Raw genomic sequence first — 56312 nt, 5'->3', positions numbered from 1 at the left:
GTTCCAACCCGACATTTCGCCCACCGCTTCCATCACCTTGCGCGATGTGTCGTCGATGCAAAGACGCAGGCGTTCTTCCAAAGGATCGGCACCGGCTGAATGGATCAATTCGTCCAGAAAGGCGTTGTGAAGGAAACCATTGCCCGAAGCCCCAACCGACCGCCACGACGATACCGGCACCATTTCGGGCGCGCGATAGCCGGTCACGCGGTAGTTCGGGATGCCAAAGGGCTGATCCCACGATCCGGTGGTGATGGTGGCGTCGGGGCCGGGAATACCCATGCCCATCAGGCGGCCGAACCAGCTGGGCGCCAGCGCCGACTGCCCAACCGACAGATCGAACGTGTCAACCTTGCCATCGGCCACCTTGCCGCGGCCCACCGCAACGGCGGCCGGGCGCGGGTAATCATGGGTCATGTCCTCTTCACGGCTCCAGGTCAGCTTGACCGGGGTGCCTTGCATCGCGGCGGCAATCTCGACCGCTTGTTCGCAATGGGTCATTTCCAGCTTGTGCCCAAACGAGCCACCCATCGGCAGCACATGTACATCCACATTCTCGGCCTCGACCCCGGCAATCAGAGCCGCACGGTTGCGGATGAACAGAGGGATCTGCGTACCGGTCCAGATCGTGACCTTTCCGCCTTCAACCAAAGCGATGACGTTCATCGGCTCCATCGGTGCGTGGGCGAGATAGGGCAACTTGTAGGTGGCTTCGAAGACCTCGCCATTGGCCAGGGATGTGTCAACATCCCCCTCGTTGCGCTGGCGATGGTCGAACGCCTCTTCATTGTTAACGGCCGCCGCAAGGGTTTCGAAGATTTCGGGCGACGAGGCAGGATAAGGCCCCGGCCCCCATTCAATTTCGATCGCTTCCACGGCCTTGAATGCGCGCCACGTGTTGTCGGCGATAACGGCCACACCATGGGCCACCGGCATCACCTTTTGCACACCGCGCATACCCTCGGCTGCTGACGCATCGTAGCTGACCACGTCACCACCAATGCCGGGATTGGCACGCACTGCGGCGTGAACCATCCCCTCGACCGCGTGGTCGATCCCGTATTTGATCGCTCCGGTGGTCTTTTCGGGTATGTCCACCCGTCGTGTTGCCGCCTTGCCCAGCAATCGCCATTCGGACGGGTCACGCAGGGCAACGTCTTGTATGGGGGCAAGCTGGGACGCTTCGGCGGCAAGATCGGTATAGGCAAGCTTGTCGCCGTTGGGCAAAATCACGTGACCGTCTTGTGTTTTCAGGTCACCGCGCGCGACACCCGCGCGTTTGGCCGCAGCCTCTTTCAGCGTCTCGCGCGCAACCGCTCCTGCCATCCGCAGCTTGACATAGCCGTCGGGAACCGTGGACGAGCCACCTGTCATCTGCATTTGGAAAAGTTTGGCAGGTACCGCCATAAATTCGCGCATGGCTTCGGCTACGGCGCTCTGATCATAGGCGGGGAATGGTACACCTTCTTCCAAAACCGCGCCGTTAAAGTACGCCGGTCCCGGCATACCTGGTGTGATCGTGGCCGTCGCCGGGTCAATGTCCAACTCTTCGGCAATCAGGTTCGCTTGCACCGAATAGCTGCCCTGCCCCTTATCGGCGCGGGGTGTAATCAGAGTGATGCCATTGGCGTCAATCTTGACATAGGGCGTGATCGCGGCTTCGCCTTCGGCCAAATCCGCCAGAAGAGGGTTATCAATCGGGCGCTTCACGACATGAATCCCGAACGCGACACCACCCGCAACTGCGGCCGAGCCGATCAGGAACGTACGACGGGCAATCTTTCCAACTGTGCTCATGGCTTCATGCTCCGTTCAGTTTGGCGGCGGCGGATTTCACCGCGGCGCGAATGCGCGGATAGGTGCCGCAACGGCACAGGTTCGCGCTCATCGCGCGATCGATGTCTTCATCCGTGGGTTCGGTATTAAACTCCAGGAAGGACGCGGCGGCCATGATCTGTCCGGACTGGCAATACCCACATTGCGCCACCTGGTGCTCGATCCACGCCTCTTGCACGGCATGTAATGCTTCGGCGCTTCCCAGACCCTCAATCGTGGTGATCTCTCCCGAAATGTCTGCGGCGGCCAATTGGCAGGACCGAACGGCGGTTCCGTCCACATGCACCGTGCAGGCCCCACATTGTGCGACCCCACACCCGTATTTTGTTCCCGTCAGGCCCAACTCGTCCCGCAAGACCCACAGAAGCGGCATGTCTGGTTCGACATCCACCTCATATTCGGTGCCGTTTACCGTTAGTTTCATGGCTCTCCCTCATGATGGCTGATCGAAGGGTACATCAGAGCACAGGTCATTTTGATTGCAGATTGCGCCAAAGCTCTTTCAATTGATGACACATTTTGCGCATCGGGTATTTTGCAATGCGTCGTTCTTTGGCAGTTGCTAATTGCTCAGAGCAAAAGAGAGCCGCTGAAACTCGTGCAAATGCGACGAGGCAACGGACCGCAACACGTCGACCACCGGCATCGGCGACAGGGCAACTTCGATGGACGACGCGGTGTTCTGGCCGACCAAGGCCAATCCTTCCTGCGGGTTGTCCAGGCGCGTCGCGCTGGCCGCATCCAGTTGCACCAAGGCGCGCAGCTCGTCTTCACGATCGGTTGCTTCGATTGCCGCAACCGTCCCCGACAACAGGGCATCGCGCCCGCGAAGGCCCAGCATTTTCAGGCGCACCGACGTCCCTGTTTCCAGCTGTTCTGCAACATGAGGATCGATAGTGAAATAGGCCAAATGCCCAACCGAGGTTGTGCCGCGTAACTGTAAGAGCGGCGCATCTTCCTGCAATTCCGTACCCGGCGCCAGGCTGCGAACGCGGGTGACACGACCGGCTTGGGGGGCCGCGATTCGGGGCGCGTCCTTGAAATAGCTGAGTGTGGCCAGTTTTTCCTGAAGGCGCGAGATTTCCGCGGTCAGCTCCTGTGCTCGGCGCAATGCCGCACGGCGCGTCGACAAATCCAAATCCGTTTTTCGGTTTTCCAATGTCGTAAGCTTGCCCGCAATTTCATTGCGTTGCAGGGCCAGATCCAGCGCGATTTTCGCCCGTGCCTGGCGCCGTGCAGTATCGGCACTGTCGAAAACCTGCGAGGTGAGAAGATCCAGCTTGCGCTGAAGTAGCGTAAACCGCTCCTGAAGATGGTCTATTGCGGCATCCAACTGTTCGCGTTCGGCGGCCTTTTCCGCCAAAATCAGGGCGCATTCCTCTTTGGCCAGTGTCAATCTGGCGGCTTCCTCCTCACCCAATTTCTCGCGCTCAGGAACATCGGCCCTCATCAGGCAGGCGCGTCTTGCCGTCAGTTCAGTTAAATCCAGCGTCAGGGCAGCCAGGCGCGCCTGGATGACGACGCGATCAAACGTCACCAAGGTTTCACCGGCAGCCACTTCGTCACCCGGAGAAACCAGGACGGCCTGCAGTGGAATTCCGGCCGGCAGATTGATCGAAACGGGGTCTTCAGCCGGGCGAATTTGACCGGGAAACCGGCGCGGCTCAGCCACCGAGATTCCCGGCAATCCGGATGCCAAACCCGCCACCGACAGCCCTACAACAGCGATCGCAAACGCCAACCAAAAAGCCGCAGCGACAAACGACCATCGTCGGCCATGCCGGCGGTAGGTGTCGTCAGGCAGGGGTTTCGACATCGCCCTGCCCTTCTGCAACGGTGGTCAGACGCGGATCGTATGTTTCGATCTTGGCGGACACGACCCGTTGGTTAAATTCGTGCCCAATCTCCACATCAAGGCTTTGAGACAAGATTGCGGCAAGTGGTGAAAGGCGGGAAGTGACCGCTGCATTCTGCGCCTCCTTGCGGGCTGTTTCCACCTGGGCCGGTGTCAAAGGATCGGAATCATCGCGCATCGTCAAAACGCAATGCCCTTTGAAATGCTTGAACTTAAACCGCGTCATGCCCGGGCGCCCACCTTTTTGGGTTTTGCTGGACAGAACCAACATTTCCCCGGCCACCGACGAGACTTTTCTGCGGTTGCCGTCATCGCCATTGCGCCGAAACTGCGCAGCAATCCACCGGGTCAGGTTTTCATCGCTTTCAAGCGTCCTGAGGGCCGAGAAACTGGCCCAACCTGCCGCCAACTGCGTCCGTATTGCCTCGGTATCGCCAAAATCAATGAGATTGCCATTTTGCATAACGGCGGTTTTCTGACTGATCTCCTGGAACTTGCGGTGATTTGAAATAATCAGAAAGCTGCGACCCAAACGGGTTTCCTTGGCAATGCGTTCGCATATCGCACCGATCAAGCCTTCGTCGCAGCCGTCTTCTGGCCGATCCAGAAGGTAAAGCGACGGCGCCATCAAAAAGCCGCGTGCGATTGCCAATGCGGCCTGGTGGCTGCTTGAAAGATTGCGCGCGTCCGGTGTTATACAAATCTCGTGCGCAATCTCGGCCGAAAAAACCAATTGTTCCAGGATCGCGAAGCCGCGTTCGAACGCATCATCGTGAAAACCGGTCAGGTTGGCCGCACCGCTCGCCGGCAATAAGATAGGGGGAAAGGACATGTGGTAAGCCGGAACGGCGCCTTGTGTCCGACCGCGTTGCCAAAGGTTTTGCCCGTTCATATCCACCTGCCCTTCAACCTGCAGCCCGGGCAGATCGTAGGGCGCGGCGATCGCCTTCAGCAAAAGCGATTTTCCCGCGCCACCTTCCCCGGCAATGCAAGTCACCGTTCCTGGATCCACGACCAGATCAATCGTGGACAACAGTCGCTTTCCGCGAGGTCCGGATACATCCAGCTGAGCAACGCGCAGCCCAATTTCTGTTGGCTCATCCTCTTCAGCGGTCAAAGCAAGATCGCGGCGTGACACATCCGCCGCAGGCTGCGCTTGAAGCGGGTCGCCAGAATAGCGCGCCATGACAAACTTTGTGAGCGCGAATGTCGCCCACATCGACAGCAAAGACACCGCCGGAACTGCCGCTGTGTTAACCGCGTCTATCGCGGCAAGATAGCTTGCGACAGCAAATGCCAGCGCCATACCAAGATAGCCCGATATTCGTTGACACCCAGCCAACATCGGATGCTCGGCCGGTATCAAAGCCGCCAGTTTCAAGCCGGACGCGTCTCTGCCAGCAAAGATGGACGACGCTTCGTCACGCCGAAAATCCCACATTGGCTCGGCGCGGCCAAACCGCTGAAACAGCGCCCCGGCGCCTGCCGCCGCGATCACCGCCGAGGGGATCGCCAAACCCAGCAGGGGGTGAACGATCTCAAGTATCCCGAAAACACCAACAGCCAGGACGGCCGAGGCACCACGGTCAAACCTTGTCCGCAGCATGCGCAACCCAGAAAGAGCTTTGGTATGTCCAAATTCAAACGCCAATGCCCCGATGGCAGCCACGACAATTCCGGCGCCCAGTAGTTTTGCAAAGATCGCCTGGCCACCAAGTGCAACGAGGTCAAAAAGGAACACCGTGCCCACAATCATGGAAAGCAGGCAAAAAGTTGAACCCAAAGTAAAAAAGAAAGACAAAGTGCGTGCCCAGATGGGTTCGGATCGATCGGCAACCGGCCACTTGGATTGCTCCAGAGTTTCCTCTGCTTTTTCCGTTTCTAATATGGTCGATGCCTGTTTCGCCAGGGCCTTGGACTGATCCATTCAGAGCGCTCCGATTCGTCCGCCTCTGCAGAAAGTTCTACGGTCGCCCTGTTAACAAAAAATTTTCACACTCACTTTCGCGACAATTTTTTCACTTCCTTCGAAAATTGTTAACCCCCCGTGCGGTATGCCTGAATCAGAGCAATGGGCAATCCAAGGAAAAATGGATGCAAAAACCTGGCAAAACAAGGAAATCCGGTGCGACGGGTGTCGCTGGGTTGGCTGTTGTCCTGTGCCTGTTTGCGGCCACCGCATATGGTGTAGGATCCGCCGCCCGGGGGATATTTCTTGCCCAAGAGGAAGAGATTAACCCAATTATTGCCGGCGGTGATCTGGATGACCTTCCGGCATTAATGCGGGGTAATATACCGGCAATTACGACCAGCATGGTTCGGCAGGAAATACCGCGCACAAAACCGCCCCGCATGTGTGAAATGCCAGATGACTATTTTGCCAAATTGGATCGCGGTTTCGATCGCCCGGCAGGCTATACAAATCGCAATGAATACGTTCGAAAATATCGGGATCGTCGTGGTTTTCTGAACGAACGAGAATTGCGCGCCGCCAAAGTTGCGTGGCACTATTTCGAAAAATTCACACAGGAAACGACAGGCCTTGCCAATTCGGTTGGCAATTACCCTTCGACCACACTTTGGGACACTGCCTCGTACATGGCTGGCGTTGTGGCGGCCTATGAGCTGTGCCTGATTGAAAAACCGGAATTCGACCGGCGTCTGACGCTTCTTCTGACGACGATCAAGGGTCTGGACCTCTTTCGAAAGGAATTGCCCAACAAGGTGTACCACACCAAAACCGGCGAAAAGGTCGACTATACCAACAAGGCCGGCGAGATCGGATTTTCGGCCCTGGATATCGGGCGGTTCCTGGTTTGGATGCGGATTATCAAGAACCGCTACCCCTACCTTGGCAATACGGTCGACTCAGTTCTTCTGAAATGGGATTTCCACAATGCGATCGGACCAGATGGCCTTCTGTATGGCGCGTATGTGGACAAAGAAACCAACGAGACTGTTTATGCACAGGAAGGCCGTCTGGGATACGAGGAATACGCAGCCAAGGGGTTTGCACTATGGGGGTTTCGACCTCTGTTGGCTCACCGCGCCGAGCCATTTTTAACGGCGTCGATTTACGGCATCCAGGTTCCTTACGACGGCCGTGACCCACGCATTTTCCACTCACAGAACTACGTGGTTACGGAATCCTACCTGCAGGACGGTCTGGAACTTGGGTTTGACCTGCCGCATGACGACAGTTCGCCGGAATGGCTGCACTCGGACGGGTGGCGGGCTGAGTTTGCCGACCGTATTTACGAAGTGCAGGAAAACCGTTGGCGTCGCACCGGGTTCATGACGGCCCGCTCGGAGCATAACGTGAAAGGCCCACCATATTTTACCTATGACACCATCTTTTCGGATGGGTATCCGTGGAACACCGTGACACCACGCGGTGACTATGTTCCGGACCACGCTGCTGTTGCCGCAAAGGCAGCACTTGGTTTGTGGGCCTTGTGGGAAACCGAATATACCGACGTCCTGTATGACGCCATTATCGAGCTCTATGATCCGGAAAACGGCATGTACGAAGGATTGTACGAGCGCGGACAAGGACGCGTCGCCATCTACACGGCGAACAATAACGGGATCATCCTGACTTCGCTGCTGCACAAGGTACAAGGCACAATCCTGACCCCATATTTCGGCGACACCGAGGTTTGGTACACGGCTTTCCGGGATCAGGACGTTCGTCAACGCCGCGGTTATCCCGACCCCCCTCAGCAAGATGACTGGTTGCCCGCACTGCGGCACTCGATCCAAAAGGAGGCTGATTTCTGATGTCGACCCTCTCCAAAATATTCCTGCTGGCCACGGTTTCGCTCATGGGCTTGCCGGGTCAGGTACCGGCACAAGCCACCAACGAAACGTCCGAGTTTACGCCGGAAAACGCAATTCTGGACACATCGATCCCCTTGGCAATCGGGGCACGCGAAGCGCGCCAAGAATTGCGCACCTCGTTTGGATGGCCCACCTTTCAGGAAGGGCTGGTCGAGGGGGTGTATTTCCGTTTTGACCCAGACGGCTATGCTCGGTTTGCGCCGACACCGCGGTTGGATACGGACGTGTTTGAAGTTCTTTGTCGCCCCCGAACCTATTCCTGCCTTGGTCGCAAAGACGATTTGAGTGTGTTTTTGGACCCTTCAAAGCTCCTCAAACTTGAACACGCCAATGTCCTTCCCGGGGACACATTTTTTCTGGTTGACGGAATTTCGGAAATTCAGGTGCCGGAACGCATCATGCAGCCGCTGGATCTGGCTATGGAAAACATTCTGAGTGCGGGAAACGAGCTTGTCATACGCCGCGGCGGCACCGAGGTGGATCGCGTGTCTTTGACCGGGTTTCATGCCGTAACAAGTTACCTCCGTTGGGTGGATGCGCGGCAAGATTATTCGGCCCTCCCACGTGGTTGGCCGGTCCCGAATTCCGCTGGTGCCGAAGCTGCCATCCTGACGCAAACCGAAGCCTGGCGCGGGCCGCAGCAACAGCCGATAACCGGCTTCTCCCCCGCGGGTACACCACAGACCGCGCCGGTGGAAACCGAAGTGGCCGAGGTGCGCGGCGAATTGAACGTCTTGCGGCAACTATTGTTGGAACGCGAACAGCCCGCCACGCTGCAACAACCTTCCACCAACCCACAACTGACACAAACCGAGCCGTCGCTGTTGGAACTGGAAGCTGCTGCCGAACAGCTGCGCAAGCAAATCATGCAAATCCGAGGAGAGGACGCGCATAGTGTTGCGCCGATCCAATCCGCATCCGTTCAATCCACTGTACCAGTAGCGCCAATTTCACCTCCCAGCCAGGCAAAGCAAATGGCACAACGCCTAGAGTATCTCATGACAGAAATCGGACTGGATGCCAGAACGGCCCTGATGCTGCTTGATGGGCAAGGTGTGACCCCCACGCCGGTTGCCGGTGCAATTGCCGCTCCGCAAGAACCAGATGTGGTGTCACAAATCCTGCAGGAGCTTGAAGCCGAAGTCGCCATACCCACCATCGACCCCGCCAGTCCAACGCCAACCGTCCCAATCGGCCGATCGGATACGGACATGATGGCGGTAAACCCGGACGAATACAGGCTGCTTTCCGAGTATTTCAAATCCGTGATGCCACAATAAGCACCCAAAGCAAAAAATGTGGTCAATGTCGAGCCAGGCATCTTGCCCCGCATTTGAGGATCGTTTCCAAACAGGGGCCTCGGACCGCTGGCATGTCGCAAATTACGCATTTGATCATCCACATTTCGATACGGATTGGTCGAAGGAGAATGTCACTTTTGGCAACGGGGTGGAGTTACGGTTGAACCCGCGCGAAGGCGTTGGAAACCGGTTTCATGGGGGATCAATTCGTACTCAAAGCCGATCCGGTTTTGGCTCATTCGAGGTGGAAGCCAAACCTGCGGCGGGTCCGGGCGTGGTTTCCGGCTTTTTCGCTTATTCGGGCCCCTACTATGGTACAGCCCACAACGAGATTGACATCGAATTCCTCGGGAACGACCCCACAAGACTGCACGTTGCGACACATTGCAATGGCAAGGAAACCAGCGAACTGGTTCCCCTTGGTTTCGACGCAAGCAAGGCCTTTCACCGCTACCGGTTCGACTGGCGTGCCAATAAAGTACAATGGTACGTTGATGGTCGGCCGGTGGTCCGTTTTGAGGGAGAACAAAACGTGCCAAAGCCGCCGGTTTACATTTTCGCCAACCTCTGGGCTGCCTCGCCAGAAATCTCTGCCTGGGCCGGCAGAACTCATGCACGGACAAGATGCACAACCCGCATCAAACGACTGAAATACATGCCCCACCAAATTTGAGGGCAGCTTTAGTTCAGTATCAAAGGCAAAACCATCGAACTTTGTGACCAAGGGACTTGTGTTCCTCCCGTCAACCGCATCACTTCCAATCGAACTTTTCGGTCAATCTGGTTCAGATCCCAGTCTTTGTTGACCAAGGCGGCAGACAAAGACTGCGCGTAAGGTCCGTTCTCATCAGCTCCGTCAAAGGCTGCAGCGCCAGGTTGCGCAGCGAAGGAGAGGAATGTCCCGGCTTCTACCCCACGTGCCAGCGGACTGAGTTTGGACATATCCGCATTGTCTATTGGCGTTCGGCAGGCGTCGATGAACAGCACTTTGTGACGAACCTTGTCGGACAACGCTTTGGCGATTGCGCCCACCGGTATGGCAGAGGCAAGCCAGTCCGCATCCAGTTTTGGTGAGTCTGTCGCCAGAAAGTAGGTTTCACCGGCGACTTGCACGCCATGCCCGGCAAGATACACCACGACAAGCTCTGCCTCATGGGCGGCAACCTTGAACTCCGCGATCGCACGAAGCAGCTCCTGACGTTTCAGATCTTTGGCGACGAACACGCGGAACCCTGCACTTTTCAATGCTTTACCCACAAGTTCAGCGTCTTTTATTGCGTTTGGCAGGGGCACTGTCGCCTGGTAGTGCGCGTTGCCGATCACCAAGGCGTGTTTCTCGGCCCAAAGTGCCGAGGTTGAAACGAGAAACCCGGCCAAAAGACCAACTAGGAATTGCAAACTGCGCCCTCGGCCGGACGGGCCAAAATCTCTACCCGCCGGTTATATGCATCGTCACCGGCCCGCCCGGTCAAGGGTTCGGTTTCGCCCCGCCCTTCAACCTGCACCCGGCCAATATCCACCTGCCCCAATGCGGCCAGAAACAATCGCACCGATTTTGCCCGTTCGTGACTTAGCGCCATGTTGTAGCTCGGCGCGCCCCGGGTATCCGTGTGCCCAACAAGCTTGAAGCAGAGGTCCTGCAAAGCTCCAGAGGCGAAAACCGTCGACAGGCTTTTCAAATGATCCTGAAACGCCGGGGTCAGATCTGCAGAATCAAAGGCAAATCGCACGAAGTACCCCCGCTCAACCTCGGGCAGACCCGGGGGTGCAGCTTGCAATCCACGTGGCCTGCCTGCAAAAGTTGGGGCTGGACATTCCGGCGACGCTGCGTCGGTAAAGGCCCGCAAGATTGTGCAATAATCCGCACTGACGGACAATTCCCCCACCTCGGCCATCGCCGGGGTAAGCCCCGACAGAACCAACGCGGCCGTGAACCCAATTTTCCGCATTACGACAATCTCCTTGCCCGAATCCTTGGGAATCGTCGCCCAGTTTTGTCACCAAATTCTTACCTAAGACATTGAGATATTTAAAAATATACTCAAACAATGCGGCGTTTTCCATGTCATCAAAGGCTCTGTTAACCACCTGCGTCCAAACTTTGCGCGTGGATCAGGAGGTTGGTTTATGTCGAATGGATTTCGGAATGGAGTCGCCGCGCTTGCAATCTGCCTTGTGGGTTCCGGGTGCGCCGTGCCGCCATCCTATGTTGCGCCGATCGCAGCGCAACCCAACGCACCGGCAGCCCGCAACTTCACGTCTTTCAGCGCGTCATTGCGTTGCATGGACGAGCTGTTCTTTCAGGCTGGCCGCCGCAGCGTCCTGATTTCGTCGTCCGACCTGCCGGATCGAACCAAGGCCGTCCCGGTTGGTGCAGATGACATGCTGGTCAATGCCATCAGCCAGATGAACCGCCGGTCAAAAGCTTATGTCTTTCTCGATCAGGCCCGCGTCAAAGATGGCGGCGACATCCAACTGCTGGTAACGCGCGACGATGACATTGACCCGCAATTCTATATCCGTGGCTCCATCAGCCAGTTGGACAGGGATGCCATTGACCGCGATATCGACTTGGACATTGATCCATTTGGCACGCCAAGCGGCTATGGCCTGGGAGACGCGGCATTTAGCAACAGCAAGGCCTTGTCAGTCGTCACCGTCGACTTGCATCTGGTGGCTTATCCCAGTCGGCGCGTTGTGCCCGGTGCCTCGGTCGCCAATTCGATGGTTGTCGTCCGCAAAGGTTGGGGTGCTGGTGCCAGTGGGTTGATCGACACCTCAGCCGTCGATTTGGACCTCTCCATCTCGCAGGTTGAAAGTAACGCGCAGGCGGTGCGCAATTTGATCGAGTTGGGCGTGATTGAGCTGCTGGGACGGCACGCCGAAGTTCCCTATTGGCAATGCCTTAGCCTGCCGGAAACACGCACACCACGAACGGAGATTGAGGAACACGCGTTCGAGGCGGCTTTGACGCCAACCAAGGTTCGGAAGGTTCAGGAAGCCCTGATCGTATTGGGGTATTTGGACGGGACACCGAATGGCAAATTGGATCAGCCCACGCGCCGCGCGATTGGGCATTTCCAGACATCGGAACACTTGATTGCCAATGGACGGATCGACTTTGATCTGGCCCAACGACTGGAGCAAAGGGTGCGTATGCTGCCGCCCGAACCGGCAGTCACGCCCCCCGCCACATCCACAACGGTGCCGGCGAGATCAGCACCCAAGGCGACACCGTGCGGCACAACCGACCAAGGCACCACGTCATGCGACGACGGCTATCGAAGTCTGACCGATTTCCTATAGATCAACGCGCCAGAAGTGGACCATGTGCTTTGAAATGCAAAGCCTCCAACACAACGGCATTCGTGTTCAGCGTATAGACCTCGTTGACACGACCATCATGCTCGTATCGCCCGGCCGGCCACCCTTTTTCAACATTGCCTAGCGGCATCAATTCGGACAACAGCTTTGCTGTATACTCAGTCCCATACAGCGCGTTCCAACCAAAGGTTGCTTTTACGCTGACTGTACGCAGGTCGGGGTGATGCACGCCGTCTTCGGTCAGAACCGCCCATTCCCGACCGTTGCCGTAGACCGAATTGTACAGAAAATGCGGCGCTTGGTCGATGTGATCTTCCGAAACCATGGTCCAATGACCGGTGTCTTCATACCTGGCCACTTGCGCACGATAGACTTGCGCCGCCAATGCCGCACTTTCGCTGTTCAGCCCCAATTCGATCCCCTGCAAAATGTAGGGTTCGCTGAGGATGGGCGTGATCGCGCGAAAGGTGCGGTGGTCGCGGGTGTCGATCGCAACGGCAACATCCCCGATATCGCGCCACTGCAACGCGCGGCGGGCGGAGATCGCCTCGGTCACGTCCTGGCCCCAAAGTGCGGCAGCCCGCGCGCCGTATTGCTCGTAGCCCAGGCGGCCTTCCTGCAGGTACCGCGCCTCGCCATCTCCTGAAGCTTTCCCCCAAAGCTCGCCTTTTTGTGTCATGGCGTGCAAATCCCAGACCGCAGTGATCCTGCGCACCCGGTCACCAAATTCGGGGGCACGTGCCTCCAGAACCCGCAACGCCAGAAGAATGCGCGCAACATCCAATGCAGACCACCCGATCCCCCCTTCCACTACCGTGTTGTCATAATCCACCATTTGCAGGGTTTGCGTGTGATAGGCCTTGTTCGGCAATTGGTTGTCAAAAAGCGGCATCCGGTCAAACGCATCCAGAATTGCAGTGGCCCTGTTGGCGAATTCATTCGCAGAAATCAGGTCCAGCTTCCAGGCCGACACCAAGGCAAACAGGTAAGATCCCTGGTCCCACATGGTTGCGCCGGGGAACCCCGCCACCGAGTCCACCCAGCCGGTTTCGGGTTGCGTATTGGATTGAAAATACGCCCACGCGATGCGCGCGGCATGCACCTCTTCGTGCGTCAACGCCCGTTGCGCGGCGATATCAATCGCCCCATTGCTGTCGGGCGCTTCCGCCAGAGCACGGGCATATCCCCATTGCCGGCCTGCGGCGTCCAGCGCCACGGCCAGGCTTGAAGCCGCCAGGAGCCCTACGACAAAAACAAGGCTCGAGCGGGAATTACGCGTGAACAACGGCATCGGCTTCAACTCCGGCATGGGACTGAGATTGAGGTTCGGGATCGGTCCAGCCAGCCGCCAAGATGGCGCGGACCATGGCCAGCGCGTTCCAGCCGAGCCAGAAAAGATTCACGATCAGAACAGGTTCGGTGAATCCTTCGGCACCACGTAGGTAGTTCAGAACGCCCACGATCGCGGCCGCGATAAACAGCGCCAACACCGCGATATTGGGGTAGACGCGCCGGTATTCGGCCCGCGATCCTGGTGTCTTGGGCGTCGGTGGAAAGCGCGGCCGCTTACCCCGCAAGACCATCACGAACGCGCGCAGCTGGATCGGCAAGGTGGCAATGGCCAACAGTCGCCCCGGCCCCGGGTCATGCTGCTTGCACCCAACACTGACGGCCAATTCATTGGCAACCAACAACGGGACAAGATGCAGAAAAAACGCCAGCGAGTAGGCCTCGACCGGTGCAATTCCAGTGAACATCGCGACAACCGGGGCCAGAAGCAACACGGGCATCCACAGAACCCCCAGATACGACCAGAACGTAGCAAGATAGTGCAGCTTGGTCTGCCATTTCATGCCACGCCGGAACAGAGGATTGGCTCGCAACATGATGTCGAAAGTACCGCCCGCATATTTGAGCTTTTGCGTCGTCCACGCGTCGATGGACCAAGGCGATAGCATGCGCGCCTGTGGACCAGGATGGTAGACAGACCGCCAATGTCGCGTGCTGTCGCTGTGCAGAAGGATCGAGGTGTAAATATCTTCGGAAACATGAAACCTGTAGGGTTGCAAAGACTGTGTTCCCGCAACACTTCGGGGCTCGGCCCCGGTTTTCTGCGACAGGCGGCGCACGGCATTTGATTTTTGCTGTAGGGCGTTTTCGAAAATGGCTTCGCGCCGGTGTATCGACCCTGCGCCGCAGCAAAAGGAAGCACCGTGCCGGTTGCGCCTGCGTTGAATAACGTCAAAGAACAGGCCGCTGTTGGACAGATAGGGGTCGGCACCAACCCGCGCTTTGCCGGATGCAAACCGAAACAAACTTGCCAGGACATTCGGAAATGGAATTTTTCGTGCGGCCAACCATCGTGCCCAATCCTGACCTTCAGGGATATCATAGAACCAGTGTGGTGTTTGGACCCAGGCGACATCGGGGGCTCGAAAATAGCCAAGGGTGTTCATAAGCATCCCCGGCAAAACTCGTGTGTCGGCATCGCAGATCACCAGAAAATCCCCGCTGGTTCGAAACAAGGCGTTGCGCAGGTTGCCCGCTTTGAACCCGGTGTTTTCCTGCCGGGATATGTAGTTCACACCGTGCCGTTTGGCCATCTGGGCGATAATCGGGCGATCACCGTCATCCAGCACATGGATGGTCAACCGGGTCTGCTTGGGGACAACTAATTTCAATGCGTCCAGGACAGACGGCTCAACCACATCCACTTCTTCGTCGTATGTTGTAATGAACAGATCCACCGTGATTGATCCATCCCCCTCCAGACACGCCTCGCGTCGCGTGGTTGGCGGCGATTGCCATGGTGTGTCGTCCTCTCGCCAAATGTCGTAGAAGAACAAAAGCGACCCGAGATACGCAGCCGTCTCTGCCAGGGCCACTGCCGTCGAAAACAACAGCGCGTCCGGGTTCAACGACTGTGTCCAGCGCCACCAAAGGTAATACGCGCCCAACCCAACGGTAATACCGGCCAAAAGGTGCCAAACCGCCTCTCGCCTGGCGGACATAGCGCTGGCGGTTTGCGGAAAATTACCTTCGAATTTTCTGAAATAGGGCACGGGCATGTAAACGGGCTCCCTCTTACAGTTCAGGCGGAATTGGCCAATGCGGCAGATGCCAGGTTCCCGCCATGCTGGATCGCCCAGTCATCGCCCACGATTTGCCCGTCCAGAAGGGCCCCGCGCCGTACATGCGCGCCGGGCAGAACAAGGCTTTGGCTGATCGTGGCCTGCGCTTCGACGCGACAGTCACGCCCGATGATCACTGGGCCGCGGATTTCGGCACCCGCACCGATTTCGGCACCGGCCCCAATATAGCAGGGCCCCGTGATGCTTGCCCGCCGGGCGATAACTGCACCGCGATCCAGCGCAGCCTGCCGCGTGCAACTGTCGCCTGCGTGGCGATGCAACCGCTCGCAAGCAGAGGCAAAGAGGCTGGCCGGAGAGATCACAGGCCCGGCGCCATCGACGGTGAAATCACCAACCGAGGGCCAGTTCGCAAGATGGCGCGCCAAGGCCCCGACCGAGTGCACACTAGGCAGTTCCAGCTTGCGGGGGTCGACAATTGCAGCGCCGGCAACGTCGCCGTTTTGGCCCCGCGCAAATGTCCCGTTCCGTTGGCTGTCGCGATGTTGCATCACCATTGCGGCCAGATCGAAATCCGGCAAAGTGTTCGCGTCCAGCAGCAAAAGTTCGCGCGAAACCGGCAGCACCGAGCGGGCGACATGCCCCAATCCGTTCTGCGCAATCTCCGGTGCGACAAACACCAAATGGCGCGCCAACCCGGGTTGCGAAACGAAGTGCAGCCGCAAGAAGTCCCGTTGCTGCGAGGCGGCAAGAACCACCTGGCTGACGCCATTTTTTACGAGGAACTCCACGACATGTTGCAGCATCGGGCGATCCATGACGTCCAACATCTCTGGACGAACGGGAAAGCCAGCCAATGCCGGAAACTCGGCGTCGAACAGGACAATCGCCTGCATGCCCCGCACGGCCTGCAACCGGAAACTGTCAGAACTCCGTGCCGCGTCTACATTGTCGAACAGCGGTAAACAGCTGTCCATCCCTGTGGATTGCAACCGCGCGCGCGCGCGCTGCCGCAATCCGCAATACGCCACCTGCGTCCCTGTCGGGGCCAGGCCAGCCAACTCGGCCAAAACGCCGGCGCCGCCGAAATCCATGCGACTTACCCGGGAAAGGTCAAACAGAATTGCACTGCATCCTGATTGCAACGCCTGCTCCATGGAAAGCCGCAACCCCACCATAGAATCGGAGCGCAACGCCCCGTCAACTTTGATCATCGCCTCGCCAGGCGACAATAGGGTCAAACGTGTCAGCATGTCATATTCCCTTTACTTTCAACTTGTTAAACCCCGGAACACGCGGCAGATGCCCCATCCCCACCGTCCAACCCAGCACAGAATTCCGCGACAGCAGAACCACCAGAGCCGTGGTCAGGGGGATTGCCACGGCGATTTTGAAACCCACCTGTGCAATCGGTGGCCAAGCAGTGCCTCGCAACAGGATTTCGGAAACATCCAGAAAGATCGGATGACACAGATAAATCCCGAAAGAATACGGCGCCCATTTCGAAATCACGGATGGCCAGCGCAAATGGCCCAGACATAGGCAGCCCATGAACAACACCACAGGCATCAGAAAGTCAGCCCAATATCCGGGAGTGAACCCATGCTGCCATTGGGCGGTCTCGATGGTTTTGTAAGTGGCGATGAGCTTGATCAGGAACAGCATGGCGCCCACAAAGGCAATCAGAACGAACCACTGCCTTCTCACTGCGGGCTCGACCTGTTGCCAGATCCCCAGAGCAGCGCCTGCGACCATTCCATACCCACAATAGGTCAGGATCTTCACCCCCCGCACAAGATATGGCAGCCCCTCCTGCCCCCAGAAGGTGGACCAGACGAACACGTCCATTTCGCGCTTGGCGGCAAGGCAAGCCAGCACCATCAATCCAATCATGGGAAACTGCTGCGCCAATCGGAAAAGTGGATAGAACAGCAAAAGACCAAACAGGGTTGGAATGAAATGCATGTGGTATTTGACATCGCCCAAAAGGAAAAACCCAAACCATTCAAAAGGCTTGCTCAGCTGGTCGATATAAGGCGCGGCATAACCGAACGTTTCGGCCTTGATCAGGTTGTAGGCTGCATAGAACAGCGTCCAAAACGCAAAAGGCACCAACAGCCGACGGGCCTGAATGCGCATAACGGCTGCATAGGTTTTGGGGCGTGTCTCCAAGGCCAGTAACAGCAGAAAGACCGAAATAATCAGAAACAACTCTGTACGAGCCGTGTAGATCACTGCCCGAAGAAGCATCGGGGCAATGCGCTCAGACGTTTCAAAAGCCGCGAAGGGTTGGCCCATACTGTCGGCGGTGGCGTGCAGCCCAACCATCGACACACCTGCGATCAACCGCAGCGCGTCCAGCCACACCATTCTCACCTGTTCGGTCATCTGCCCACTCGTACAGTTCGATCCCCGCCAGACTTGGCGAGATTCTTGAAAAACGGGTTAATCAAATCCCTGAGAGGCCAGAAAATTTTGTTAGCAATTTGTTAGGTTTAGAGCGGCAACGTGGGGCCAAAGGATGGATGCCATGCATGTATTGAGAATTGCCCTTGCCCTGTTCTGTTTCGGATTGGCCGGCCCGGTTACGGCGCAAAGCCTGTCGGAAGAGGAATGTGCCGACATCAGGACCCGCTTCAACATCGTTGCACCGGGGTGCATCATCGGCGAAACGCAACAGGTTCAACCATCACCTGCGCCCTCGCAGAAGGAAACCGTGGCGCAGGTGGATCGCGAAAACAACGTGTTCTTCCCCCGCGGCGGTTCGGCGCTGGACACTGACGCGAAGGCACAGCTGGACATGCTGGCACGCGTGCTGAACACGTCGCCGATGGCGCAGGCATGTCTGAAACTTGTAGGACATTCCGACGCTTCTGGGTCCGATAAGATCAACATCGACCTTTCGCTGGAGCGCGCCGTTGCCGTTGCCAATTATCTTGGCACAGCCATCGGAACACCAACCCGTATCCGAGACATCGATGCCGTGGGCGAGGCCGACTTATTGCTAACGGCCCGACCTTCTGATCCGATGAACCGGCGGGTGGAAATATTCGCCCGCACATGTCGTGGGGTCTGAACGACCGCACAGCAGATATTCTCAAATTCGGCTATAGTCTGCCGGCTTAATCGCCAATACTATACAGAATATGGACCGTATCGATTTAATGAAAGCTTACCTGGCCGTTGCTGATTGCGGGTCGTTCACCGGTGCAGCCACGCGTTTGGGCTCGACCCCTCAATTGATCAGCAAATATGTCCGCGCGCTGGAAGATGAGATGGGTGCACAGCTGTTCCACCGCACCACGCGCAAGGTCAGCCCGACCGAGACCGGACAGGCCTTTTACAATCGGGCGCTGCAACTGGTTGAAGATTTCGAAGCCTTAAAAACCGACCTCAGCAATCACCGGGCGAAACCGTCCGGCACTCTGCGCTTGACCGCCCCATCTGATTTTGGGGTAAACCACCTTGCGGACCTGATCACCGAGTTTCTGGCCGCCTACCCCGATATGGAGATCGACCTGACGCTTTCCAATCGGTATATCGACCTGCTGGACGAGGGCATCGACGTCGCGATCCGGATTGGCGAATTGCCCGACAGTTCGCTCGTTGCAAGGAAACTGGCACCTTCTGTCATCATGCTCTGTGCAAGCCCGGAATACCTTGCACGCGCCGGTACACCCGTTCACCCGCAGGATCTGCAAAACCACCGCTGTATAATTGACACCAACTTTCGCACGGCCCCCATGTGGCGCTTTGCGCGGGACGGAGAAACCCACCGGCTGCGGGCCAATGGCCCCCTGCGTGTGAACAGCGCAACCATTACCCGGTCTCTTTTGCTGGGTGGACAAGGTGTGGGCCTGATCCCGTACTTTCAGGTGCGTGAAGACCTGCAGGCGGGGCGTCTGATCGCATTGCTGTCGGATTACTCGCTGTTCAACGCCAATATCTATGCCGTCTACCCACCAAACCGCCACCTGTCGGCAAAAACCCGCGCCTTCGTAGACTTCATAGCTGCACGGCTGGACCGCAGTATCACAGCACCATAAATCCACGAAATGTGGATAATGAATACACATGACCCATATTTATAAACACATCAGCGCTGAGTAACTATGGCTCCAATGGAAATTGGAGGCAGAGATGCTTGTAGATGGCAAATGGTCCAACTCTTGGGACCCCTTTCAGAAATCCGACGCCAAAGGGCGTTTCGTGCGGCAGACATCCACGTTTCGTGACTGGATCACCCCGGATGGGGCACCGGGCCCCGAAGGTCAGCGCGCTTTTCCGGCCGAGGCCGGCCGGTATCACCTCTATGTGGCTTACATCTGCCCATGGGCCTCGCGTACCTTGATGGCGCGGCAGCTCAAAGGGCTCAGCGATGTTATCTCGGTCTCGGTCGTCGACCCACGGCTTGGTGACAACGGGTGGGAGTTTGGCGACTTTCCCGGCTCTTCCGGCGCAGACGACCAAATCGGCGCGCGGTTCTTGCACCAGCTTTATTCGATCTCGGACCCGGCGGTGAATGGCCGCGCCACGGTGCCGGTTCTGTGGGACAAGGCCCGCAAAACCATCGTGAACAACGAAAGCGCCGACATTCTGCGGATCATGAATTCCGGGTTTGGCGATCTGGCCAATGACGTTGATCTGCGCCCCGAAGATCTGGTGGATCAGATCGACGTGCTGAACGACGCGATCTACGAACCCTTTAACAACGGCGTCTACAAAGCCGGGTTCGCCAAAAGCCAAGAGGCGCACAACGAGGCCGTCACAACCGTTTTTGATACGATGGACGCCATGGAAACCCGCCTGTCCGATGGCCGCGATTTCTTGCTGGGCGACCGGCTGACCGAGACTGACCTACGCGCCTTCGTGACGTTGATCCGGTTTGACGCGGCCTATGTCGGCCTGTTCAAAACCAATCGCAAGCGGGTCGAAGATTACCCGTTTCTGCAGGCTTATACAAAGCGGGTTCTGGACCTGCCGGGCATTCGCAGCACTGTGAAAATCGACCACATCAAGGCTGGCTATTATTCCATAGCCGCGCTGAACCCAAATGGGATTGTCCCCAACGGGCCGGACCTTTCAGCGCTGGGCCTTTAGGCGGAACGCGATACAAACCGTGCCACGGCCGGGTCGAACCAATTGCGCGAGAACTCAGCCGCGGCACCATCCTGGCTCCAACTCATACGCTCGACATAGCCCACGGTCTGCCCCTCGGACGGTCCAAACCCGTCCGGGGCCCAGCCGGGTGTTTCGGCAACAAACACCCGGTCCTCGGTCCGGGTGATCCACAGGTTAAGCTGGCTTTTGTAATAGAGGTACAGCGAATCTGACAGCTCTTCGAGTTTCAGCCGTTTGGCATGGCTGCCATCCAGCCAGATTTCTTCCAACGCCACGGGCACGTCATTCAAGTAACGCAGACGCCGGATGCGGTGGGCCTGATCCGAAGGACCAAAGTCGGGCATTTCGGGCTCTTTGGCCACCCGATCAACCTGCAACACCTCGGCGGTTGGAAGTCCGCCACCTGTGACCAGTTCCAGACGGAAAAAGGCATAGACACTGGACTGATCGGCGGCGGCCCGCACGTAGTTGCCCGAGCCATGGCGACGCTCCAGCATGCCCTTCTCGGTCAGGTCAGCCAGCGCCTTGCGCAGGGTGCCCACACTGGTGCCCAGCGATTTGGCCATATCGCGTTCTGGTGGCAGGCGTTCACCGTCGAGCAACAGCCCGGCATTGATCTCTCGCACCAGCATCTCGCTCAGTTGCACATATTTGGGAAGCGCAGTGTAGGTTTTATCCGTCATAACTTTTTTGCCCGGTGCAATTGATACACCATTGATATACTCACGGCCTCCTGTTACGCATTTAAAAAATGCTTTCGGAGGAGATTCGATGACCGTCGTACCGGTAACATCGGCCGATCTGGATGCCGCGGAAGTTTCGTGGTTTTCAGCCCTGTGTTCAGATGACTTTCAATATCTTGGCGTGCCGGATGGCGCGCTGCGCTCATCGTGGTCGCATTGCAGTGACATTGTAAAGACCGCAGAGGCGCAGGGGTTCCGCAATATCTTGTGCCCCAGCTCGTACCAGGTGGGTCAGGACACCCTGTCCTTTGTGGCCGGCTGCGCACCGATCACCGACAAGATCAACATGCTGGCCGCCGTGCGCTGCGGTGAAATGCAGCCGATCATGCTGGCCCGCACCATCGCCACGCTGGACCACATGCTGAAGGGACGGCTGACGGTTAACATCATCTCGTCCGACTTCCCCGGCGAAAAAGCCGACAGCGCGTACCGCTATCAGCGCTCGCGCGAGGTGGTGCAGATTTTGAAACAGGCCTGGACGCAAGACGAGATCAACCACCAGGGGCAGGTTTATAATTTCGAAGGCCTGACCACCGACCCGGCCAAGCCTTATCAGACCGGCGGGCCACTTTTGTATTTTGGTGGTTACTCGCCCCACGCGCTGGATCTGTGCGCCGAGCATTGCGACGTTTACCTGATGTGGCCCGAAACCCGCGAGGAACTGGCCGGGCGCATGAAGGCCGTGCATGAACGTGCCGCTGAACATGGGCGCACGCTGGATTACGGCCTGCGCGTGCACGTGATTGTCCGCGATACCGAGGCCGAGGCCCGCGAATACGCGCAGGAACTGGTGTCGAAACTGGATGATGACGCTGGCAAAGCCATCCGCGACCGCGCGCTCGACAGCACCTCGCTGGGCGTCGCCCATCAGGCCAAGAACCGCGAGATCGCCGATATGGAAGGGTTCATCGAACCACATCTGTGGACCGGCGTGGGACGCGCCCGGTCAGGCTGCGGCGCGGCCCTGGTTGGCTCGACCGATCAGGTGCTGTCCGAGCTTGAGGAATACAAGAAAATGGGCATCCGCGCCTTTATCTTGTCGGGCTATCCTCATGAAGATGAATGTGTCAGCTTTGGCCAGCGTGTCTTGGGGCAAATGAAGACCTGCTCTTTGCCGCATGAATATGGCCGGGTGCCGTCGGAGACCCCAGCCACGCCTTTGGGGAATGGAGTACGCCGCTGATGGAAAAGATCGCTTTGTCCCCAACCTTGTCGCTGTCGCGGCTGGTCTATGGCATGTGGCGCGTAGCTGATGATACGGATACCAGCGCATCTCATGTTCAGGCCAAAATCGAAAGCTGCCTGAACCAAGGGATCACCAGCTTCGATCAGGCAGACATCTATGGCGATTACGGCGCCGAGGCAGTTCTGGGCAAAGCCCTGCGTGCCGCCCCTGCCCTGCGCGACCAGATGCAGATTGTCACCAAATGCGACATTGTCGCACCGATCGGCAAATTCGCGGATAAACGGGTGAAGTACTATGACACATCGGCCGAACATATCAGCGCTTCGATCGACGCCTCGCTTGCCAATATGGCGATCGAGCAGATTGACCTGCTGCTGATCCACCGCCCCGATCCGTTTATGAACCACCATGAAACTGGGGCTGCGCTGGACGCTGCCGTGGCCGCGGGCAAGGTGGCCCATGTAGGTGTGTCGAACTTCAAGCTGCATGACTGGACGTTGCTGCAATCGGGCATGAAGTCGCCGCTGGTCACCAACCAGATCGAGCTGAGCGTGATTGCCTCGGACGCATTCCGCAACGGCGACATCGCTTATTTGCAACAACGCAATATTGCGCCCATGGCATGGTCACCATTGGCCGGTGGCGCACTTTTTGCCGCCGAGCACGCCGCCTTGCGGGCTCGGATGGCCGAAATCGGCGCGGGGTTCGGCGTAGATGATAGCGCGGTTGCCGTTGCATGGCTTTTGGCTCACCCGGCAAGGATTATTCCGGTTCTGGGCACCAACAACCTTGATCGCATCGGCCGCATCTCGGACGCGCTGAAAGTCGAGATGGACCGGGAAACATGGTTCGAGCTGTATTCGATGGCCAACGGGCACGAGGTGCCCTGAGCTATGGCAAACCTGCAGGACTTCACCCCAAACGCCGACAATACCCGCGCGTTTCGCAGCGCGTTGGGACGGTTTGGCACAGGCATCACCGTGGTTACCGCGCCGTCGGCTGATGGCCCTGTTGGCGTCACGGCAAACAGCTTTTCCTCGGTATCGATGGACCCGCCGCTGGTCCTTTGGTCGCCGTCGAAATCTTCGCGTCGGGCGGCCTATTTTACCCGTTCGTCGCATTTCGCGATCCATGTGCTTTCACAGGATCAGGCCGATATTGGCAATGGCTTTGCCAAGAATGCCTTCGCCTTTGACGGTCTGGACTGGAGGCCTGGGCAAGGTGACGTGCCTTTGATCAAAGGCTGTCTTGCCCGGTTTGAATGCAGCCGCCATGCCATCCATGACGGTGGCGACCACCATATCATGGTCGGTCGGGTTGACCGCGTCACCACGGCAGACGGGTCTGATCCGCTGCTGTTTTTCTGCGGGCAATACGGCCGTTTTCAGGCCGCCGGGTAGCGCACCCAATCACGGGGTTTACGGCGGAGGCTTTGCACTGTCTCGTGGTGCGAACACAAAAGCTCACGCTTTGCCCGCCCCATGGCAGAGGACAATCGATCCGCCCGCAGCACCTATCCGGAAACTGCTCTGCAATAGCGCTGCGACCTGCCTGTTGCTGATGTTCTGACCCTCGGCGCGGAAAGCCATCTAGGGATCAAGGTAGAACTGCGCCTGAACCTGATCGTCCGGATCAACCCCGTGATAACTTCGATCGCCGCGCAAGGATTGATAGCATTGCGCAGCTCTACTTTCTTCACGAAGAAACCCCTATTCCACGTTCAACGCGAACGAGACCGTGTTGCAACGGCCATGGGAGCCGGTCACCGAAACCTCGCCCGGCCCCGTAGTCTGCACCCAGAAACCTGCTCCGCCGCCGCGCAGCGGGATCACGTCGGGCCCCAAAATTTTGGCCGGGCCGCTGACCTGTACCTGCACAGGCTCCGGGAGGAACGGCAGCTTGTGACCACATTGGTCCGTGACCCGCACCAGAACCCGAACCGCGTCATGTGCGGACAGGTTTGATGCGTCTGGCAAAAGTTCCAGCTTTGTTGGAACCGGCGCGTTGTGAAACTCGACCGTTTCCACGCATTCGCCATCAATGAACCCGCGCACTGCACCTTTTTGCCAATGCATGCCCCACGATCCCATCTCGTCGGGTCGGAAATCCGTGGCTTCGATGATCACAGGGGGGTGCGGCAAATGCGGAAACCTGTCTCGCGCGGGATAGACCCGTTTTGCAATATGATCCCCATAATGCAGTTCGACATAGTCACAGTTGGTCATGATCAACAAAGGCAGAACACCACCGATATTGCGCTCGCCCCGCGCCCAGAAGGTCGCAGGTTTCAGCACAACCCCTTCGGCGGGATTGCCCTGGCTGGCATAGGCATAGGCCGCGAATTTGGGCTCGCGGAACATGTCCATCACGCCGTGGTGGCAAATCCGATCACCCGAGCCAAAGTCGCAATGGGTGTTGTAGTCCCATGCGCACCATCCGATCGCACCCGAGATGTTCGGGTCGCCATAGGCGGCGTTCAGCACCTCCAGATGCCGCATGGCGTGTTCGGCAAGACGGATCTCGTTATCGGTGCTTTTGGTTGGGAACATGTGGCCATTATACTCGGTCACCAGATAGGGAACCCGGTCCGCCAGGCCGGTCACACGTGTTTGCGGGCGCAGCGCTCGAACCTTGGCCTCATCGACGTTGCGCGCCTCTCCAAGGCAGAAATCGTTCATCGTGTACACGTCTTCCAGCATTTCGCTAAACTGGATGTAACGCACCCCACCGGTTTGACGCGTCGGGTCAAGCTCGCGCGACAACGCGTTGGTTTCTGTATAGAAATCGTGGTCGTCCGGGCTTTCGTTAATCCGTACACCCCAGATGATGATCGACGGGTGGTTCCAGTCACGTTCAATCATCCGACGCACGTTTTTCACCGACTCTGCCTTCCAATCCGCGTCGCCGATATGCTGCCAGCCAGGGATTTCTTCGAAGACCAGAAGGCCGATTTCGTCGCAGCGGTCTAGGAAGTACGTTGATTGCGGGTAATGCGAGGTGCGCACAAGGTTAAGCCGCAATTCGTGTTTCAGGATCTCGGCATCCTTCTCTTGCGCGGCTTTGCCCAAGGCATAGCCGACATAAGGAAAAGACTGATGCCGGTTCAGGCCCCGGATTTTCAACGCTCGACCGTTCAGGAAGAACCCTTCTGGCGTGAATTCAGCACTCCGAATGCCGAAACGCTGCGATGTCTGATGCAGCCCCTCAGATGTCTCCAGGGCCAGATGCAGCGTGTAAAGGACCGGGTCGTTGATATCCCACAACGACAGCCCCGTCAGATCGGCAAAACTCAGCTCGACTTCAGGCGTGCAGACAACCACAACCTGCTGCGCCAAGTTCGCCCCTGATGCATCGCAAATCTGTGCCGACAGTTTGGCACCTTCCGGGGCTGTAGTGTTCAGAATGACTCGCGCGTTTACCGTCTTGGTATCGGCCAGGGCATCAGGTGTCTCAATCTTAACGTTGTCGATGGCGCAGGTGGGCCGCACGATCAGCCACGCATCGCGATAAATCCCTGCATAAGTGAGGTAGTCGATCCGACCGCCAAACGGTGGGATCTCGGGGTTTTCCGACCCGTCGATTTGCACGGTCAGCACGTTCTCGCCCTTGCGCAAGTGGTCGGTCAGCCGCGCCATGATCGGCGTATAGCCGTCCCGGTGGGCCGCCACTTCCACCCCGTTCAGACTGATCCGCGCATCGGCCATGATGCCGTCAAATCGGACAAACACGTCTTGATCAGCCCAACTTGCGTCATAGGCAAACCTCTTCTCGTAAATGAAGGCGCGTTGATACATGCCCTCGTCGAAGTAAGAAAACGGGGTTTCCACCGCGTTGTGCGGCAGACGGACAGTATCGCCCCCCTCAAAGATCCAATTTTCATTGAACAGCGTTTCTTGGGTGGCAGAACGGACAGGTGTTTTCAGTGTCATTTGATCCATCATTTGACTGAGCCGACCAAGCCCTGCACGAACAAGTGCTGCAGGCAAAAGAAAACGGCAAGTGTGGGTAGGGTTGTGAGAATTGTGGCCAGCACCACGGCGCCTTAATGGTTCGGGTCCCACAGCCTGACCGTGAAGTCCTCTGCGGCGGACGCCGTTTCCGCTAGGCCAAACACGGAGGCACATACGCCGGACTTCGGCAATGATGCCAAGTTCGTAAGATCCATTTTCCTCTCCTTGGAAGCGGACGCGCCGACAGGACACGTTCCGGCATCAGCGCTCTGGCTGAACTCAAAGATAGTAAAATTATTCGACTGAACCAATAAATTTTTACCCCAACCCTAAGGTTGCCCGTGACCTCGACCCAAACTCAGCCTTCGATGCAGTATCGTCTCGAAGGTCAAATGTTTGGCAATCGACCGTCCGTTAATCCTCTCCATCAACAGGTCCACCGCGCTTATACCAATCTCTTCGGCAGGAATATGAACCGACGCCAATGGCGGGTTCATGAACTGCGCCATCGGAAGATCGTTGAAGCTGACAACCTTTAGGTCTTCGGGGATGGAAAGACCGCGTTCAGAGACGGCGCGGTAGATACCAATCGCAATGGTGTCATTGCCAGCAACGATGGCTTGGGGCCGGTCATCCATCCCAAGAACCTCTTGCGCCATCTCGTATCCGGATTCTGCCGACGTCTTGCCAATCCGCAAGTATTCCGGTCGCCACAACCCTTTGTCATTCATTGTCGAGTAATAGGTAAAGGCGCGTCGGCTCAGGCTCGAAGGAATAACCCCGCTTGCCTTTCCATCGAACCCCAAATATGCAATTCTTTTAAGGCCTTGCGAGAATACTTCGGCCATTACGTCACGTGTTGCACCGACCAGATTCACGTCGACCGTGTCCAGCTCGGCCACTGAAAACGGGCAGTCCGCCCACACCACATGAGGGACGGAGTTTTGCACGGTCTGCACGTCTTCCCCGGTGTGATGGCCAACCAGAATGGCACCACTCATGCCCTCGAAAACCGACAGGTCGTCCCTAAATTCATCAGGTCGCAACAGCTTTGGGTCCAGCTTTAGCTCGGCACATCGGCGCTCCAACCCCATGCGCAACGCCACATAGTAAGGGTCGCGCATCTCGCGTTCGGGTCCAAGGAGGTGCACCAGCGCAATACGGTTAACTGTGCCGCCTTTCGACCTGCTTCGCCTTTGCCTTGGCGTCGCATAGTTCAGCTCGGCAGCGGTCTCGAGAATCTTGCGCCGCACCTCGTGGCTGACTGACAGCGTGGCGTCAAAATTCAGAACACGCGACACCGTTGCCTGGGAAACATTTGCACGTTGGGCGATGTCCTTGATCGTGGGACCGCCGCGTTTTTGGGTTGCTTTAGCTTTTTTAGTATCCGTCGTCATGCCATCACTCATAACGAATATATTTACTAAAAAAAGGCGAATTTGGTAAACGATTAACCGTGCCCCTCAGCGCAGCAGCCGCAGACCAAGGCCCATCTGACACGGCAGTCAAAGCGTAACTTTCTAAGACGTGGCGATCCCAGAAGGACTCGAACCCTCAACCTGCTGATTAGAAGTCAGCTGCTCTATCCAGTTGAGCTATGGGACCGCGTGGCGTCACTTATGCCCGAGCCGCGGCTCGGGTCAAGCGGTGGGCGCCAGGTCCAGCCGCATAAAGACCGACCACGGGTCCGGGCCGTAGTCGCCAAACGGCCCGCATTCGGCAAAGCCATAGGCTTCGTACAGACGGCGCGCCGGCAGGAAATCATCGGTCGAGCCGGTCTCAAGGCTGATCGCTCGCATCCCGTCGGCCCGCGCGGTGGCCAGCAGGTGCTCCAGCATTGCGCGTCCGGCCCCGGTGCCGCGCGCCTCGGCCACCACATGCATGGATTTCAACTCGGCTTGCCCGCCGCCCATATCTTTCAGCGCCCCCATGCCCAGCAAACCGTCATCGGAACGGATCAGAAAGAACTTGATGTCCCTTCCCAACAACCCCTCTACTCCCATCGCGTGGCAGCTCTCTTCGGGAGATTGGGCGTCCATTTGGGACAGGTGCCGCGAGATCAACGCAGCAGCTTCGGGCGCATCAGCCTGCGCCGCAGAGATCGTGAACCCGGCCAATCAGGTTAGTGGGTCCAAACCGTCCGGCGATTGGTTGCGAAATTGTCACCGTAACCACCCGGGCGGATGTTGGGCTTGCGCTTTTTGGGGTCCTGCACGATCGCGGCAATACCGTGATCCTTGGCATAGTTCAGCGCGGCCTCTTTGCTGTCAAAAGACAGCTTGACCTGCGCCTGCGTATCCGCCGACGAGGTCCAGCCCATCAGCGGGTCAACACTGCGCGCGCTGGCCGGGGCAAACTCCAGAACCCAATGGTTGCTCTTGGCATTACCGGATTGCATGGCGTTGCGGGCGGGCTGATAGATGCGGGCTTGCATGGCGGACCTTCGGTTTCGAAACTCTCAGACCTTATCGGAAAATCGGGCGGATTGTGCAAGAGCTCAGTGCAAAGGGGGTTGCCGACCGGATGGGTGGTGCGAGGGGTGGGTGCGATACCCGGCCGGCAACCTTTTCGCTTCTTGCAAGATCAGGTTATGCACAACCCAAGGGTGTGGCAACGAAAAAACGCACACGTTGACTAAAGTTTTTCTGGTCTGGCGCGAATGCCCTTGTCAGCAACATTTCTTGGCGCACTTGAACCGGAACAAAAAGTGATCAACTCTTAAGGTGCCTTTAAGGAATCGCCTATGCCACACGTCCATTCCGATCAATCACCCGCGCAGATGCAAAACCGCGCGCCGCAACAGCGTGAAAAGCTGGAAGGCGGCAAGGCCTTCGTCATGCAGACCGAGTTTCAGCCCGCCGGCGATCAGCCCACCGCGATTGCGGAACTGTCGGCCGGCGTGCGCGGCGGGGATCGCGATCAGGTGCTGCTGGGCGCCACCGGCACCGGCAAAACCTTCACCATGGCCAAGGTGATCGAGGAAACGCAGCGCCCGGCCATCATCCTGGCCCCCAACAAGACGCTGGCCGCGCAATTATACGGCGAATTCAAGGGCTTCTTCCCCGACAACGCGGTGGAATATTTCGTATCCTACTACGATTATTACCAGCCCGAGGCCTATGTCGCGCGCTCTGACACCTATATCGAGAAAGAAAGCCAGATCAACGAACAGATCGACCGGATGCGCCACTCGGCCACCCGCGCGCTGCTGGAGCGTGACGATGTGATCATCGTGGCCTCGGTCAGCTGCATCTATGGCATCGGCTCGGTCGAAACCTATTCGGCCATGACGCAGGACCTGATCGCCGGCAAGGAATACGACCAGCGGCAGGTGATGGCCGACCTCGTGGCGCAGCAATATCGCCGCAACGATCAGGCGTTTCAGCGCGGCAGTTTCCGCGTGCGCGGCGACAGCCTTGAGATCTGGCCCGCCCACCTGGAAGACCGCGCCTGGCGGCTGTCTTTCTTTGGCGAGGAACTGGAAGGCGTGACCGAGTTCGACCCCCTCACCGGCTCCAAAACCGACAATTTCGACAAGATCCGCGTTTACGCCAACTCGCATTACGTCACGCCCAAGCCGACGATGAAACAGGCCATCGACGGCATCAAGAAAGAGCTGAAACAGCGCCTGGATCAGCTGGTGCAAGAGGGTAAGCTGCTGGAAGCGCAGCGGCTGGAACAGCGCACCAATTTTGATCTGGAAATGCTCGAGGCCACCGGCGTCTGCAACGGGATCGAGAACTATTCGCGCTATCTGACGGGCCGCGCACCGGGCGAGCCGCCCCCTACCCTGTTCGAATTCATCCCCGACGATGCCATTGTTTTTGCAGATGAATCCCATGTCAGCGTGCCGCAGATCGGCGGCATGTATCGCGGCGACTATCGGCGCAAGTTCACCCTGGCCGAACACGGGTTCCGCCTGCCCTCGTGCATGGATAACCGCCCACTGAAGTTCGAGGAATGGGACGCCATGCGCCCGCAATCGGTTTACGTCTCGGCCACACCTGCAGCGTGGGAGATCGAACAGGCCGGCGGTGTGTTCACCGAACAGGTCATCCGCCCCACCGGCCTGCTGGACCCCGAGGTTGAGATCCGCCCGGTTGAAATGCAGGTCGACGATCTGCTGGACGAGGTGCGCAAGGTCGCCGCCAACGGCTTCCGCGTGCTGGTCACCACGCTGACCAAACGCATGGCCGAGGATCTGACCGAATACCTGCACGAACAGGGCATCAAGGTGCGCTATATGCATTCGGACATCGACACGATCGAACGGATCGAGATCCTGCGCGACCTGCGGCTGGGCGCCTTTGACGTGCTGGTCGGCATCAACCTGCTGCGCGAGGGGCTGGACATCCCCGAATGTGGGCTGGTGGCCATTCTGGACGCCGATAAAGAGGGGTTCCTGCGCTCGGAAACCTCGCTGATCCAGACCATCGGCCGGGCCGCGCGCAACGCCGAGGGCCGGGTGATCATGTATGCCGACCGCATCACCGGCAGCATGGACCGCGCCCTGCGCGAAACCAACCGCCGTCGCGCCAAGCAGATCGCCTATAACGAGGAACACGGCATCACGCCGGAAACGGTGAAGAAAAACGTCGAGGATATCCTGGCCGGTCTTTACCAGGGCGACACCGACCAATCGCGCGTCACCGCAACCATCGACAAGCCCCTGCATGGCGGCAACCTTGAGGCGGTGCTGGACGGGTTGCGCGCCGACATGCGCAAAGCCGCCGAGAACCTGGAGTTCGAAGAGGCCGCCCGCCTGCGCGACGAGGTGAAGCGGCTGGAAGCCGTCGACCTGGCCGTCGCCGACGACCCCATGGCCCGCCAATACGCGGTCGAGGCGGCAGGCGAAGCGGCAACGGGCCGGTCAAAATCCGGCCGGCCGGGGCAACGCGGCGGCGTGCGGCGAAAGCGCCGTTAGGGCCGCGCCCGGCCCTGGGTGGGCGCTTCGACCCCGCGGCGGTGTCCACTTTATCGCGCAGCGCCCCTCTACCCACGGAAATTTCTCTGACGCCGCCTAAGCGCCCTCCCATGGGGAGGGTTGGGCCCGGGCTGGGCGCCGGGGCGGGCTTGCCAAGGGCGGGGTGATCCGCTGAAATGGCGGCATTGTTCTGACAAGGATTTTGCCATGTTTCGTTTGTTGCTCTGCGCCCTGACCCTGTTGCCCTTCGCCGCCATGGCGCAGGATCGGTTTTCGGTGCCGCTCGGGTCCGAAGTTCTGATCGGGCAATACACCGGTTGGACGTCCAAATGTGCCGTGCGCCGCACCACCGTGAAGGTGCTCGATAAGCCAAGCCTCGGCACAATCAAGCTGCGCCGGGCCAAGGTTGCGGTGCCCAAAACGGCCACGGTTGGCGACCTGCCCAGCGATTGCATCGGCAAGCTTCTGCGCGGGGTTCATATCTATTACCTGGCCGATCAGGGCCAGACCGGCCGCGACGAGGTCACGTTCCGGCTGCAATATCAGGGCGTGTCGGGTTCCAGCACGCGCCGGGTGATTGTCACCGTCCGCTAACGCTTTGTTAACCGCGTTTAACCATTGTTAAACCGGGGGCGGTTGGAGGCGTTATGCGTTGGATCCTTGTTATGGCGGTCTGTCTGCTGCCTGCATGCGTGCAGGCCGGCGCCTGGGCGCGCGACAAGGGCGGCGTCTTTCTGTCCGTCACCGGCTATGCTTCGGACAGCGGCGATGCCGAGGGATCGATCTATGCCGAATACGGGCTGACCGAACGTCTGACGCTGGGGGCCAAGGTCTTTGGCGGGCCCGACACCTCGACCGAGGCGCTGGTGTTCCTGACCACCGCTTTTCGCCGCGATAAGCGGATCAAGCTGGCCTTTTCTACCGGTGTCGGGGCCGAGCAGCCGGTGGATGGCGGCGATATCCTGGGCCTGGGACAGCTGGGCCTGCATGCGGGCATGGGCCTGCCCAAGGGCTGGCTGGCGCTGGATGTCTATGCCACGCTGCGGGCCGATCTGGCCAACACGACCGAGCTGCCCGACCCCGATTACAAGGCCGATCTGACCTTTGGCCACCGCCTGTCCGACCGTTGGACGCTGATCGCGCAGCTGCAGGGTGGCCAGGACGCGGGCGCCGATCCCTATCTGAAGGCCGCGCCGTCTGTTGGCCTGTCGGTCGGGCGGGCCGATCTGCAGCTGGGCGTGGTCTGGGGCGTCACCAATGATGACAGCCGCAAGATCGCGCTGGGCACGTCCTTGCGGTTTTGAGCGCGTTTCATTTGCCCTTTTAGTAACCACTATGTTACGTAACAAAATGAATACGCACCCTGCCCCCGATAGCGGAGACAAACCCCATGCCCGACCTTGCCCTGTTTATGACCATCAAAACCCAACCCGGCCAGCGTGACGCGCTGGTGGTTTTGTGGGACAAGCACTTGCGCCCGCGCGCGGCGGCAAGCGATGCGCAAATCCGTTATGTCTTTGCGCTGGATATGAACGACGCGGAGACGATCCATATCTCCGAGGTGTATACCGACATGGCCGCGTTTCAGGCCAACGGTCAGGCCGATTGGTTCGCCGCCTATATGGCCGAGGCCGCTCCGCTGTTGGCGGGAGAGCCCGCCTTTTCGATGGCCACGCCGCATTGGGTGAAATAGGCTGCACCCCATGCACGCCGCCCAATCCCGTACCGATGAACAGCTGCGCGCGCTTGCCGACCCAACCCGGCGGGCGATCGTGGCCATGGTTGCACAAGGCGAACATCCCGCCGGGCGCATCGCCGAAAGCTTTGCCATGACGCGGCCCGCCGTCTCGCGGCATCTGCGCGTGCTGCGTCTGGCCGGGCTGATTGCGATGCGCGAAGATGGCACGCAAAAGCTTTATACCGCCGACCTCGACACCTTGCGCGCCTTGTCCACGTGGTTCGCCGGGTTCTGGGATACCGGCCTGCCGCGCCTGAAAGACCTGGCCGAGACCGAGGCGAAATCCACATGAGCCCCGTTCAGAAAACCATCTGGATCGATGCCCCTATGGACATCGTGCACAGCTATTTCACCGATGGCGACAAGATGGCGCAATGGGCCGGCCGTGCCGCCACGCTGGAACCGCGCCCGGGCGGCCTTTACCGGCTGGACATGGGCGCGGGGGGCGTGATCGAGGGGCAGTTTCTTGAGGTCACGGCCACACGCATCGTGCAACGCGTCGGCACCCAGGAAACCACCGGCACCTTCCGGATTGTCATCACCCTGTCGCCCGAGGCCACCGGCACGCGCGTGGACATCACGCATGAGGGGCTGGTGCCGCCCTTCTCGCAGATCGCCGCGCGCGGGTGGGATCATCACCTGGCCCGCCTGTCGGTGGTGGCGAATGGCGGAACCGTGGGGCCCGACAGCCTGTGCGACAAACCGATGCAGGATCTGGCTTGAAACGCGGCAAAGGCTTATATTGAGTTCATGAAGTTTCGTGACCTCGCTGAACGTCAGATCCTCAAGGCCCAGGCCGAAGGACAGCTGGACGATCTGAAAGGCGCGGGCAAGCCCCTGCCCCCGCCCGGCCACGGCGATTTTGCCGAAGCCGCCGGGTTTCGCATCATGGCCGAGGCGGGCGCCGTTCCCAAAGAGATTGAGCTGAAGAAAGCGCTGAAAGCCAAGGCGCAAGAGTTGCAATCCCTGACCGATCCCGCCGACCGCAAACGCGCCATGGCCGAGTTTGCGGCGATCCAGCAGGACCTGCACACCCAGGAAGAGGCGCGCCGCCGGTTCTATGGCGCCTGAATTTTTCCGCGGGATATGCTAAACTGACGGCATTTCTTATGACGGAGCCATTTCATGAAAAATCTCATTCGGGCGGCCGTGTTGGCCCTGTTGCCGATCTCGGCCCAGGCCCAGCAGGTGACACTGGGCTTTCAATGCGACCTTGGCGGCGCGCCGGCGCAGATGGTCATGGCGGTGCAGTATCAGCAGGCGTTTAACCCGCTGCACAATTTCAAAGGCCAGATCAGCGGCATTTTTCCCGCCGGCGTCACCGTTTACACCGCAGGCCAAGTGCAAAGCGCCACCGCCTATTACACCTTTCGCGGCGAAAACGATTTTGCCGATTTCACCGATGGCTATACCAATGACCGGTTCCGGGTGAAATGGACACTGGACGCCGCGCGCAATGGTGTGTGGATGACGGTGAACCCGTTTGGCGGGGCCGTCACCTATTTCTGCGCGCTGACCGGGGCGCAGTGACCCCATAACGCCCAGGCTCAGAAGGTCTTGACCACGTCATACATCACCGGCTCGAACGACCGGCACAGCGCGTTGATCTCGCGGTTGCGCGCGCGCATTTCGGGGGTGCGCAGCATGGCCTGAAAATCTTCGCGTCGCTGCCATTGCGAATAATTCGCCACACGCGCCTGCGCGTCGTTCACGTGGATCGCGGCGGCGATGAACCCGGGCTGTTTCGAAATGAACGTCTCATACGCATCGGTCAGGGCCTCGACCAGGTCCTGGCAGGTGCCCGGTGTCACATCGAAAGTTGTCAGAACCGTTTGGCATGACGCGGGCTGGCTGATGGTTGGCATGGGCTCCTCCTGTTTTGAACCAGTCTGGCCCATGCCACGTCATCGGTCAAAGCCTGTCCCAACTTTTCAACGCACAACATGCACCGCGCAATGGGCATGGCGCACCACCCGGCCTGCGGTTGACCCAAGGAAGTAATCCTGCAACCCCGGATCATGCGACGCCACAACGATGCAGTCGACATCGTTTTTTGCGGCGAAATCCAGAATCGACTGGGCGGCATGGCCGGTAATGGCGACCGTTTCAACATGCGGCGCACCGGCCATTTCAGCGGCAAGCAAACCCCGACGCTCGGTCAGGTTGCGGTCCAGCTGATCGTCCGGCAGATACTGCGCGACATAGGCTGGCACGGGGTCCATCACGTTCAGCGCGGTAATCTTTCCACCGTCACTCAGCAGCTTCTCGGCCGCTTTGACGGCGTCCGAAATTGTTGGTCGATGGTCCAGCGCAACGGGAACAAGGATGTTGGAATACATGGGCAAACCCTCCTTTTCTGCATCCACATTGCCGGATCATCCGGGGGCGCGCCTTGATACAAATCATGAAACCCCGCCAAGTTTCGACGGGGCTTCGCTTTGGCAAAAGGCAGATCAGATAAAGTTATCAACCCTACCCGTCACGTGAACCCGACCCCGGCAGGCCTCGGGCCAAACAAGGTTGATTTGGTTCCTGTTGGTCCCCTGCTCGACCTGCACATAGGGCATTGCCGTCACCCGCTGGTTCGATGCGTTCTGGATCTGGCCCTCGGCGACAAACCCGTCCACGTTGCGCGCCCGGCCACCAAAGGGCAGATAGGTCGAGAAGTCGCAATTCCAGGTGCTGGCATTGGTGGATTGGTCGAACTGCACCATCACCGGGCTGCCGGTGAATGCGGTCACGCCTGTATAGGTGTTGTTCTCCCACTGCACGTTGCGGAACCGGCCGTAATCCAGATCGGCAAAGGTGGTGTCCACGCTTTCCACCCGTTCAATCGCGCCGTCCGAGGATTTGAACGTGTTGCCGGTGACGTTCAGACCGTGGATGAAATGCCCCGGCCCCACCGGCTTGATCACGAAACACCGCGTCCAGGGGGCGGCGTTCGAGATGAAGAAGATATTGCCCACCAGGGTCAGCGCGCCAAACGAGCTTTCGCTGCTGTGTTCCGGCGCCGAGTCATGCTCGTTCGTCCATTCCACCCAGCAATTGTCGATATAGTTGGCCGTCAGCGTGGACTTCACATTGGTCCGCGTCAAAACCATGCCCGCATCGCGCAGCCCCTGCGAGGTGGCGTCGCCCTGGAAAAAGTGGTTGGCGCTGACGATGTTGCCGGTGCCTGCAATGATGGCAAAATGCTTGAACCGCACCACGCGGTTGTCGCGGATTTTGACGTCATTGGCGTTGCAGTTCATTGCGATCGACACACGGTCCTGCACATTGGCGGCCTGCTCGTTCGACAGGAACTGACAGCGATCCACCTGCATCCCCTGACAGCCATTGCCGTGCGAGCTGATACCGCGATCCTTCGGGCCGGTGAAGAAACAATCGCGGATGGTAAAGATGATCCCCTGCGGCGGGATCAGAACCCCCGAACACTGCCCGGCACAGCGCAGGTCCAGATCGGCCAGCACGAACCGGTCCAGATCATCCCAGCCACTGAAATCCAGCAGGTATTTGAACCGTTTGAACGTATAGGTCTGCGTGCCCACCGCGTCGAACAGGGGCTGGCTCAGGGTGATCGTACCCGCACCCACATTCTTGGACCGCACATAGACCTCGCGCCCCACGCCCAGACCTTCGACCAGCGAGCCAACCTGGATATTGGCCACATTGGTCACATTGGTCAGCGTGGTGTTCGACGACACCGCATAGGTCGCCTGCGAGGTCACCTGATCGGTGTCCCAGTTCGACGAGGCCGAGGCGCTGATGATGCCATTGCGGATCACCCGGCGGTTCGAGAATGTGGTCTTGTTGCCCACCGCGGCCTGTACGTCGATCGGCTCGGTGATATCCACCTGCCGGCCGTTCAGGTCCAGACTGTCATGGTCTGAAAAGTTGAACAGAACCGCCACCGCGCGCTTGAACGCCTCCAGCTCGTCCCCAAAGGCATCGACATAGCTGTTCAGCTCGTAATTCTTCACCAATGTCAGGCGGTTGGCCGTGGGCATGGTCACCGTGCCCTCGAATCGCACCTTGTTGGTAAAGGTCACGTCCGCGCCCAGATGGAACGTGCCGGCAGGCACCAGAACCGACCGGCCATTGGCGGCCGCATCGGCGGCGTTGAAGGCGGCGGCGTCATCGGTCACCCCGTCGCCAATGGCGCCGTAATCGCGCACATCGACCCAGTCCAGATAGTCGCGTAGGAAAACGCTGGTCACATCCTCAACGATCAGATCGTCAATGCGCACCACGCCGCCATTATTGCCCGTCAGGTCCAGACCCACATGGGCGTTCTGCACCCCGGTGCCCCACACCATGTCAACACCGCCCCGGTTGCCCGAACCGATGATGGCGCTGACCTCGACCACCTCGCCATAGGCGGTCAGCGTGGTCTCGGGGCCGATTTCCACCAGCCCGTTCACATGGTTGCCCGCACCGTTCAGCGCAAAGGCGGCGATGCGCACATTCGGCAGGTTGCCGCTGATCGCCTTGACCCGCGCCGTGACCCGCAAATAGCAGCCCGGCTGAATCGGCGTCTGGCCCATATAGCGGACCTTTTGCGGCTCGGCGTTCTTTTGCAGCTCCAGGCAATCGCCGAAATCCTGATCCGCCGTCGCGATGGCGGCATTGGGCGCGCCATCATAGGTGGCCGATCCCGGCGTGCCATCGCCGCTGGACCAAACATTCAGCCCCGCCGCAAACGCCGGCGGCATCAGAACCAGCCCTTCGGTAATTGCCTTGTTCATGCGAACCCCTTTCGTCACGGCACGGCACGCCGCACGGATACCGGGGTGCCGATGCTCCGCTCAATTGTCAGACAGTGTCGTGAAAAGCCGCAGGCCTCGCGCCCCCGGATCGGTGAAAGAGGTACCAGTTGGGCGGTTAACACCCGGTTAGGGATGCGCGCGCTTCAGGTGCCTTCCTGGGTGCCGACAAACTGCACGCCATTGATCAGCCAGCCGCCCGCGGTTTCGATCATCTCATAGCGCAGGAAATGCAGCCGCCCGCCCTCGTCCTTGATCATCACCATCTGTTGCAGGCCCGCGCCAAAGGGTTCGGCCCGCAGGTACGTCACCTCGCCCGGCCGCCAGACCATGGGATAGCCGCCCTTAACCATGGCGCCAAACCGCTCGGGCGAGCCAAAGATGCCCTGGATCATGGGCGAGGCAAAGCCAAACGCGGTGGCAAAATCATCGGCCTGAAACGCCTCGATCTGCTGGGCGATCACCGCCTGCGCCGGCCCCTCGGGTGCCGATTGGGCCAGTGCCGGCCCGGCCAGTACGGCCAGAAACATGTATCGCATTGCCTTGCCCTCCATCTTTTTGACGGTAGGGCAAGGCCAAGGCAGGTCAAGCCTGCACCAGCTCTCCGGCCAGCGCGCTTTCGATCAGGGCGATGGTTTCCGCGACCCCGTAAAGCGCGATGAAGCCCCCGAAACGTGGGCCCTGCGACGCGCCCAACAGCACCTCATAGAGCGCCTTGAACCAGTTGCGCAGCGGGTCAAACCGCTCGCGGCCCGCCGCAAACACCGCCCCTTGCAGGTCCTCTGCATCCACCGGCCCGTCCCAGGCTTTCAGCGTCGCCAACAGGTCCTCCAACGCCTCACGCTCCAGATCATCCGGCAACCGGTACACTTTGGTGGGCTTCACGAAGTCATTGAAATACTTCACCGCATAACCCGCCGCCGCGTCCAGCTGCGGATGCGTTTCGGCGCTGGCCTCGGGCGCGTACCGCCGGATGAACCCCCACAGCTTGTCCTTATCCTCGGCCGAACTGACCGAGGCCAGGTTCAGCAGCATCGAGAACGGCACCACCATGTCGGAGGCCGGCACATTATGCCCGTGGATATGGAACACCGGGTTATTGGCCCGCTGCGCGGTATCCTGATCGGCATAGGCGCGCAGTTGCTGGTGATATTCATCCATCGCCCGCGGGATCACGTCGAAATACAGCCGCTTGGCGGTTTTCGGCTTTTGATACATGAAATAGGCCAGACTCTCGGTCGAGGCATAAGACAACCATTCGTCGATCGAAATGCCATTGCCCGAGGTTTTCGAGATCTTGCGCCCCTCGTCATCCAGGAACAGCTCGTACGTAAAGTGGTTGGGCGGCCGTTCGCCCAGCACCCGGCAGATGCCGTCATAGAGCTTTTCGTTGGTCGAATGGTCCTTGCCATACATCTCGAAATCCACGCCCAGCGCGGCCCAGCGGGCGCCAAAGTCGGGCTTCCACTGCAGTTTCACATTGCCGCCGGTGACCGGCACGGTCCACTCGCGGCCCTCTTCGTCGTCGAAGGTCACCGTCGCCTCGGCGGCATCCACATGCTTCATCGGCACATACAGAACCCGGCCCGTCTCCGGATGGATCGGCAGAAAGATCGAATAAGTCGCCTGCCGCTCTTCGCGCAGCGATTTCAGCATGATCTTCATGATGTCGTCATAACGCTCGGCACAGCGGCGCAGCACGTCGTCAAACTGCCCCGACCGATAAAACTCGGTCGAGCTGATGAAGTCATATTCAAACCCGAACGTATCCAGGAACCGGCGCAGGCGCGCATTGTTATGATCGCCAAAGCTGGCATGGGTGCCAAACGGATCGGGCACCGAGGTCAGCGGCTTTTGCAGATGCTCTTGCAGCGCCTCTGGGTTCGGCACGTTGCCGGGCACTTTGCGCATACCGTCCAGATCGTCCGAGAAACAGATCAGTTTGGTCGGAATGTCGCTGATCACCTCGAACGCGCGGCGGATCATCGTGGTGCGGGCCACCTCGCCGAACGTGCCGATATGCGGCAAACCCGACGGCCCATAGCCCGTTTCAAACAGCACATATCCCTTCTCGGGCGGCGCCTTTTCATAGCGTTTGAGCAGCCGGCGCGCCTCTTCAAAGGGCCAGGCTTTGGTGCTCATCGCGGCGTCGCGCAGATCGGACATTTGTCTCACTTTCTCACAATGCGCCGGACCCCCTTGCCCGGCTTGTCCTGCTCCCTATTGTGCATGGGCGCGCGCGTCAATATTCTGCGCTGCAACAGACATCCTCAGGAGCCGGAAATGAGCACCATCGAAACCCCTTGGACCCCGCAGGACGCCCTTGTGGCCGTGATGATCGCCACCTCGGCCAGCGACGAGGATATCCGCACCTCGGAACTGGTGACCATTCAGCGTATCGTGAACCACCTGCCGGTCTTCGCGGAATACGATGTAGATCACCTTTCGCGCGTCTCGGCCGCCGTGTTTGACCTGTTCGAGGTCGAAGATGGTCTGGACGCTCTCTTTGAGCTTGTCCTCGAAGCGCTGCCCGACAAGCTTTTTGAAACAGCCTATGCAATGGCCTGCGACGTGGCCGCCGCCGACGGAAAGCTGGATGAAAGCGAGCTGCAGATGCTGGCCGAGATCCGCTATCAGCTGAATATCGACCGCCTGCACGGCGCTGCCATCGAACGCGGCGCGCGGGCACGGCACATGGTGGTCTAAGCGCAGGCTTCGCAGAGAGGATTCAGCCGGTTAACAGCGCCGAAGGTGCCCGGCTGATCCATTGGCAACAGGTGTTTCTGAAGGAAAGACCGAGTGCACCAGACCGCCCGGAAGGGCTGGCGATTTTGCAACGATCCCCTCGCGAAACACCTGTCGGATGCGCTTTGCCTCCATAAACCGCTCCAAAACAACCGTCAGATCGCCATCCCGCGGTCTTCCCCGCCCCGCGGCGACGTCTAATTTCACCCGCAACAATCCCGAACCTGCGGCGCACCTTTGCAGCAATCCTCCATCAGGAACTGTACCAGCCCCGCCATCACCGCAAAATCGATGCGATAGGTGACGGTGCGAGCCTGCTTGGTCGCGCTCACCATCCCGGTTTCAGCCAATGTCGACAAATGGAACGACGCCCGCGACGGCGCCGCGCCCAACAGCCGCGCGATCTCGCCCGCGTTCAGCCCGTCGGGCCCCGCCTCCACCAGCAGTTTGACAATCGCCAACCGATCCGCCCCGGCCAGCGCCGCAAACGCCTTCAATGCGCCCGCGTCATCCATATTTCAAAACTTCTTGAATCATTCCAGCCATGCGCTTACGTTAATTCAAGAATCGTTGAAATGAAAGGCCCGCCATGTCCCTCGCCGCCCTCGCCGAACAGCTCAAGCCGCTGGACCCCGACGCCCCGCTGATCTGGCAAACAGATGCCGGGCCGATCTCGGGCGGCTATCACGTGACCGAACTGAAACTGGCGCGGGTCAGCAGCATCGATTGCGGCGCCCGCCAATCCGCCTGGACCGAGGCGCGGCTGCAACTGCTGGATGGCGGTGGCGGCGACCATATGAAACTTGGGCGGTTTCAGCAGATCCTGACACAGTCCTTCAAAGCACTGCCCGATCTGGCCAACGCCCCGCTGATCGTCGAATACGCGCCGGAAAACAGTGGCTTGCACACTTTCAGCGTCGCACAGGTGTCGTCCAACAATTGGCAGGTCACCATCGATCTGCGCGCCGATGCGGCGATCTGCAAACCGGCGGCCGACCTTGGCAAAGCGTGCTGTGGGCCCAGAACATCGACCGTTTCGTGCTGCGGCGCGGCCTGAGCTTACTGCACCGCCTCGGTGGACGGATCGCGCACCTTCAGATTGCCCGCGGCCAGTTTGCGGGCAAATACCTCGGACCGTTCGATCCAGGTATAACGTTTATCCTCCAGCGTCGGCGCCCAGAACAGCCGCCCGCCATACCGCCACGGGTCCAGAACCATACCTTCGTCAAACGCATCGCCCTTGGCGCTGATCAGAACGGTGGAATGGTCGATCAGGATCGGGTTGAACGCGTTGGCGATGGCCCGGTGCAGATCCAGTGTCTCGAAATTCTCGGCCGCCAGCCGCACCTGCATATCCTCGGCCCAATGCCAGCACAGCCCGCGCGGACGGCGCCCGGCATTAACCTTGGCATTGTGGATCAGTGGCGGGTCGGTGATCTGATATTCGGCCCGCAATTGCGCCGTATAGGCAAAGGCAATCTCGGCCGCCCGCGCCGCCTCATCCGGGTCAATGTCAGCGTCCAATGCCAGAATGCCCGACGCCAACGCGTCGATCTCGGCCCGACCAACCTCGGCCGGGGGCGGCACCGAGCATGCAGCCAGGAACAACAGCCCCAACCCTGCCAAACATCGCAATACCGATTTCACCGCTCACCTCGTTCTTGCCGACGCCACGCTACGGCGTGACCCACGGCCTGTCCAGACACGCAACCGTTACAGCGAAAAGCCCATGACCCGGCTGATTTCGTTAAACGATCGCCCACTTTCAGCTGCCATTTCGTTGAACGCCACCTGCACCGCTGCCATCGCTTTTTTCGACGTCGGCGCCTTGTCGATCACACCCTCGGCCACCAACCGGCCCACCACGTCGCGCGACAAGATGAAACTGTTCTTGCCCATCGTGCGCAGCAGGTACTGCCCCGTCGTTCCACCCAGCCGCGATCCGCGCTTTTTCAGGAACTCCAACAGCCCGACATAGTCTTCGTCCGGCCATTCCGCGAACGCTTTTGCCGCCGATCCATGCTCGTTCGCCAGATCCAGCAGGAACCCTGCATTGTCCACGACCGAGCTGATCTTTTGTCCGTTGCGTACAATCGCCTTGTTCGACAGCCATCTGTCGATGCCTTCATCGGCCATGAACAAGACGCGCCCCGGTTCAAACCCCTCGAAGGCGTCTTCAAAACCGTCCCACTTGGCTTCGATCACTTTCCAGCTGAACCCGGCCTGAAACACGCCCCGCGCCATCGCCGAAAGCCAGCGGTGATCGGGGATCGATGACAGCTCTTCGACCGTTTTGGGCTGGCTCAGCATCGCCTCCAGCGCTTCGGGGCCACCATGACGTTCGGCGGCAATCGCGTATATCTGATCAAAGCTGCGCATCACGCCCTCCGGTTTTGTACATAGGTGACCTTTAGCGCGAAGCAGCTTAGGCGTAAACCCGCGCCCAGCGGTCGATCAGCGCAAATTGCAGGTTCCGCGACCGCCGCGTCCAGCCACGCGCCCCCTCGGGCCGTTCGGCCTGTTCAGGCGGGATATTGTCGCGACGCTTGGTATCCGCGGTCAAGGTCGCAAAGGCCAGCTCGCGCCCATCCGGTGCCCGCACAAACCCCGCCAAAGCCGAAACAAAGTTCAGTGTCCCCGTTTTCGCGTTCACTTTCAACGCACCACCAAACAATGGCTGGCCGGCATCGTCACGCAGTTCGATGTCTTTCATCAGTCCACGCACCGGATGTCCCGGCCCCATCGCCACCAGCGCACGCACCATCTCGCCCGCCGAAATGCGCGAAGCCGCACCCAAACCCGAATGATCCACAAAGGACGCACGGCCTGCATCCAGACTGCTTTGCGCCCAATCCGACATGGCCCGGCCCGAATGTTTCAAACCACCCGGCTTGCGGCCCAACGCGGTGCTGGCAGCCATACCAACCGCCTCGGCGGTGATATTGGTCGAATATTTCAGCATCCCGCGCAAGATCTCGTCCAATGGCGCGCTTTGGATCGCCACCAACCCCCGCGCGCCTTGCGGCATCGTCGCCACCCGCTTGGGCGATTTCAGTACAATCCCGTGGCTGCGCGCCAGCGTTCCAAACACCTCGGCTGTGTACAGACCGGGCTTGCGCACGGGCAGCCACCGCGACCCGTCGCGCCCCAACGCGCCAGCGGCGACCGTCCAACGGTCCACCCCGCCCTGATCGGCATAGGTGTAAACCGGATAACTGCGCTGCGCGATCTTCATCTTGGACATGGCCACACCGGGACGATAGTTCCCGGCACGCGCATCCATGGAAATGTTCCAACCTTTCGCGGCCTTGCGCCATTCGAAATGCACCCGGTTATAGTTCAGGTTCAACCCCGATACCGCCGGGTTGTATCCCACATGAGGAGGCTGGGTTTCATCGATATGGCGCTGCGTCGGAAGGGCACTTTCATAATAAAGGAACCGCCCCGAAACCTCGCGCAGGCCGGCCGCCTTCATGGCCGACGCCAACCCCGCCAGCGCCTCGGTATCCAGCGTCGGATCGCCGCCACCAACAAGGATCAGATCACCGTTCAACCGCCCATTGGACAGCTTGCCAGTAACGGCCACCTGCGTCTGAAAGCGATGCCCACCACCCAACGCGGCGCGGGCATAAGCTGCCGTAATGGCCTTTGCCGTGCTTGCAGGTGGTAATTGTAACAAGGGGTTATGCGTTTCGAGCAGAGCACCCGTCCGCGCATCCGCAACGGCAAAGCCCACCTTGCCCGAAATTCCGGCCTCGGCCAGCAATCGCTCGACACCCGGGGCGCCGCGTCGCAGGAAATCACGGGGGCGCGCTTTGGGGATCAGCGACCGGGTCAGAGGCTCTGCCAAAGCTCCTTCGGCAAATCCAGCTGCCAAACCCGCCAGAACGAAGCGCCGCGTTACCATTCGTTTACCCCAAAAACATCGATGTCATGACACGCAGTGAACCAAATTCACACCGACGCCTCAACCCTGATCCGGGTCACTTTTGTCCCGCGCTTTCCATTGTCCCTCGGCCCGCAGGCGGGTGGACGACATATCCGACATCGGCACGTTTACAAAGGCCCATGCGGGTGGCGCACTGCCTGCCAGCAAATGCCCCTTGCGCCCTTTCAGACGGAACCGCCCATATTTGCGCGCCGCCTTGGACATCCGCGCACTGATCCGTTGGCCGGGACGCGCCAGAATACCAACCTGAACATGGGTGATGATCCAATCCCACGCCTCCCAATGATGGAACGACGCAAGGTTGTCCGCCCCCATCAGCCACACGAAATGCACACCGGGATACATGCGTTTCAGATGCTCCAGCGTTTGCGCCGTGTAAACCGTGCCAATCTTCGCCTCGATATCGGTGATCTTCACGCGTGGATGCTGCATGACTTTGCGCGCACGCTCCAGCCGCTCGCCCATCGGCGCCGGGCCGTGCGGTTTCAGCGGGTTACCCGGTGACACCAGCCACCAGACCTGATCCAGCCCGAACCGTTTCATCGCTTCGCGGGTGATATGCGCGTGCCCGTCATGCGCCGGGTCAAACGACCCGCCCAGCAGGCCGATCACCTGCCCGCGCCGCGCATATGGAAGCCCATGTTTCACCCTGCCTGCATCGCGCCCTGTGCCTCGGGTGTCAATCGCTTTCCCCTTGCGTCCGGGAATTGGTTGACCTAAGTCAACGATCATGAGCCTCGACCCCATTGCCCGCATCCGCCGCTTCAACCGCGCCGTCACCGCCCAAACCGGCGCGCTGGACCATTCCTTCCTCGGTCGTGGCCGCCCGCTGGGCCTGGCGCGCACCCTGCACGCGATCAGCCATTTTGGTCAGGACGTGGCGACCATTCGGGCGGCGCTGGATCTGGACAAGGCGGTTTTATCGCGCAACCTCAAAGCGTTGCAGGCCGAGGGGCTGGTGGAACTTGCCGCCGACCCCGCCGATGCCCGCCGCAAGCAGGCCCGCCTGACCCCCGCCGGCTTGGCCGAGGTCGCCGCCTATGACGCCTTGTCTGACGATCAGGCGCAAACGCTGCTGAACCGCCACCCGCGCCCCGACGCTCTGCTGGCCGCGATGGACCTTGTCGCCTCGGCCCTGACGGTTGACCGGGTCGACATTGTCGCCCACGACCCGCGCGGCGACCTCGCCCGCCATTGCCTGTCGGAATATTACGCCGAGCTTGCGCGCCGCTTTGATCAGGGCTTCGACGTCACCCTGTCCCGCGACCCCGACGCCGCCGCGATGACGCATCCCCACGGCACCTTCCTGATCGCATTGTCCGACGGTCTGCCGCTTGGCTGCGTGGGCCTGAAAGGCGGCACGGATTACGCCGAGATCAAGCGCCTGTGGGTCGCACCCGCCGCCCGCCGCCTGGGCCTGTCGCGCCGCCTGATGGACGCAGCCGAGGCCGCCGCCCGCACCCTGGGCATCACCCTGCTGCGCCTCGACACCAACTCCGCCCTACCCGAAGCCGTCGCCTTATACCAGACCACCGGCTGGACCCGCATCAACCGCTATAACGACGACCCCTACCCGGATGTGTTCTTTGAAAAGCAGCTTAAATAGAGTTGCCAACACCATCTGACAATGAAACCGTGGCCGAGGTGTCGATATTCTGGAAAACCAACTTAAGCAGACAGTAAATGAGTGACGTGTCATTCACGAGTTTCAAGCTGACCAGAGCAAAACCAGCGGATTTTGGCACCATTAGGTCGTTGCATGCGCAGACTATGCGTGATCATAGAGCCCGAGAAACAGGTTTTGACGTTGGTCGCGAATTCATTGACCCATTTTTGACCAAACCGAGATACTTCCTCAGTCGGACAACGTACTTTTTTCGTCTCACAAAGCGCGAACTTTTAGTCTTGGAAGGTGACGGTTCATTTCTTGGCTACGTCGCGTTTAGCAGAACCCAGTGGCCGAAGCCAAATAGAGTCATTTTTATCAATGACATATCGATACTACCTCAGTTTCGACGCAAAGGTATCGCACGAAAGTTGCTGGCGGAATTCGAGACCAGAGTTTCCGGGAATAGCGACCTGCACGTTGTAGCACCCGTCTGGAAAGCAAACTTCGCGTCGCGCGCACTTTTTGAAGACACAGGTTACACGAAAAATTCGAGCACTCCCGAAACGCAGCATCGACAGCTTGTGATCTATGAAAAGCACCTCGGGCCACAAAGACACGCGCCTCTATTCCGTTTTCTGAATGGCCTTTTGCTTGCGACAACCTGCTTTGCAGCTTTGTTTCTTTGGATGCTGGCAAACCGGTAACCTTTTACCGAACTCGGCAACGCAAGCTGTCTGCTGTCCAAACCGCCGCAGGTGAAGCATCCAGCCAAGTTCTGCGGCTGACAAAGGGCAATGTTCTACGTCCTGAAAACCAAACAAAGCAACCCGAGTACAATTGCACTCCACCCGACACTTGGCTAGACCAGACCAAACACGAAATTCTCCGGAGCACCCCGATGGCCTCTTACCAATATGTCTACCACATGGATGGCGTCTCCAAGACCTATCCGGGCGGCAAGAAATGCTTCGAAAACATCCGCCTCAGCTTCCTGCCCGGCGTGAAAATCGGCGTGGTCGGGGTCAACGGCGCCGGTAAATCCACCCTGCTGCGCATCATGGCCGGCCTCGACAAGGAGTTCTCGGGCGAAGCCTGGGCCGCCAAGGGCGCCAAGGTCGGCTATCTGCCGCAGGAACCCGAGCTGGATGCCACCCTGTCGGTCCGCGACAACGTCATGCTGGGCGTGGCCGAGAAAAAGGCCAAGCTTGACCGGTTCAACGAGCTGGCGATGAATTACTCCGACGAAACGGCCGAAGAAATGGCCGCCCTGCAAGACCAGATCGACGCCGAGAACCTGTGGGATCTCGACAGCCAGATCGACGTCGCGATGGAGGCCCTGCGCTGCCCGCCCGACGATGCCCCGGTTGAAACCCTGTCGGGCGGCGAAAAACGCCGCGTCGCGCTCTGCAAGCTGCTGCTTGAGGCGCCCGACATGCTGCTGCTGGACGAACCGACCAACCACCTGGATGCCGAAACCATCGCCTGGCTGCAAAAGCACCTGATCGACTACAAGGGCACTATCCTGTGCGTCACGCACGATCGCTACTTCCTTGACGACATCACCGGCTGGATCCTGGAACTCGACCGTGGCCGCGGCATCCCGTACGAGGGCAACTATTCCTCGTGGCTGGACCAGAAAGCCAAGCGCCTGGAACAGGAAAGCCGCGAAGACAAATCCAAACAGAAGGTGCTGGAACGCGAACTGGAATGGATCCGCGCCGGCGCCAAGGCGCGTCAGGCCAAGTCCAAGGCCCGGATCGCCGCGTATGAGGAAATGGCCGGCCAGTCCGAACGCGAAAAGCTTACCCGCGCCCAGATCATCATCCCCAACGGCCCGCGCCTCGGCGCCAAGGTGATCGAGATCGAGGGGCTGAAAAAGGGTTACGGCGACCGGCTGTTGATCGAGGATCTGTCCTTCGCCCTGCCGCCCGGCGGCATTGTCGGCGTGATCGGCCCCAACGGCGCGGGTAAATCCACCCTGTTCCGCATGCTGACCGGGCAGGAAACGCCCGACGAAGGCACCGTCGAAATGGGCGACACCGTGCAGCTGTCCTACGTCGATCAGTCGCGCGACGCGCTGGGGGCCGACAAAACCGTGTGGGAAGAGATCTCGGGCGGGGCCGAGCTGATTCAGCTGGGCGATGCCGAGGTTAATTCCCGCGCCTATTGCTCGTCCTTCAACTTCAAAGGCGGCGATCAGCAGAAAAAGGTGGGCATGCTGTCGGGCGGTGAGCGTAACCGCGTGCACATGGCCAAGCTGTTGAAATCCGGCGGTAATGTGCTGCTATTGGACGAACCGACCAACGATCTGGACGTCGAAACCCTGCAAGCTCTCGAAGCCGCGTTGGAAGATTTCGCCGGCTGCGCGGTGATCATCAGCCACGACCGCTTCTTCCTCGACCGGCTGTGCACTCATATCCTCGCGTTTGAGGGCGAGGCGCATGTGGAATGGTTCGAAGGCAATTTTGAGGCCTATGAGGAAGACAAAATCCGCCGCCTTGGCCCGGATGCGGTTGAGCCCAAGCGGGTGAAGTACAAGAAGTTTACGCGATAACCTCGCCTCAAAGGGCAGCGCCCGAGCCTGGGTGGGCGTGAAGCGCCCTCCCGGGGGGAGGGTCGGGCGCTGTCCGGCGGTGCCGCCGGACGGGTGGCTGTATCTAACGTCTCGTCACAGCCCCGCGTGCGGCTGTAACATTCTCTGATCTCCGGGCTCGTCCGCCCCCATGTCGATCTGCATGAGAGGAGATCACGACATGGACAAAGGTTCCGAACCCACCCCGCCCCCGGCCCCGCCCGCACCGTATCGGTTCACGGATTGGGCGGCCATCTGAGCGGGTCAAAAATTTAAACTTGCGCCTCTGGCAGGGGGCGAAAGTTTAAAGAACAGCTACAACTTGTCCGCGGGCACGTGCCGACACGAAGGTTGCCGTTTGTTCGCGCCGCGGCGCGGTAAAGGACATGCGTGCTGCCATATCCAGACCGCTATCGGGTCCGTGGGCAGTACGGGCAGCAAGGGCATTGGCGCGACCGGCGCGGGCTTTTTCAAGTAGTGCAGACATTGTTTTGGTCCTCGAGCAGAGATTGTTTTTTAACCAACCTTAAAACCGCCTTAATCATCACTCTGTTTCGACATTGTTCGACCATAATGTCGAAAACGGGGCCGAAACACGTCAGAGTTGTGGTGATTTTGCGCCTAAAATCAGGCATTTAGACTTTTAACGGGTTTTCGACCAACAGTTGTTTCCGAATACGAACCAGTCCACATTTCCGGACGGTTAATGTTCAATTCGGGCCGTCACAGGCGCCTCATTGGTGCCTACATTGCGCTTCGAATCCTGGCAGCACGCCGCATGAACGTCATGCAGCGCAAACGCGCAAGGCAAAGATTCCTTTTGCATTTTCATACACATAGCCCAACCCGGCGCGGAAAATCCGGCCGAGTGATTCTGTGCACCATAGCACGGGGCCTGTCGCAATCACGCCGTAATTGCTGCGAGCGACACGTTCGGCGGTGCCTTCAAACCGCCATAAATCTTACTTGAAGCGGGTTATTCGGTGGGTACCGGCCGGGGCCTGCCATCCTCGTCGATGGCAACAAAGGTAAACACGGCCTCGGTCACTTTTTCCCGTTCTCCGTCCCGCCCGCGCAGCACCCAAGCCTCAACCTCGATCCCCATCGACGTCCGACCAATACGCACCACTTGCGCGTAGACACACAGCACATTGCCAACTTTTACAGGGCGAATGAACTTCATTGCGTCCAGTGCCACCGTCGTCACCCGCCCATGCGCCCGCGCCCCCGCAACGATGCCGGCGGCCATATCCATCTGGCTGAGGACCCAGCCGCCAAAGATATCGCCGTTAACGTTTACGTCGGCGGGCATCGCCAATGTCCGCAGGGTCAGTTCCCCGTTAGGTTCATTCATTTCCGCTATCCCGTTGTTCTTGAGGCAAGTTTAGGCGCGGTTTCAATGCTTTGCCCAGACCAATTCGCACGCAAACCGAAAATCCCTTGGCGGTTTGCGGCCCCGCTGTCATCTTTCGCACGAATGGAGGATGGCATGGACAATTCAATCTGCCCGATTTTTCCCAGCCGCGACTTTGAGCGGACCAAGGATTTCTACGCCCCGCTGGGGTTCCAATTGGTGGCCGAATTCCCTGCCGAGGGGTATTTGATCCTGGCCAACGAACAGGTGGAACTGCATTTCGCGCGCAACCCCGATCACGTCGCCGAAATCTCGAACTTCAGCGCGTTTGTCCGCGTAGACGATGCCAACGCGCTGTGGGCATCCTATGAAAACCTGGGCTATCCGCGCGCTGGGATCCCTCGCATCACACCGGCCGAGCTAAAGCCCTGGGCCGTGTGTGAAATGGCGATTGTGGACCCTGACGGGCATCTATTGCGGTGTGGACACAACCCACCCGATGATCATTCGGCCGCTTCGACGTAATCCTCAAGCGGCGGGCAGATACAGACCAAATTTCGGTCGCCATAGGCATTGTCGACGCGGCCCACGGGCGGCCAGTATTTGTCCACCCGGAACGAGCCCGGCGGGAAACAGCCCTGTTCGCGGCTGTAGGGCCGGTCCCATTCGGCGACCAGATCATTCACCGTGTGCGGCGCGTTTTTCAGCGGGTTGTTGTCGGCGGGCATGTCGCCGCGTTCAACCGCCGCGATCTCGTCGCGGATGGCCAGCATGGCGTCACAGAACCGGTCAAGCTCGGCCTTGGTTTCCGATTCGGTGGGTTCCACCATCAGGGTGCCGGCCACGGGCCAGCTCATGGTGGGGGCGTGAAAGCCGTTATCCATCAGACGCTTGGCGATGTCATCAACCGAGATATCGGCGCTGTCGGCGTAGGGGCGCGTGTCCAGAATGCATTCATGCGCGACGCGTCCGCCCTTGCCCCGAAACAGCACGTCATAAGCGCCCTGCAGGCGTGCGGCGATGTAGTTGGCGTTCAGGATCGCCACTTTGGTGGCCTGCGTCATGCCCGCCCCGCCCATCGCCAGGCAATAAGCGTAGGAGATCAGCAGGATCGAGGCCGAGCCATTGGGCGCCGCCGAAACCGGCCCCGCCCCCGCGGGCCCACGCGGATCGCCGGGCAGGAAGGGCGCCAGATGCGCCTTTACCCCGATGGGCCCCATGCCGGGGCCACCGCCGCCATGGGGGATGGCAAAGGTTTTGTGCAGGTTCAGGTGGCTGACATCGCTGCCGATCTCGCCCGGTTTGGCCAGCCCCACCAGCGCGTTCAGGTTGGCGCCGTCCAAATAGACCTGCCCACCGAATTGATGGGTGATGTCGCAAACCTCGCGCACGGTTTCCTCGAACACGCCATGGGTTGACGGATAGGTGATCATGCAGGCGGCCAGGTTGTCGCCCGCCGCCGCAGCCTTGGCGCGGAAATCTTCCAGGTCGATATCGCCGTTGTCGGCCGATTTCACCACCACCACTTTCATGCCGCACATCTGCGCGCTGGCCGGGTTGGTGCCATGGGCCGAGACCGGGATCAGACAGATATTGCGGTGCCCCTGACCATTGGCCTGATGATAGGCCTGAATGGTCAGAAGCCCCGCGTATTCGCCCTGTGCGCCCGAATTGGGCTGCATCGACATCGCGTCGTAACCGGTTGTCTGGCACAGGATTTCCGACAGATGCGCCACCATCTGCGTATAGCCTTCGGTCTGATCGGCAGGCGCAAAGGGGTGGATGTTAGAAAACTCGGGCCATGTCAGCGGCGCCATTTCCACCGCCGCGTTCAGCTTCATCGTGCAGCTGCCCAGCGGGATCATCGCGCGGTCCAGCGCCAGGTCGCGGTCGGCCAGACGGCGCATATAGCGCATCATCTCGGTCTCGGCCCGGTTCATGTGGAACACGGGATGGGTCAGATAGTCGCTGCGGCGGTGCAGCCCCTGCGGCACGCTGAATTCGCGGACCGAGGGGTCATCTTGCCGTGTGATGCCAAAGGCTTGCCACAAAGCCTCGATCGCGTCCGAACGGGTGGTTTCGTCTAGCGTGATGCCCAGCTTGGTCTGCCCCACCTTGCGCAGGTTGATGCGTCGGTCGGCGGCGGCCTGAAAGATCACGCCCTGCATCGGGCCCACCTCAACCGTGACGGTGTCGAAAAATGCCTGTGGCTGGACGTCAAACCCGGCCTCTTGCAAGCCACGCACCATGCGGACGGTCTTGTTGTGGATGCGCTGTGCGATGGCCTTGAGGCCCTTGGGCCCGTGGAACACCGCGTAAAATCCCGCCATCACCGCCAGCAGAGCCTGCGCGGTACACACGTTCGACGTGGCCTTTTCGCGGCGGATATGCTGTTCGCGGGTTTGCAGGGACAGACGGTAAGCCTTGTTGCCGCGCGCATCGACGCTGACCCCGACAATCCGGCCCGGCATGGCGCGTTTATAGGCGTCGCGGCAGGCCATGTACGCGGCGTGCGGGCCGCCCGCGCCCATGGGCACGCCGAATCGTTGCGTGTTGCCCACGGCGATGTCGGCGCCCATTGCGCCGGGCTCTTTCAGCAGCAGCAACGCCATCGGGTCGGCGATGACAATGCCAATGGCCTTATTGGCGTGCAGCGCCGCCATTTCATCGGTGAAATCGCGGATATGGCCATGGGTGCCGGGATACTGGAAAACCGCGCCAAAGACGGCGGCGGGGTCCAGATCATCGGGCGCGCCGACGATCACCTCGATATCCAGGGGCGCGGCGCGGGTTTTCATCACCTCGATGTTCTGCGGGTGGCAGTTCTCGTCGATGAAAAAGGCGCGCGCCTTCGATTTCGCCACGCGCTGCGCCATGGTCATCGCCTCGGCCGCCGCGGTGGCCTCGTCCAGCAACGATGCATTGGCGATCTCCAGCCCGGTCAGGTCACAAACCATGGTCTGAAAGTTCAGCAAAGCTTCTAACCGGCCCTGGCTGATCTCGGGCTGATACGGGGTATAAGCCGTGTACCAGGCTGGGTTTTCCAGGATGTTGCGCTGAATGGCGGGCGGCGTGACCGTGCCGTGATACCCCTGCCCGATCATCGTGGTGAAGGCTTTGTTTTGCTTGGCGATCTGGCGGATATACCACATCAGCTCGCGTTCAGATTTCGGCGGGCCATAGTCCAGCGGCGCGGCCTGCCGAATGCTTTCGGGCACCGTCTGGGCGATCAACTCGTCCAGATCGGCCACCCCCACGGTTTCGAACATCTGCGCCATTTCCTCGGGCGACGGCCCGATATGGCGGCGATTGGCAAAATCGTAAGGCTCGTAAGACGTAGGGGTGAAGGGCATTGCTGTTTCCTTAGCCGATATGCGCCTTATAGGCGTCTTCTTCCATAAACTCGTCCAGTACGGACAGATCTGTGACTTTCAGCTTGAACATCCATGCCGCGCCGGTAGGGTCTTCGTTCACCTTGCTGGGCTCGTCCACCAATGCCTCGTTCACCTCGGCAATCTCGCCATCAATGGGGGCCAGAATGTCAGACGCGGCCTTGACGCTTTCGATCACGACAACCTCGTCGTCGCGCGCCACTTCGGTGCCTTCTTCGGGCAGTTCCACAAAGACGATATCGCCCAGCTGCTCGGCGGCATAATCGGTGATTCCGACGACAACCAGATCATCCTCGACGCGCAGCCATTCGTGCTCTTCGGTAAATTTCATGGGTCTACTTCCCTATCGTTTATACGTTGCGGCCCTAAAGGGCATGTCGGTGACGGTTGCGGGCAGGCGTTTGCCACGCACCTCGCCATAGATCGTGGTGCCTGCAGCCGCCAAGTCAACCGCGACATAGCCCATCGACATCGGGCCCTCGATAGACGGGCCAAATGCGCCCGAGGTGACGGCACCAACCGGGGTTTCGCTGTCGGCAGAGGCAAAAAGCTGCGTACCCTCGCGCATCGGCGCCCGGCCCTCGGGCCGCAGCCCGATGCGTTTGCGCGGTGCGCCGTTCTGCAACTGATCGAGGATCTGCGCGGCGCCGGGAAAGCCGCCCTCGCGCGCACCGCCGGGTTTGCGCGCCTTCTGCATCCCCCAGACCAGATCCGCCTCGACCGGGGTGGTCGTGGTGTCGATGTCATTGCCGTAAAGGCACAGGCCAGCCTCCAGCCGCAGGCTGTCGCGCGCGCCAAGGCCGATGGGTTGAACGCTGTCGTCAGACAGCAAAGCGCGGGTGAAATCAGCGGCTTGGCCGTCGGCGACCGACACCTCGTAACCGTCCTCGCCGGTATAGCCCGAGCGCGAGACCCAAAGCGGGCCAAAGGCGCTGTCCAACACCGCGACATCCATGAACTTCATGTCGGCCACGGCGGGCACATGGGCCGACAAAGCCGCCTCGGCCGCCGGGCCTTGCAGGGCGATCAACGCGCGGTCGTTCACTTCGACCACCTCGCAGACCTCCGACAGATGGGCGCGCATATGGGCGATGTCGTCGGCCTTGCAGGCCGCGTTCACCACCAGAAACAGGTGGTCGCCGCGATTGGCGATCATCAGGTCATCCAGAATGCCGCCCGCGTCATTGGTGAAAAACCCGTACCGCTGCCGGCCCTCTTTCAGCTCCAGCACCGCTTGCGGCAACAAGCTTTCCAGCGCCAGCGCCGTGTCTTGCAGCGATCCCTTGGGCTGCAAAAGGACCTGCCCCATATGGCTGACGTCAAACAGACCCGCCGCCGCGCGGCAATGCAGGTGTTCCTTCATCACGCCAGGTTTGTATTGCACCGGCATCTCATAGCCGGCAAAGGGCACCATCTTGGCCCCAATCCCGGTATGCAGATCGTACAATGCTGTGCGGTTCAACCCCGTCATTCCTGTCTCTCCCAGCTGACCAGCCTTGGAAAGACCGGCACCGATTGCCCTGCCCAATGGCAGGTGTCGATGCCCCCTCTGTCCGGTTGCCTGAGATCGCTATCCCTTCGGCGGGCCGCAATGGCCACTCTCCAGAGTTTTTGTACGCGGTCGGTCCGTGGGCCTGAGAGTTTACCGGGGCGGTTGCTCCTTCGGCACTGGCGCGGGGCCAGATTCTCCCGACTGCGTGCCGAGAACGTAGAGCAGATGCCGGGCCCGGGCAAGGGGCTTGTCTTCCGCCCTGCTGCGTGCAGATTGGGCGCATGGCTGACCCCTATTTCTTTGGTTACGGCTCGCTTGTGAACCGTGCCACGCATGACTACCCGGACATCCACCGCGCCACCATTGGCGGCTGGCGGCGGGTGTGGCATTCATTGGCGCATCGCGACGTGGCGATCTTGTCGGTGGAACCTGCGAAGGGGCAGATCGACGGGCTGATCGCAGCCGTGCCAGGGCAGGATTGGGCCGCGCTGGACCAGCGTGAAATCCAATATGCACGTCACCCGGCCCCCGATGTGATCCACAGCGCGCCGGGTGACATATCTGCACAGATTTACGTGGTGGAACCCGCCAATATCGCCGCGACAGCAAAACACCCGATCCTCCTTAGCTATCTGGATGTGGTCCTTCAGGGGTTTCTGCGCGAATTTGGCGTGCCGGGGGCCGAGCGGTTCTTTGACACAACCGCCGGCTGGGACCGTCCGATTTTGGATGACCGCGACAAGCCGATTTACCCAAGACACCAGATGCTTGACACCGAAGAGCGCTTGTTTGTTGATCTCTGCCTGTCGCGCCTATCGGCGGTGGTGGTGCAGCGATAGCAGCCGCCCCTGGCGATGGAAGGCTGGGCGCGTGGTCCCATCAGCGCCACGTTCCATATGACGGATCACACGCCAAGCCAGAACCAAAGAGATCAACGAGACCAACACAGCCGCCAGCGCTTGCCCCACTATCACACCGGTTGCCCCCCAAATCTGCGCCCCGTACCAGACCATTGGAACGATGAAGACGGTGTTCAGCCCCCAGTTCATCCATGTGGAATAGAACGGGTGACCCAGATTGTTGAATGCTGCATTAGAAACGAACAGCATTCCGTTGAAAAAGAACAACAAAGCCAAGGGGCCGCAGAACAGGAACACCAGTTCCAACGCGACTCCCTCTAGCGCGAAAAGCGCAGCGATGAGCGGCCGCAACGCAAACAGCAACGCCGCCATCGCCACCACGAACACCCCGACAAAAATCAAGCTGTCGACATAGCTGCGCCGCACCCGGTCGAACCGACCCGCGCCGAAGTTTTGCCCCACAATGGGCCCTACCGCGCCCGACAGCGCAAAGACCACCCCAAACGCCAGCGGCGTCATACGCGCGATGACGGCCATACCCGCCACGGCGGCCTCGCCGAACTCGGCCATCGCGCGGGTGACATAGGCCTGCCCGATGGGTGTGGCCAGCTGCGTCAGGATCGCCGGGGCCGCGATGGCCGCGAGAGCCGGAAAGTCCACGCGGAACTC

Annotated in this window: 56 protein-coding genes, 1 tRNA gene and 1 riboswitch (2 of these 58 running past the window's edge); of the genes, 25 read left to right on the top strand and 32 right to left on the bottom strand. The window is 59.6% G+C overall.

Translation table 11 applies throughout. The annotated features are described in order from the left end of the window. The 4 genes from ACMU_RS04110 to ACMU_RS04095 all read right to left on the bottom strand — a co-directional run. Positions 1-1797: the 5' portion of a xanthine dehydrogenase family protein molybdopterin-binding subunit gene (locus tag ACMU_RS04110; RefSeq protein WP_035256481.1), read on the bottom strand. 456 nt of this gene lie to the left of the window's left edge; only the first 1797 of its 2253 coding nucleotides appear in the window; its start codon is at positions 1795-1797; its stop codon lies beyond the left edge, outside the window. Between the two features lie 4 nt (positions 1798-1801). Continuing rightward, positions 1802-2260 carry a (2Fe-2S)-binding protein gene (locus ACMU_RS04105; protein ID WP_035256479.1) on the bottom strand — a complete coding sequence of 153 codons (459 nt, stop codon included), beginning with the start codon at positions 2258-2260 and terminating at the stop codon, positions 1802-1804. Positions 2261-2398: 138 nt separating this feature from the next. After that, entirely contained in the window at positions 2399-3652 is a 1254-nt protein-coding gene (locus ACMU_RS04100; RefSeq protein ID WP_035256477.1) for an HlyD family secretion protein, read from the bottom strand. Then, positions 3633-5447, bottom strand: a complete 1815-nt coding sequence (locus ACMU_RS04095; protein WP_161635621.1) for an ATP-binding cassette domain-containing protein — start codon at positions 5445-5447, stop codon at positions 3633-3635. Before ACMU_RS04095 ends, ACMU_RS04100 begins: the two co-directional genes overlap by 20 nt. A 137-nt stretch (positions 5448-5584) precedes the next feature. Between ACMU_RS04095 and ACMU_RS04090 the strand changes: the two genes are divergently transcribed. The 3 genes from ACMU_RS04090 to ACMU_RS04080 are packed head-to-tail and all read left to right on the top strand — an operon-like array spanning position 5585 to position 9505. Next, positions 5585-7471 (top strand): DUF3131 domain-containing protein, encoded by a 1887-nt coding sequence (locus ACMU_RS04090; RefSeq protein WP_236626192.1) that lies wholly within the window; start codon positions 5585-5587, stop codon positions 7469-7471. Beyond that, positions 7471-8811 carry a hypothetical protein gene (locus tag ACMU_RS04085; protein ID WP_035256465.1) on the top strand — a complete coding sequence of 447 codons (1341 nt, stop codon included), beginning with the start codon at positions 7471-7473 and terminating at the stop codon, positions 8809-8811. The genes ACMU_RS04090 and ACMU_RS04085 overlap by 1 nt, the downstream gene beginning before the upstream one ends. 25 nt (positions 8812-8836) lie before the next feature. Further along, a complete protein-coding gene (locus tag ACMU_RS04080) occupies positions 8837-9505 on the top strand; it encodes a family 16 glycosylhydrolase (protein ID WP_161635620.1) in 669 nt (222 codons plus the stop codon). A gap of 8 nt (positions 9506-9513) precedes the next feature. Here ACMU_RS04080 and ACMU_RS04075 read toward each other — a convergent pair whose 3' ends face one another. Both ACMU_RS04075 and ACMU_RS18620 read right to left on the bottom strand, forming a co-directional pair. Beyond that, positions 9514-10209, bottom strand: coding sequence for a caspase family protein (locus tag ACMU_RS04075; RefSeq protein WP_035256464.1), 696 nt, complete (start codon positions 10207-10209; stop codon positions 9514-9516). 8 nt (positions 10210-10217) lie between these two features. Continuing rightward, positions 10218-10781 (bottom strand): OmpA family protein, encoded by a 564-nt coding sequence (locus ACMU_RS18620; protein WP_051587940.1) that lies wholly within the window; start codon positions 10779-10781, stop codon positions 10218-10220. Positions 10782-10959: 178 nt separating this feature from the next. Here ACMU_RS18620 and ACMU_RS04065 point away from each other — a divergent pair, with 178 nt between their 5' ends. Further along, positions 10960-12138 carry a peptidoglycan-binding domain-containing protein gene (locus ACMU_RS04065; protein WP_035256462.1) on the top strand — a complete coding sequence of 393 codons (1179 nt, stop codon included), beginning with the start codon at positions 10960-10962 and terminating at the stop codon, positions 12136-12138. 1 nt (position 12139) lies between these two features. Here ACMU_RS04065 and ACMU_RS04060 read toward each other — a convergent pair whose 3' ends face one another. The 4 genes from ACMU_RS04060 to ACMU_RS04045 all read right to left on the bottom strand — a co-directional run bounded on the left by ACMU_RS04060 (position 12140) and on the right by ACMU_RS04045 (position 17633). After that, the gene (locus ACMU_RS04060) at positions 12140-13372 is read right to left on the bottom strand and encodes a DUF3131 domain-containing protein (RefSeq protein ID WP_161635619.1); all 1233 of its coding nucleotides are present in this window, start codon (positions 13370-13372) and stop codon (positions 12140-12142) included. 55 nt (positions 13373-13427) lie between these two features. Further along, a complete protein-coding gene (locus ACMU_RS04055; RefSeq protein WP_161635618.1) occupies positions 13428-15167 on the bottom strand; it encodes a glycosyltransferase family 2 protein in 1740 nt (579 codons plus the stop codon). 80 nt (positions 15168-15247) lie between these two features. After that, positions 15248-16498, bottom strand: a complete 1251-nt coding sequence (locus tag ACMU_RS04050) for an STAS domain-containing protein (RefSeq protein ID WP_035256458.1) — start codon at positions 16496-16498, stop codon at positions 15248-15250. 1 nt (position 16499) lies between these two features. Then, positions 16500-17633: an acyltransferase gene (locus ACMU_RS04045; RefSeq protein WP_035256457.1), complete on the bottom strand. Its 1134-nt coding sequence runs from the start codon at positions 17631-17633 to the stop codon at positions 16500-16502. 142 nt (positions 17634-17775) lie between these two features. Between ACMU_RS04045 and ACMU_RS18615 the strand changes: the two genes are divergently transcribed. The 3 genes from ACMU_RS18615 (at position 17776) to ACMU_RS04030 (ending at position 20345) form a co-directional block, all read left to right on the top strand. After that, positions 17776-18321 (top strand): OmpA family protein, encoded by a 546-nt coding sequence (locus ACMU_RS18615; protein WP_161635617.1) that lies wholly within the window; start codon positions 17776-17778, stop codon positions 18319-18321. A gap of 88 nt (positions 18322-18409) precedes the next feature. Beyond that, positions 18410-19291 (top strand): LysR family transcriptional regulator, encoded by an 882-nt coding sequence (locus ACMU_RS04035; RefSeq protein ID WP_051587934.1) that lies wholly within the window; start codon positions 18410-18412, stop codon positions 19289-19291. A 94-nt stretch (positions 19292-19385) separates the two neighbouring features. Then, positions 19386-20345 carry a glutathione S-transferase family protein gene (locus ACMU_RS04030; protein WP_035256454.1) on the top strand — a complete coding sequence of 320 codons (960 nt, stop codon included), beginning with the start codon at positions 19386-19388 and terminating at the stop codon, positions 20343-20345. On the opposite strand, the gene ACMU_RS04025 is transcribed toward ACMU_RS04030, so the two are convergent. Continuing rightward, a complete protein-coding gene (locus tag ACMU_RS04025; protein WP_035256453.1) occupies positions 20342-21049 on the bottom strand; it encodes a GntR family transcriptional regulator in 708 nt (235 codons plus the stop codon). The genes ACMU_RS04030 and ACMU_RS04025 overlap by 4 nt on opposite strands. 88 nt (positions 21050-21137) lie before the next feature. On the opposite strand from ACMU_RS04025, the gene ACMU_RS04020 reads away from it, so the two are divergent. From ACMU_RS04020 to ACMU_RS19190, 3 genes are read left to right on the top strand one after another with little or no spacing between them, the layout of a single operon-like run. Beyond that, positions 21138-22292: an LLM class flavin-dependent oxidoreductase gene (locus tag ACMU_RS04020; protein ID WP_035256450.1), complete on the top strand. Its 1155-nt coding sequence runs from the start codon at positions 21138-21140 to the stop codon at positions 22290-22292. Beyond that, positions 22292-23185 (top strand): aldo/keto reductase, encoded by an 894-nt coding sequence (locus tag ACMU_RS19195; protein ID WP_035256447.1) that lies wholly within the window; start codon positions 22292-22294, stop codon positions 23183-23185. The genes ACMU_RS04020 and ACMU_RS19195 overlap by 1 nt, the downstream gene beginning before the upstream one ends. 3 nt (positions 23186-23188) lie before the next feature. Further along, on the top strand, positions 23189-23695 hold the full coding sequence (locus ACMU_RS19190) for a flavin reductase family protein (RefSeq protein ID WP_051587932.1): 507 nt from the start codon (positions 23189-23191) through the stop codon (positions 23693-23695). A gap of 309 nt (positions 23696-24004) precedes the next feature. Here the strand turns inward: ACMU_RS19190 and ACMU_RS04005 are convergent, their stop codons facing one another. From ACMU_RS04005 to ACMU_RS03980, 5 genes are all read right to left on the bottom strand, one after another. After that, the gene (locus tag ACMU_RS04005; RefSeq protein WP_051588050.1) at positions 24005-26224 is read right to left on the bottom strand and encodes a glycoside hydrolase family 2 protein; all 2220 of its coding nucleotides are present in this window, start codon (positions 26222-26224) and stop codon (positions 24005-24007) included. A gap of 350 nt (positions 26225-26574) precedes the next feature. Next, positions 26575-27654: a LacI family DNA-binding transcriptional regulator gene (locus tag ACMU_RS03995; RefSeq protein WP_081805386.1), complete on the bottom strand. Its 1080-nt coding sequence runs from the start codon at positions 27652-27654 to the stop codon at positions 26575-26577. 119 nt (positions 27655-27773) lie between these two features. After that, positions 27774-27850, bottom strand: a tRNA-Arg gene (locus ACMU_RS03990). A 35-nt stretch (positions 27851-27885) separates the two neighbouring features. Continuing rightward, positions 27886-28362 (bottom strand): GNAT family N-acetyltransferase, encoded by a 477-nt coding sequence (locus tag ACMU_RS03985; RefSeq protein WP_051587930.1) that lies wholly within the window; start codon positions 28360-28362, stop codon positions 27886-27888. Between the two features lie 5 nt (positions 28363-28367). Further along, positions 28368-28679: an ETC complex I subunit gene (locus ACMU_RS03980; RefSeq protein ID WP_035256442.1), complete on the bottom strand. Its 312-nt coding sequence runs from the start codon at positions 28677-28679 to the stop codon at positions 28368-28370. 309 nt (positions 28680-28988) lie between these two features. Here ACMU_RS03980 and uvrB point away from each other — a divergent pair, with 309 nt between their 5' ends. The 8 genes from uvrB (at position 28989) to ACMU_RS18610 (ending at position 34437) form a co-directional block, all read left to right on the top strand. After that, positions 28989-31169, top strand: coding sequence for an excinuclease ABC subunit UvrB (gene uvrB / locus ACMU_RS03975; RefSeq protein ID WP_035256439.1), 2181 nt, complete (start codon positions 28989-28991; stop codon positions 31167-31169). 207 nt (positions 31170-31376) lie between these two features. After that, complete coding sequence (locus ACMU_RS03970; RefSeq protein WP_035256435.1) at positions 31377-31763, top strand: hypothetical protein; 387 nt, start codon at positions 31377-31379, stop codon at positions 31761-31763. A gap of 53 nt (positions 31764-31816) precedes the next feature. Next, a complete protein-coding gene (locus tag ACMU_RS03965; RefSeq protein WP_035256433.1) occupies positions 31817-32473 on the top strand; it encodes a hypothetical protein in 657 nt (218 codons plus the stop codon). Between the two features lie 86 nt (positions 32474-32559). Continuing rightward, positions 32560-32862: a putative quinol monooxygenase gene (locus tag ACMU_RS03960; RefSeq protein WP_035256429.1), complete on the top strand. Its 303-nt coding sequence runs from the start codon at positions 32560-32562 to the stop codon at positions 32860-32862. A 10-nt stretch (positions 32863-32872) separates the two neighbouring features. Beyond that, complete coding sequence (locus ACMU_RS03955; RefSeq protein ID WP_035256426.1) at positions 32873-33199, top strand: ArsR/SmtB family transcription factor; 327 nt, start codon at positions 32873-32875, stop codon at positions 33197-33199. Next, positions 33196-33630, top strand: a complete 435-nt coding sequence (locus ACMU_RS03950) for an SRPBCC family protein (protein WP_051587928.1) — start codon at positions 33196-33198, stop codon at positions 33628-33630. The genes ACMU_RS03955 and ACMU_RS03950 overlap by 4 nt, the downstream gene beginning before the upstream one ends. Before the next feature lie 27 nt (positions 33631-33657). Continuing rightward, positions 33658-33978 carry a DnaJ family domain-containing protein gene (locus ACMU_RS03945; protein ID WP_035256423.1) on the top strand — a complete coding sequence of 107 codons (321 nt, stop codon included), beginning with the start codon at positions 33658-33660 and terminating at the stop codon, positions 33976-33978. A gap of 54 nt (positions 33979-34032) precedes the next feature. Then, on the top strand, positions 34033-34437 hold the full coding sequence (locus tag ACMU_RS18610; protein ID WP_051587926.1) for a hypothetical protein: 405 nt from the start codon (positions 34033-34035) through the stop codon (positions 34435-34437). 17 nt (positions 34438-34454) lie between these two features. Here the strand turns inward: ACMU_RS18610 and ACMU_RS03935 are convergent, their stop codons facing one another. From ACMU_RS03935 to ACMU_RS03915, 5 genes are all read right to left on the bottom strand, one after another. Beyond that, positions 34455-34772, bottom strand: a complete 318-nt coding sequence (locus ACMU_RS03935; RefSeq protein WP_035257413.1) for an antibiotic biosynthesis monooxygenase family protein — start codon at positions 34770-34772, stop codon at positions 34455-34457. Between the two features lie 66 nt (positions 34773-34838). Continuing rightward, positions 34839-35246, bottom strand: coding sequence for a universal stress protein (locus ACMU_RS03930; protein ID WP_035257410.1), 408 nt, complete (start codon positions 35244-35246; stop codon positions 34839-34841). A gap of 114 nt (positions 35247-35360) precedes the next feature. Further along, positions 35361-37652 carry a glycosyl hydrolase family 28-related protein gene (locus tag ACMU_RS03925; protein ID WP_035256420.1) on the bottom strand — a complete coding sequence of 764 codons (2292 nt, stop codon included), beginning with the start codon at positions 37650-37652 and terminating at the stop codon, positions 35361-35363. Positions 37653-37816: 164 nt separating this feature from the next. Next, the gene (locus ACMU_RS03920) at positions 37817-38224 is read right to left on the bottom strand and encodes a DUF4864 domain-containing protein (RefSeq protein ID WP_236626190.1); all 408 of its coding nucleotides are present in this window, start codon (positions 38222-38224) and stop codon (positions 37817-37819) included. A 31-nt stretch (positions 38225-38255) separates the two neighbouring features. Further along, a complete protein-coding gene (locus ACMU_RS03915) occupies positions 38256-39836 on the bottom strand; it encodes a lysine--tRNA ligase (RefSeq protein ID WP_035256418.1) in 1581 nt (526 codons plus the stop codon). A gap of 117 nt (positions 39837-39953) precedes the next feature. On the opposite strand from ACMU_RS03915, the gene ACMU_RS03910 reads away from it, so the two are divergent. After that, entirely contained in the window at positions 39954-40376 is a 423-nt protein-coding gene (locus ACMU_RS03910) for a tellurite resistance TerB family protein (protein ID WP_035256416.1), read from the top strand. Between the two features lie 242 nt (positions 40377-40618). On the opposite strand, the gene ACMU_RS03905 is transcribed toward ACMU_RS03910, so the two are convergent. After that, a complete protein-coding gene (locus tag ACMU_RS03905) occupies positions 40619-40930 on the bottom strand; it encodes an ArsR/SmtB family transcription factor (RefSeq protein WP_035256413.1) in 312 nt (103 codons plus the stop codon). Between the two features lie 74 nt (positions 40931-41004). Between ACMU_RS03905 and ACMU_RS18605 the strand changes: the two genes are divergently transcribed. Then, positions 41005-41472 (top strand): DUF6428 family protein, encoded by a 468-nt coding sequence (locus ACMU_RS18605; protein WP_051587925.1) that lies wholly within the window; start codon positions 41005-41007, stop codon positions 41470-41472. A 2-nt stretch (positions 41473-41474) separates the two neighbouring features. Here the strand turns inward: ACMU_RS18605 and ACMU_RS03895 are convergent, their stop codons facing one another. From ACMU_RS03895 to ACMU_RS03880, 4 genes are all read right to left on the bottom strand, one after another. Continuing rightward, positions 41475-42062 (bottom strand): hypothetical protein, encoded by a 588-nt coding sequence (locus ACMU_RS03895; protein WP_051587923.1) that lies wholly within the window; start codon positions 42060-42062, stop codon positions 41475-41477. Between the two features lie 66 nt (positions 42063-42128). Further along, entirely contained in the window at positions 42129-42794 is a 666-nt protein-coding gene (locus ACMU_RS03890; protein ID WP_035256410.1) for a DNA-3-methyladenine glycosylase I, read from the bottom strand. A 46-nt stretch (positions 42795-42840) separates the two neighbouring features. Next, on the bottom strand, positions 42841-44322 hold the full coding sequence (gene dacB, locus ACMU_RS03885) for a D-alanyl-D-alanine carboxypeptidase/D-alanyl-D-alanine endopeptidase (protein ID WP_035256408.1): 1482 nt from the start codon (positions 44320-44322) through the stop codon (positions 42841-42843). Between the two features lie 60 nt (positions 44323-44382). Continuing rightward, the gene (locus ACMU_RS03880) at positions 44383-45012 is read right to left on the bottom strand and encodes a nicotinate-nucleotide adenylyltransferase (RefSeq protein WP_035256406.1); all 630 of its coding nucleotides are present in this window, start codon (positions 45010-45012) and stop codon (positions 44383-44385) included. A gap of 82 nt (positions 45013-45094) precedes the next feature. On the opposite strand from ACMU_RS03880, the gene ACMU_RS03875 reads away from it, so the two are divergent. The 3 genes from ACMU_RS03875 to ettA all read left to right on the top strand — a co-directional run bounded on the left by ACMU_RS03875 (position 45095) and on the right by ettA (position 48527). After that, a complete protein-coding gene (locus tag ACMU_RS03875) occupies positions 45095-45970 on the top strand; it encodes a bifunctional helix-turn-helix transcriptional regulator/GNAT family N-acetyltransferase (protein WP_035256403.1) in 876 nt (291 codons plus the stop codon). Between the two features lie 77 nt (positions 45971-46047). Further along, positions 46048-46677, top strand: coding sequence for a GNAT family N-acetyltransferase (locus ACMU_RS19965; protein WP_035256401.1), 630 nt, complete (start codon positions 46048-46050; stop codon positions 46675-46677). A gap of 194 nt (positions 46678-46871) precedes the next feature. Further along, positions 46872-48527, top strand: coding sequence for an energy-dependent translational throttle protein EttA (gene ettA, locus ACMU_RS03865; RefSeq protein WP_035256398.1), 1656 nt, complete (start codon positions 46872-46874; stop codon positions 48525-48527). Positions 48528-48849: 322 nt separating this feature from the next. On the opposite strand, the gene ACMU_RS19185 is transcribed toward ettA, so the two are convergent. Together ACMU_RS19185 and ACMU_RS03860 are read right to left on the bottom strand one after the other, a co-directional pair. After that, positions 48850-49032, bottom strand: a complete 183-nt coding sequence (locus ACMU_RS19185; protein ID WP_152544503.1) for a hypothetical protein — start codon at positions 49030-49032, stop codon at positions 48850-48852. Between the two features lie 489 nt (positions 49033-49521). Beyond that, positions 49522-49899, bottom strand: a complete 378-nt coding sequence (locus ACMU_RS03860; protein WP_051587918.1) for an acyl-CoA thioesterase — start codon at positions 49897-49899, stop codon at positions 49522-49524. A gap of 135 nt (positions 49900-50034) precedes the next feature. Between ACMU_RS03860 and ACMU_RS03855 the strand changes: the two genes are divergently transcribed. Beyond that, complete coding sequence (locus ACMU_RS03855; RefSeq protein WP_152544502.1) at positions 50035-50424, top strand: bleomycin resistance protein; 390 nt, start codon at positions 50035-50037, stop codon at positions 50422-50424. On the opposite strand, the gene gcvP is transcribed toward ACMU_RS03855, so the two are convergent. Genes gcvP through gcvT form a run of 3 tightly spaced genes read right to left on the bottom strand, consistent with a single transcriptional unit; the run spans position 50403 to position 54762 of the window. Further along, the gene (gene gcvP, locus ACMU_RS03850; RefSeq protein ID WP_035256391.1) at positions 50403-53252 is read right to left on the bottom strand and encodes an aminomethyl-transferring glycine dehydrogenase; all 2850 of its coding nucleotides are present in this window, start codon (positions 53250-53252) and stop codon (positions 50403-50405) included. The genes ACMU_RS03855 and gcvP overlap by 22 nt on opposite strands. Positions 53253-53262: 10 nt before the next feature. After that, entirely contained in the window at positions 53263-53622 is a 360-nt protein-coding gene (gene gcvH, locus ACMU_RS03845) for a glycine cleavage system protein GcvH (RefSeq protein ID WP_035256388.1), read from the bottom strand. A 12-nt stretch (positions 53623-53634) separates the two neighbouring features. Then, positions 53635-54762 (bottom strand): glycine cleavage system aminomethyltransferase GcvT, encoded by a 1128-nt coding sequence (gene gcvT, locus ACMU_RS03840; protein WP_035256386.1) that lies wholly within the window; start codon positions 54760-54762, stop codon positions 53635-53637. A 141-nt stretch (positions 54763-54903) separates the two neighbouring features. Then, a riboswitch (glycine riboswitch) is annotated at positions 54904-54993 on the bottom strand. A 71-nt stretch (positions 54994-55064) separates the two neighbouring features. On the opposite strand from gcvT, the gene ACMU_RS03835 reads away from it, so the two are divergent. Then, positions 55065-55622 (top strand): gamma-glutamylcyclotransferase family protein, encoded by a 558-nt coding sequence (locus tag ACMU_RS03835; protein WP_035256385.1) that lies wholly within the window; start codon positions 55065-55067, stop codon positions 55620-55622. Here the strand turns inward: ACMU_RS03835 and ACMU_RS03830 are convergent. Further along, a protein-coding gene (locus tag ACMU_RS03830; RefSeq protein ID WP_035257403.1) for an MATE family efflux transporter crosses the window boundary here: on the bottom strand, positions 55596-56312 show its 3' portion. 684 nt of this gene lie beyond the right edge of the window; the window shows 717 of its 1401 coding nt (coding positions 685-1401); its start codon lies beyond the right edge, outside the window; the stop codon is at positions 55596-55598. The two genes, ACMU_RS03835 and ACMU_RS03830, sit on opposite strands and share 27 nt — an antisense overlap.

This window comes from Actibacterium mucosum KCTC 23349, assembly GCF_000647975.1.
Lineage (GTDB): Bacteria > Pseudomonadota > Alphaproteobacteria > Rhodobacterales > Rhodobacteraceae > Actibacterium > Actibacterium mucosum.
This window is presented reverse-complemented; position numbering and strand designations above follow the sequence as displayed.

Excerpts from the sequence above, each read along its gene's own strand:
- ACMU_RS04105 (WP_035256479.1), bottom strand. The coding sequence starts at position 2,260 with ATGAAACTAACGGTAAACGGCACCGAATATGAGGTGGATGTCGAACCA.
- ACMU_RS04100 (WP_035256477.1), bottom strand. The coding sequence starts at position 3,652 with ATGTCGAAACCCCTGCCTGACGACACCTACCGCCGGCATGGCCGACGA.
- ACMU_RS04095 (WP_161635621.1), bottom strand. The coding sequence starts at position 5,447 with ATGATTGTGGGCACGGTGTTCCTTTTTGACCTCGTTGCACTTGGTGGC.
- ACMU_RS04090 (WP_236626192.1), top strand. The coding sequence starts at position 5,585 with ATGCCTGTTTCGCCAGGGCCTTGGACTGATCCATTCAGAGCGCTCCGA.
- ACMU_RS04085 (WP_035256465.1), top strand. The coding sequence starts at position 7,471 with ATGTCGACCCTCTCCAAAATATTCCTGCTGGCCACGGTTTCGCTCATG.
- ACMU_RS04080 (WP_161635620.1), top strand. The coding sequence starts at position 8,837 with ATGTCGAGCCAGGCATCTTGCCCCGCATTTGAGGATCGTTTCCAAACA.
- ACMU_RS18620 (WP_051587940.1), bottom strand. The coding sequence starts at position 10,781 with ATGCGGAAAATTGGGTTCACGGCCGCGTTGGTTCTGTCGGGGCTTACC.
- ACMU_RS04065 (WP_035256462.1), top strand. The coding sequence starts at position 10,960 with ATGTCGAATGGATTTCGGAATGGAGTCGCCGCGCTTGCAATCTGCCTT.
- ACMU_RS04055 (WP_161635618.1), bottom strand. The coding sequence starts at position 15,167 with ATGTCCGCCAGGCGAGAGGCGGTTTGGCACCTTTTGGCCGGTATTACC.
- ACMU_RS04050 (WP_035256458.1), bottom strand. The coding sequence starts at position 16,498 with ATGCTGACACGTTTGACCCTATTGTCGCCTGGCGAGGCGATGATCAAA.
- ACMU_RS04045 (WP_035256457.1), bottom strand. The coding sequence starts at position 17,633 with ATGACCGAACAGGTGAGAATGGTGTGGCTGGACGCGCTGCGGTTGATC.
- ACMU_RS18615 (WP_161635617.1), top strand. The coding sequence starts at position 17,776 with ATGCATGTATTGAGAATTGCCCTTGCCCTGTTCTGTTTCGGATTGGCC.
- ACMU_RS04035 (WP_051587934.1), top strand. The coding sequence starts at position 18,410 with ATGAAAGCTTACCTGGCCGTTGCTGATTGCGGGTCGTTCACCGGTGCA.
- ACMU_RS04030 (WP_035256454.1), top strand. The coding sequence starts at position 19,386 with ATGCTTGTAGATGGCAAATGGTCCAACTCTTGGGACCCCTTTCAGAAA.
- ACMU_RS04025 (WP_035256453.1), bottom strand. The coding sequence starts at position 21,049 with ATGACGGATAAAACCTACACTGCGCTTCCCAAATATGTGCAACTGAGC.
- ACMU_RS04020 (WP_035256450.1), top strand. The coding sequence starts at position 21,138 with ATGACCGTCGTACCGGTAACATCGGCCGATCTGGATGCCGCGGAAGTT.
- ACMU_RS19195 (WP_035256447.1), top strand. The coding sequence starts at position 22,292 with ATGGAAAAGATCGCTTTGTCCCCAACCTTGTCGCTGTCGCGGCTGGTC.
- ACMU_RS19190 (WP_051587932.1), top strand. The coding sequence starts at position 23,189 with ATGGCAAACCTGCAGGACTTCACCCCAAACGCCGACAATACCCGCGCG.
- ACMU_RS04005 (WP_051588050.1), bottom strand. The coding sequence starts at position 26,224 with ATGACACTGAAAACACCTGTCCGTTCTGCCACCCAAGAAACGCTGTTC.
- ACMU_RS03995 (WP_081805386.1), bottom strand. The coding sequence starts at position 27,654 with ATGAGTGATGGCATGACGACGGATACTAAAAAAGCTAAAGCAACCCAA.
- ACMU_RS03980 (WP_035256442.1), bottom strand. The coding sequence starts at position 28,679 with ATGCAAGCCCGCATCTATCAGCCCGCCCGCAACGCCATGCAATCCGGT.
- uvrB (WP_035256439.1), top strand. The coding sequence starts at position 28,989 with ATGCCACACGTCCATTCCGATCAATCACCCGCGCAGATGCAAAACCGC.
- ACMU_RS03970 (WP_035256435.1), top strand. The coding sequence starts at position 31,377 with ATGTTTCGTTTGTTGCTCTGCGCCCTGACCCTGTTGCCCTTCGCCGCC.
- ACMU_RS03965 (WP_035256433.1), top strand. The coding sequence starts at position 31,817 with ATGCGTTGGATCCTTGTTATGGCGGTCTGTCTGCTGCCTGCATGCGTG.
- ACMU_RS03960 (WP_035256429.1), top strand. The coding sequence starts at position 32,560 with ATGCCCGACCTTGCCCTGTTTATGACCATCAAAACCCAACCCGGCCAG.
- ACMU_RS03955 (WP_035256426.1), top strand. The coding sequence starts at position 32,873 with ATGCACGCCGCCCAATCCCGTACCGATGAACAGCTGCGCGCGCTTGCC.
- ACMU_RS03950 (WP_051587928.1), top strand. The coding sequence starts at position 33,196 with ATGAGCCCCGTTCAGAAAACCATCTGGATCGATGCCCCTATGGACATC.
- ACMU_RS03945 (WP_035256423.1), top strand. The coding sequence starts at position 33,658 with ATGAAGTTTCGTGACCTCGCTGAACGTCAGATCCTCAAGGCCCAGGCC.
- ACMU_RS18610 (WP_051587926.1), top strand. The coding sequence starts at position 34,033 with ATGAAAAATCTCATTCGGGCGGCCGTGTTGGCCCTGTTGCCGATCTCG.
- ACMU_RS03935 (WP_035257413.1), bottom strand. The coding sequence starts at position 34,772 with ATGCCAACCATCAGCCAGCCCGCGTCATGCCAAACGGTTCTGACAACT.
- ACMU_RS03930 (WP_035257410.1), bottom strand. The coding sequence starts at position 35,246 with ATGTATTCCAACATCCTTGTTCCCGTTGCGCTGGACCATCGACCAACA.
- ACMU_RS03925 (WP_035256420.1), bottom strand. The coding sequence starts at position 37,652 with ATGAACAAGGCAATTACCGAAGGGCTGGTTCTGATGCCGCCGGCGTTT.
- ACMU_RS03920 (WP_236626190.1), bottom strand. The coding sequence starts at position 38,224 with ATGGAGGGCAAGGCAATGCGATACATGTTTCTGGCCGTACTGGCCGGG.
- ACMU_RS03915 (WP_035256418.1), bottom strand. The coding sequence starts at position 39,836 with ATGTCCGATCTGCGCGACGCCGCGATGAGCACCAAAGCCTGGCCCTTT.
- ACMU_RS03910 (WP_035256416.1), top strand. The coding sequence starts at position 39,954 with ATGAGCACCATCGAAACCCCTTGGACCCCGCAGGACGCCCTTGTGGCC.
- ACMU_RS03905 (WP_035256413.1), bottom strand. The coding sequence starts at position 40,930 with ATGGATGACGCGGGCGCATTGAAGGCGTTTGCGGCGCTGGCCGGGGCG.
- ACMU_RS18605 (WP_051587925.1), top strand. The coding sequence starts at position 41,005 with ATGTCCCTCGCCGCCCTCGCCGAACAGCTCAAGCCGCTGGACCCCGAC.
- ACMU_RS03890 (WP_035256410.1), bottom strand. The coding sequence starts at position 42,794 with ATGCGCAGCTTTGATCAGATATACGCGATTGCCGCCGAACGTCATGGT.
- dacB (WP_035256408.1), bottom strand. The coding sequence starts at position 44,322 with ATGGTAACGCGGCGCTTCGTTCTGGCGGGTTTGGCAGCTGGATTTGCC.
- ACMU_RS03875 (WP_035256403.1), top strand. The coding sequence starts at position 45,095 with ATGAGCCTCGACCCCATTGCCCGCATCCGCCGCTTCAACCGCGCCGTC.
- ACMU_RS19965 (WP_035256401.1), top strand. The coding sequence starts at position 46,048 with ATGAGTGACGTGTCATTCACGAGTTTCAAGCTGACCAGAGCAAAACCA.
- ettA (WP_035256398.1), top strand. The coding sequence starts at position 46,872 with ATGGCCTCTTACCAATATGTCTACCACATGGATGGCGTCTCCAAGACC.
- ACMU_RS19185 (WP_152544503.1), bottom strand. The coding sequence starts at position 49,032 with ATGTCTGCACTACTTGAAAAAGCCCGCGCCGGTCGCGCCAATGCCCTT.
- ACMU_RS03860 (WP_051587918.1), bottom strand. The coding sequence starts at position 49,899 with ATGAATGAACCTAACGGGGAACTGACCCTGCGGACATTGGCGATGCCC.
- ACMU_RS03855 (WP_152544502.1), top strand. The coding sequence starts at position 50,035 with ATGGACAATTCAATCTGCCCGATTTTTCCCAGCCGCGACTTTGAGCGG.
- gcvP (WP_035256391.1), bottom strand. The coding sequence starts at position 53,252 with ATGCCCTTCACCCCTACGTCTTACGAGCCTTACGATTTTGCCAATCGC.
- gcvH (WP_035256388.1), bottom strand. The coding sequence starts at position 53,622 with ATGAAATTTACCGAAGAGCACGAATGGCTGCGCGTCGAGGATGATCTG.
- gcvT (WP_035256386.1), bottom strand. The coding sequence starts at position 54,762 with ATGACGGGGTTGAACCGCACAGCATTGTACGATCTGCATACCGGGATT.
- ACMU_RS03835 (WP_035256385.1), top strand. The coding sequence starts at position 55,065 with ATGGCTGACCCCTATTTCTTTGGTTACGGCTCGCTTGTGAACCGTGCC.